Origin of the sequence: Sphaerisporangium rufum, from assembly GCF_016863395.1 — a bacterium.
In the GTDB taxonomy this organism is placed as follows: Bacteria; Actinomycetota; Actinomycetes; order Streptosporangiales; family Streptosporangiaceae; genus Sphaerisporangium; species Sphaerisporangium rufum.
Genome location: NZ_BOOU01000036.1, coordinates 166615 through 221330, shown reverse-complemented (window position 1 = coordinate 221330; position 54716 = coordinate 166615). Strand labels below are relative to the sequence as shown.

The 54716-nt window shown below is 72.5% G+C and carries 57 protein-coding genes and 3 tRNA genes (1 of these 60 running past the window's edge); 26 read left to right on the top strand and 34 right to left on the bottom strand.

Annotation, left to right across the window (positions count from 1 at the left end; translation table 11 throughout):
- Positions 1-7, top strand: the 3' portion of a protein-coding gene (locus tag Sru01_RS35560) for a nucleotide-binding protein (RefSeq protein WP_239137369.1). 3053 nt of this gene lie to the left of the window's left edge; only the last 7 of its 3060 coding nucleotides appear in the window; the start codon falls outside the window, past its left edge; it ends in the stop codon at positions 5-7.
- 19 nt (positions 8-26) lie between these two features.
- Here Sru01_RS35560 and Sru01_RS13155 read toward each other — a convergent pair.
- From Sru01_RS13155 to Sru01_RS13140, 4 genes are all read right to left on the bottom strand, one after another.
- A tRNA-Ser gene (locus Sru01_RS13155) sits at positions 27-113 on the bottom strand.
- 144 nt (positions 114-257) lie between these two features.
- Entirely contained in the window at positions 258-1064 is an 807-nt protein-coding gene (locus Sru01_RS13150; RefSeq protein WP_203984589.1) for a TIGR03943 family putative permease subunit, read from the bottom strand.
- On the bottom strand, positions 1061-2089 hold the full coding sequence (locus tag Sru01_RS13145; protein ID WP_203984588.1) for a permease: 1029 nt from the start codon (positions 2087-2089) through the stop codon (positions 1061-1063). Before Sru01_RS13145 ends, Sru01_RS13150 begins: the two co-directional genes overlap by 4 nt.
- Before the next feature lie 357 nt (positions 2090-2446).
- On the bottom strand, positions 2447-3364 hold the full coding sequence (locus Sru01_RS13140) for an NUDIX hydrolase (RefSeq protein ID WP_203984587.1): 918 nt from the start codon (positions 3362-3364) through the stop codon (positions 2447-2449).
- A 60-nt stretch (positions 3365-3424) separates the two neighbouring features.
- Here Sru01_RS13140 and Sru01_RS13135 point away from each other — a divergent pair, with 60 nt between their 5' ends.
- On the top strand, positions 3425-4714 hold the full coding sequence (locus Sru01_RS13135) for a hypothetical protein (protein WP_203984586.1): 1290 nt from the start codon (positions 3425-3427) through the stop codon (positions 4712-4714).
- 18 nt (positions 4715-4732) lie between these two features.
- Here the strand turns inward: Sru01_RS13135 and Sru01_RS13130 are convergent, their stop codons facing one another.
- Genes Sru01_RS13130 through Sru01_RS13120 form a run of 3 tightly spaced genes read right to left on the bottom strand, consistent with a single transcriptional unit; the run spans position 4733 to position 6503 of the window.
- A complete protein-coding gene (locus tag Sru01_RS13130) occupies positions 4733-5302 on the bottom strand; it encodes a hypothetical protein (protein ID WP_203984585.1) in 570 nt (189 codons plus the stop codon).
- Positions 5299-5889, bottom strand: coding sequence for a hypothetical protein (locus Sru01_RS13125; RefSeq protein WP_203984584.1), 591 nt, complete (start codon positions 5887-5889; stop codon positions 5299-5301). Before Sru01_RS13125 ends, Sru01_RS13130 begins: the two co-directional genes overlap by 4 nt.
- Positions 5886-6503, bottom strand: coding sequence for a hypothetical protein (locus Sru01_RS13120; RefSeq protein ID WP_203984583.1), 618 nt, complete (start codon positions 6501-6503; stop codon positions 5886-5888). Before Sru01_RS13120 ends, Sru01_RS13125 begins: the two co-directional genes overlap by 4 nt.
- A 187-nt stretch (positions 6504-6690) precedes the next feature.
- Here Sru01_RS13120 and Sru01_RS13115 point away from each other — a divergent pair, with 187 nt between their 5' ends.
- Both Sru01_RS13115 and Sru01_RS13110 read left to right on the top strand, forming a co-directional pair.
- The gene (locus Sru01_RS13115; protein ID WP_203984581.1) at positions 6691-7977 is read left to right on the top strand and encodes a S8 family serine peptidase; all 1287 of its coding nucleotides are present in this window, start codon (positions 6691-6693) and stop codon (positions 7975-7977) included.
- 51 nt (positions 7978-8028) lie between these two features.
- Positions 8029-9252: a S8 family serine peptidase gene (locus Sru01_RS13110; RefSeq protein ID WP_203984580.1), complete on the top strand. Its 1224-nt coding sequence runs from the start codon at positions 8029-8031 to the stop codon at positions 9250-9252.
- Between the two features lie 9 nt (positions 9253-9261).
- Here Sru01_RS13110 and Sru01_RS13105 read toward each other — a convergent pair whose 3' ends face one another.
- Positions 9262-10029: a M15 family metallopeptidase gene (locus Sru01_RS13105; protein WP_203984579.1), complete on the bottom strand. Its 768-nt coding sequence runs from the start codon at positions 10027-10029 to the stop codon at positions 9262-9264.
- A gap of 329 nt (positions 10030-10358) precedes the next feature.
- Here Sru01_RS13105 and Sru01_RS13100 point away from each other — a divergent pair, with 329 nt between their 5' ends.
- Positions 10359-11540 (top strand): DUF8462 domain-containing protein, encoded by a 1182-nt coding sequence (locus Sru01_RS13100; protein WP_203984578.1) that lies wholly within the window; start codon positions 10359-10361, stop codon positions 11538-11540.
- A gap of 192 nt (positions 11541-11732) precedes the next feature.
- On the opposite strand, the gene Sru01_RS13095 is transcribed toward Sru01_RS13100, so the two are convergent.
- Both Sru01_RS13095 and Sru01_RS13090 read right to left on the bottom strand, forming a co-directional pair.
- The gene (locus Sru01_RS13095; RefSeq protein ID WP_203984577.1) at positions 11733-12578 is read right to left on the bottom strand and encodes a MauE/DoxX family redox-associated membrane protein; all 846 of its coding nucleotides are present in this window, start codon (positions 12576-12578) and stop codon (positions 11733-11735) included.
- A 1-nt stretch (position 12579) separates the two neighbouring features.
- The gene (locus tag Sru01_RS13090; protein ID WP_203984576.1) at positions 12580-13518 is read right to left on the bottom strand and encodes a hypothetical protein; all 939 of its coding nucleotides are present in this window, start codon (positions 13516-13518) and stop codon (positions 12580-12582) included.
- A gap of 295 nt (positions 13519-13813) precedes the next feature.
- Between Sru01_RS13090 and Sru01_RS13085 the strand changes: the two genes are divergently transcribed.
- The gene (locus Sru01_RS13085; RefSeq protein ID WP_203984575.1) at positions 13814-14338 is read left to right on the top strand and encodes a SigE family RNA polymerase sigma factor; all 525 of its coding nucleotides are present in this window, start codon (positions 13814-13816) and stop codon (positions 14336-14338) included.
- Positions 14339-14353: 15 nt separating this feature from the next.
- On the opposite strand, the gene Sru01_RS13080 is transcribed toward Sru01_RS13085, so the two are convergent.
- Positions 14354-14857, bottom strand: coding sequence for a MarR family winged helix-turn-helix transcriptional regulator (locus Sru01_RS13080; protein ID WP_203984573.1), 504 nt, complete (start codon positions 14855-14857; stop codon positions 14354-14356).
- Between the two features lie 98 nt (positions 14858-14955).
- Between Sru01_RS13080 and Sru01_RS13075 the strand changes: the two genes are divergently transcribed.
- Both Sru01_RS13075 and Sru01_RS13070 read left to right on the top strand, forming a co-directional pair.
- Positions 14956-15519 (top strand): YceI family protein, encoded by a 564-nt coding sequence (locus tag Sru01_RS13075; protein ID WP_203984571.1) that lies wholly within the window; start codon positions 14956-14958, stop codon positions 15517-15519.
- 229 nt (positions 15520-15748) lie between these two features.
- Positions 15749-15838 (top strand) — tRNA-Ser (locus Sru01_RS13070).
- Positions 15839-15922: 84 nt separating this feature from the next.
- Here the strand turns inward: Sru01_RS13070 and Sru01_RS13065 are convergent.
- A complete protein-coding gene (locus Sru01_RS13065; protein ID WP_203984569.1) occupies positions 15923-16333 on the bottom strand; it encodes a tyrosine-type recombinase/integrase in 411 nt (136 codons plus the stop codon).
- 512 nt (positions 16334-16845) lie between these two features.
- Here Sru01_RS13065 and Sru01_RS13060 point away from each other — a divergent pair.
- The 3 genes from Sru01_RS13060 (at position 16846) to Sru01_RS13050 (ending at position 20163) form a co-directional block, all read left to right on the top strand.
- On the top strand, positions 16846-17283 hold the full coding sequence (locus tag Sru01_RS13060) for an NUDIX hydrolase (RefSeq protein ID WP_203984568.1): 438 nt from the start codon (positions 16846-16848) through the stop codon (positions 17281-17283).
- A 379-nt stretch (positions 17284-17662) separates the two neighbouring features.
- On the top strand, positions 17663-18112 hold the full coding sequence (locus tag Sru01_RS13055) for a hypothetical protein (protein ID WP_203984566.1): 450 nt from the start codon (positions 17663-17665) through the stop codon (positions 18110-18112).
- A gap of 527 nt (positions 18113-18639) precedes the next feature.
- On the top strand, positions 18640-20163 hold the full coding sequence (locus tag Sru01_RS13050; protein ID WP_239137368.1) for an SMP-30/gluconolactonase/LRE family protein: 1524 nt from the start codon (positions 18640-18642) through the stop codon (positions 20161-20163).
- A 185-nt stretch (positions 20164-20348) separates the two neighbouring features.
- Here Sru01_RS13050 and Sru01_RS13045 read toward each other — a convergent pair whose 3' ends face one another.
- Complete coding sequence (locus Sru01_RS13045; RefSeq protein ID WP_203984562.1) at positions 20349-21341, bottom strand: SMP-30/gluconolactonase/LRE family protein; 993 nt, start codon at positions 21339-21341, stop codon at positions 20349-20351.
- A 179-nt stretch (positions 21342-21520) separates the two neighbouring features.
- Here Sru01_RS13045 and Sru01_RS13040 point away from each other — a divergent pair, with 179 nt between their 5' ends.
- Positions 21521-22279, top strand: a complete 759-nt coding sequence (locus tag Sru01_RS13040; protein WP_239137380.1) for a MerR family transcriptional regulator — start codon at positions 21521-21523, stop codon at positions 22277-22279.
- Between the two features lie 64 nt (positions 22280-22343).
- Here the strand turns inward: Sru01_RS13040 and Sru01_RS13035 are convergent, their stop codons facing one another.
- From Sru01_RS13035 to Sru01_RS13020, 4 genes are read right to left on the bottom strand one after another with little or no spacing between them, the layout of a single operon-like run.
- The gene (locus tag Sru01_RS13035) at positions 22344-23135 is read right to left on the bottom strand and encodes a class I SAM-dependent methyltransferase (RefSeq protein ID WP_203984560.1); all 792 of its coding nucleotides are present in this window, start codon (positions 23133-23135) and stop codon (positions 22344-22346) included.
- 30 nt (positions 23136-23165) lie between these two features.
- The gene (locus Sru01_RS13030) at positions 23166-23903 is read right to left on the bottom strand and encodes a GNAT family N-acetyltransferase (protein ID WP_203984559.1); all 738 of its coding nucleotides are present in this window, start codon (positions 23901-23903) and stop codon (positions 23166-23168) included.
- Positions 23904-23962: 59 nt separating this feature from the next.
- Positions 23963-25165: a cytochrome P450 gene (locus tag Sru01_RS13025; protein WP_203984558.1), complete on the bottom strand. Its 1203-nt coding sequence runs from the start codon at positions 25163-25165 to the stop codon at positions 23963-23965.
- Positions 25166-25211: 46 nt separating this feature from the next.
- Positions 25212-25865, bottom strand: a complete 654-nt coding sequence (locus Sru01_RS13020; protein WP_239137367.1) for a TetR/AcrR family transcriptional regulator — start codon at positions 25863-25865, stop codon at positions 25212-25214.
- Between the two features lie 248 nt (positions 25866-26113).
- Between Sru01_RS13020 and Sru01_RS13015 the strand changes: the two genes are divergently transcribed.
- Both Sru01_RS13015 and Sru01_RS13010 read left to right on the top strand, forming a co-directional pair.
- Positions 26114-26260 (top strand): hypothetical protein, encoded by a 147-nt coding sequence (locus tag Sru01_RS13015; protein WP_203984557.1) that lies wholly within the window; start codon positions 26114-26116, stop codon positions 26258-26260.
- A 14-nt stretch (positions 26261-26274) separates the two neighbouring features.
- On the top strand, positions 26275-26730 hold the full coding sequence (locus Sru01_RS13010) for a MaoC family dehydratase (RefSeq protein WP_203984555.1): 456 nt from the start codon (positions 26275-26277) through the stop codon (positions 26728-26730).
- 17 nt (positions 26731-26747) lie between these two features.
- Here the strand turns inward: Sru01_RS13010 and Sru01_RS13005 are convergent, their stop codons facing one another.
- On the bottom strand, positions 26748-27317 hold the full coding sequence (locus Sru01_RS13005; RefSeq protein ID WP_203984551.1) for a sensor histidine kinase: 570 nt from the start codon (positions 27315-27317) through the stop codon (positions 26748-26750).
- Positions 27318-27512: 195 nt separating this feature from the next.
- Between Sru01_RS13005 and Sru01_RS13000 the strand changes: the two genes are divergently transcribed.
- Positions 27513-27746, top strand: a complete 234-nt coding sequence (locus Sru01_RS13000; RefSeq protein ID WP_239137366.1) for an RNA-binding S4 domain-containing protein — start codon at positions 27513-27515, stop codon at positions 27744-27746.
- Between the two features lie 9 nt (positions 27747-27755).
- Here Sru01_RS13000 and Sru01_RS12995 read toward each other — a convergent pair whose 3' ends face one another.
- The 4 genes from Sru01_RS12995 to Sru01_RS12980 all read right to left on the bottom strand — a co-directional run bounded on the left by Sru01_RS12995 (position 27756) and on the right by Sru01_RS12980 (position 30837).
- Positions 27756-28001, bottom strand: a complete 246-nt coding sequence (locus Sru01_RS12995; RefSeq protein WP_203984549.1) for a hypothetical protein — start codon at positions 27999-28001, stop codon at positions 27756-27758.
- A gap of 122 nt (positions 28002-28123) precedes the next feature.
- Positions 28124-29677 carry a radical SAM protein gene (locus Sru01_RS12990; RefSeq protein WP_239137379.1) on the bottom strand — a complete coding sequence of 518 codons (1554 nt, stop codon included), beginning with the start codon at positions 29675-29677 and terminating at the stop codon, positions 28124-28126.
- A gap of 1 nt (position 29678) precedes the next feature.
- On the bottom strand, positions 29679-30554 hold the full coding sequence (locus Sru01_RS12985) for a prolipoprotein diacylglyceryl transferase (RefSeq protein WP_275412163.1): 876 nt from the start codon (positions 30552-30554) through the stop codon (positions 29679-29681).
- 1 nt (position 30555) lies between these two features.
- Positions 30556-30837: a hypothetical protein gene (locus Sru01_RS12980; RefSeq protein ID WP_203984642.1), complete on the bottom strand. Its 282-nt coding sequence runs from the start codon at positions 30835-30837 to the stop codon at positions 30556-30558.
- Between the two features lie 664 nt (positions 30838-31501).
- On the opposite strand from Sru01_RS12980, the gene Sru01_RS12975 reads away from it, so the two are divergent.
- Both Sru01_RS12975 and Sru01_RS12970 read left to right on the top strand, forming a co-directional pair.
- Positions 31502-31574 (top strand) — tRNA-Arg (locus Sru01_RS12975).
- Between the two features lie 449 nt (positions 31575-32023).
- The gene (locus Sru01_RS12970) at positions 32024-33742 is read left to right on the top strand and encodes a glycoside hydrolase family 6 protein (RefSeq protein ID WP_203984547.1); all 1719 of its coding nucleotides are present in this window, start codon (positions 32024-32026) and stop codon (positions 33740-33742) included.
- 62 nt (positions 33743-33804) lie between these two features.
- Here Sru01_RS12970 and Sru01_RS12965 read toward each other — a convergent pair whose 3' ends face one another.
- The 5 genes from Sru01_RS12965 to Sru01_RS12945 all read right to left on the bottom strand — a co-directional run bounded on the left by Sru01_RS12965 (position 33805) and on the right by Sru01_RS12945 (position 41650).
- Positions 33805-36714 carry a type 2 lanthipeptide synthetase LanM family protein gene (locus Sru01_RS12965; protein WP_203984544.1) on the bottom strand — a complete coding sequence of 970 codons (2910 nt, stop codon included), beginning with the start codon at positions 36712-36714 and terminating at the stop codon, positions 33805-33807.
- A gap of 10 nt (positions 36715-36724) precedes the next feature.
- Entirely contained in the window at positions 36725-36910 is a 186-nt protein-coding gene (locus Sru01_RS12960; protein ID WP_203984542.1) for a DUF6229 family protein, read from the bottom strand.
- A gap of 587 nt (positions 36911-37497) precedes the next feature.
- On the bottom strand, positions 37498-38493 hold the full coding sequence (locus Sru01_RS12955) for a LacI family DNA-binding transcriptional regulator (RefSeq protein WP_203984540.1): 996 nt from the start codon (positions 38491-38493) through the stop codon (positions 37498-37500).
- Positions 38494-38524: 31 nt separating this feature from the next.
- A complete protein-coding gene (locus Sru01_RS12950; protein WP_203984538.1) occupies positions 38525-39865 on the bottom strand; it encodes an MFS transporter in 1341 nt (446 codons plus the stop codon).
- Positions 39866-39886: 21 nt separating this feature from the next.
- Positions 39887-41650 (bottom strand): gamma-glutamyltransferase, encoded by a 1764-nt coding sequence (locus Sru01_RS12945; protein WP_203984536.1) that lies wholly within the window; start codon positions 41648-41650, stop codon positions 39887-39889.
- Between the two features lie 330 nt (positions 41651-41980).
- Between Sru01_RS12945 and Sru01_RS12940 the strand changes: the two genes are divergently transcribed.
- Positions 41981-43249: a hypothetical protein gene (locus tag Sru01_RS12940; RefSeq protein ID WP_203984535.1), complete on the top strand. Its 1269-nt coding sequence runs from the start codon at positions 41981-41983 to the stop codon at positions 43247-43249.
- A 76-nt stretch (positions 43250-43325) separates the two neighbouring features.
- On the opposite strand, the gene Sru01_RS12935 is transcribed toward Sru01_RS12940, so the two are convergent.
- Positions 43326-43721: an OsmC family protein gene (locus tag Sru01_RS12935; protein WP_203984533.1), complete on the bottom strand. Its 396-nt coding sequence runs from the start codon at positions 43719-43721 to the stop codon at positions 43326-43328.
- Between the two features lie 183 nt (positions 43722-43904).
- On the opposite strand from Sru01_RS12935, the gene Sru01_RS12930 reads away from it, so the two are divergent.
- Together Sru01_RS12930 and Sru01_RS12925 are read left to right on the top strand one after the other, a co-directional pair.
- Positions 43905-44720 (top strand): hypothetical protein, encoded by an 816-nt coding sequence (locus Sru01_RS12930; protein WP_203984532.1) that lies wholly within the window; start codon positions 43905-43907, stop codon positions 44718-44720.
- A complete protein-coding gene (locus Sru01_RS12925; RefSeq protein WP_203984531.1) occupies positions 44717-45091 on the top strand; it encodes a GntR family transcriptional regulator in 375 nt (124 codons plus the stop codon). The genes Sru01_RS12930 and Sru01_RS12925 overlap by 4 nt, the downstream gene beginning before the upstream one ends.
- A gap of 40 nt (positions 45092-45131) precedes the next feature.
- Here Sru01_RS12925 and Sru01_RS12920 read toward each other — a convergent pair whose 3' ends face one another.
- Complete coding sequence (locus Sru01_RS12920; RefSeq protein ID WP_203984530.1) at positions 45132-45422, bottom strand: YciI family protein; 291 nt, start codon at positions 45420-45422, stop codon at positions 45132-45134.
- A 224-nt stretch (positions 45423-45646) separates the two neighbouring features.
- On the opposite strand from Sru01_RS12920, the gene Sru01_RS12915 reads away from it, so the two are divergent.
- Positions 45647-46198, top strand: a complete 552-nt coding sequence (locus Sru01_RS12915) for an RNA polymerase sigma factor (RefSeq protein ID WP_203984529.1) — start codon at positions 45647-45649, stop codon at positions 46196-46198.
- Entirely contained in the window at positions 46198-47364 is a 1167-nt protein-coding gene (locus tag Sru01_RS12910) for a CU044_5270 family protein (RefSeq protein WP_203984528.1), read from the top strand. Before Sru01_RS12915 ends, Sru01_RS12910 begins: the two co-directional genes overlap by 1 nt.
- 75 nt (positions 47365-47439) lie before the next feature.
- Here the strand turns inward: Sru01_RS12910 and Sru01_RS12905 are convergent, their stop codons facing one another.
- Entirely contained in the window at positions 47440-47802 is a 363-nt protein-coding gene (locus tag Sru01_RS12905; RefSeq protein WP_203984526.1) for a nuclear transport factor 2 family protein, read from the bottom strand.
- A 197-nt stretch (positions 47803-47999) separates the two neighbouring features.
- On the opposite strand from Sru01_RS12905, the gene Sru01_RS12900 reads away from it, so the two are divergent.
- Positions 48000-48536, top strand: coding sequence for an RNA polymerase sigma factor (locus Sru01_RS12900; RefSeq protein ID WP_203984525.1), 537 nt, complete (start codon positions 48000-48002; stop codon positions 48534-48536).
- The gene (locus tag Sru01_RS12895) at positions 48536-49777 is read left to right on the top strand and encodes a hypothetical protein (protein WP_203984524.1); all 1242 of its coding nucleotides are present in this window, start codon (positions 48536-48538) and stop codon (positions 49775-49777) included. Before Sru01_RS12900 ends, Sru01_RS12895 begins: the two co-directional genes overlap by 1 nt.
- A gap of 112 nt (positions 49778-49889) precedes the next feature.
- Here Sru01_RS12895 and Sru01_RS12890 read toward each other — a convergent pair whose 3' ends face one another.
- The 3 genes from Sru01_RS12890 to Sru01_RS12880 all read right to left on the bottom strand — a co-directional run bounded on the left by Sru01_RS12890 (position 49890) and on the right by Sru01_RS12880 (position 52138).
- Positions 49890-50654, bottom strand: a complete 765-nt coding sequence (locus Sru01_RS12890) for a glucose 1-dehydrogenase (RefSeq protein ID WP_203984523.1) — start codon at positions 50652-50654, stop codon at positions 49890-49892.
- A 73-nt stretch (positions 50655-50727) separates the two neighbouring features.
- Complete coding sequence (locus Sru01_RS12885) at positions 50728-51573, bottom strand: helix-turn-helix transcriptional regulator (RefSeq protein WP_239137365.1); 846 nt, start codon at positions 51571-51573, stop codon at positions 50728-50730.
- A gap of 178 nt (positions 51574-51751) precedes the next feature.
- Positions 51752-52138, bottom strand: a complete 387-nt coding sequence (locus tag Sru01_RS12880; RefSeq protein WP_203984521.1) for a nuclear transport factor 2 family protein — start codon at positions 52136-52138, stop codon at positions 51752-51754.
- Positions 52139-52251: 113 nt separating this feature from the next.
- On the opposite strand from Sru01_RS12880, the gene Sru01_RS12875 reads away from it, so the two are divergent.
- Positions 52252-52875 (top strand): SbtR family transcriptional regulator, encoded by a 624-nt coding sequence (locus Sru01_RS12875; protein WP_203984520.1) that lies wholly within the window; start codon positions 52252-52254, stop codon positions 52873-52875.
- Here the strand turns inward: Sru01_RS12875 and Sru01_RS12870 are convergent.
- Positions 52867-53715 carry an NAD(P)H-binding protein gene (locus tag Sru01_RS12870; protein WP_203984518.1) on the bottom strand — a complete coding sequence of 283 codons (849 nt, stop codon included), beginning with the start codon at positions 53713-53715 and terminating at the stop codon, positions 52867-52869. The two genes, Sru01_RS12875 and Sru01_RS12870, sit on opposite strands and share 9 nt — an antisense overlap.
- A 91-nt stretch (positions 53716-53806) precedes the next feature.
- On the opposite strand from Sru01_RS12870, the gene Sru01_RS12865 reads away from it, so the two are divergent.
- Complete coding sequence (locus Sru01_RS12865) at positions 53807-54625, top strand: helix-turn-helix domain-containing protein (RefSeq protein ID WP_203984516.1); 819 nt, start codon at positions 53807-53809, stop codon at positions 54623-54625.
- Positions 54626-54716 lie beyond the last annotated feature (91 nt).

Below are 54716 nucleotides of genomic sequence, written 5' to 3'. Positions count from 1 at the left end.
GGTCTGAGCGCGGGCCGCCGGCTGGGCGGAGGGTGTGGGATTCGAACCCACGAGGCCGTCGCCGACCTGGCCGCTTTCAAGGCGGCTGCACTCGTCCACTATGCGAACCCTCCCGTGCGACACCAACGATAGCGGGGGCCGGGAGGCGGCGCGCCCCGGTGACGATGATCAACCCGCCGGTCCGCGGGGCTCCGGTCCGGAGTGCGGCGGCCCGCGGCGCGACGCGGGGCGGGAGCGGCCGGTCGCCGGCGGGCGGGTCACTCGTACGGCTCGGCCGGCCGGGGGACCCGGGTGATCGCGGTGGCGGCCAGCTCGGGCGCCACGGTGCCCTTCGGCAGTTCCTCGTAGGGGGTGGCCACCCAGGTGCCGGTGACCCGCACCCAGGTGTCCTCGCGCGGCGCGGGCACGCCGCGCACGGCCACCTTCAGCGGGAACGCGTCGGCGGCGCAGCAGCGCAGCTGCATCCGGGTCAGATACCACCGGCCGCCGCGTCCGGCGGGCATGGCGAAGCCGGTGAGCACCACCCGCCGGCCGGCCAGCGAGCGGCCGCGGTCGGTCCAGGCCCGGCCGATGAACTCGCCGATCGCCATGGTGCTGTCCCGGCCGGCCGGCAGCGCGCGGTACGGTTCGGCCGCCGGCCGGGGCGGCGGCCCGGTCACCCGGCCGGCCGCGTACGACCCGAGCGGCGGCGGCGTGATGAGGAACACGGTCACCACCGGCAGGCACAGCAGCCACGCCACCGCGGGACCTCGGCCATGGCGGTGCCCGCCGGAGCCGTCGTGGTCCCCGGCGTCGTGGTCCCCGACGCCGGCGTCCCCGGCACCCTGGTCACCGTGACGGCGGTCCCGGTGGCCGCCCGGCCGTCCGGCGTCGCCGGCGTACGGGCGGCGCCACTCCTGGACCATGCCGAGCACGCCGAGCAGCAGGATCACCACGCCCGCCGCCACCAGCATCGGCCGGAAACCCGGCTTGACGTAGTTGAGGTAGGCGTCCGACAGCGCGGAGGTGTGCACCACCGCACCGCCGAGCAGCGTGAGCACCAGGTTCTGGGCCAGCCGGTTCACAGCATCACCGCTCCTACCGCGGCGCTGACTCCGACGGCCAGCGCGAACGTCAGCGGCACGAAGCGTACGGTGAACGCCCGGCCGAAGGTGCCCGCCTGCAGGGCGATCAGCTTCAGGTCCACCATCGGCCCGACGACCAGGAAGGCCAGCCGGGCGGTGGGCGAGAACGCCGTCAGCGAGGCGGCCACGAAGGCGTCCGCCTCGGAGCACAGGCACAGCAGGACGGCCAGCAGCGCCAGGACCAGCACCGAGACCCAGGGCACGCCGGCCGCGGCCGAGATCCAGGACCGGGGGACCACGACGTTGAGCGTGGCGGCGGCCATGGCGCCGACCACGAGGAAGCCGCCCGCGTGCAGCAGATCATGCCGCATGGCCGCCAGGAACACCGGCAGCCGCGGCCCCGCGGGCGGCGGCACCCGGGCCGGCGTCCGGGGCAGGCCGGGCCGGCCGAGCCGCTCCCAGATCCAGCAGGTCAGCACCGCGACGGCCAGCGAGGCGACCAGGCGGGCGACGACCATCATCGGCTGCCCGGGGAACGCCACGGCGGTGGAGACCAGGACGACGGGGTTGATCGCCGGGGAGGCCAGCAGGAAGGCGAGGGCGGCTGCCGGGGTGACCCCGCGCGCCATCAGCCCGGAGGCGACCGGGACCGACGCGCACTCGCAGCCCGGCAGCACCGCCCCGGCGGCGCCGGCGACCGGCACGGCGGCGTACGGCCGGCGCGGCAGCAACCGGTTCCACAGCGACGGCGGCACGAAGGTCGTGATCGCGGCGGACAGCGTCACGCCGAGGACGAGGAAGGGCAGGGCCTGCAGGCACACCGCGTCGAAGATGGTCGCCCAGGTGCGCAGCGCGGGCGCGGCGAGGCGCGGGGTGAGCAGCACCTTGCCCACCAGTAGGAATCCGACCAGGGCGACGAAGACCCAGGGCAGTACCTGGGCCTCCGGCGCTCGCCTGCCCCACGTCGGCGGGGGGACCGGATCGTCCGGTTCGAGAGCGGGGTATCGCGCTGTTCGGTCGTTCATCAAGGATTCTGGACGATCTCCGTATCGAGGGCGGGGCGGGCATCCGGGGAGCGGGCGATCGTTCGCCCGACGCTACCGGATTCGGCTACCGAAGCTTGGAGGTTCACTTCAGCCCGGAAAAGGTGTCAGATCGGCCGCAGCGCGCCGGTCGGCGGCCGCGGACCGGTCCGCCGGGCTCTGACGTCCACTCCCATCGGGACACGCTGGAGCCCCAGGCGGCCCGGTGGCCCCGGACCGGTCCGCCCGGCTCCGGCGTCCACTCCCGTCGGGACGCGCCGGAACGGGCGGCGCGGTGACCTCGGGCCCGTCCACGGGCGCGGCGGGCCACGACCACCGGCGTGGACGCGGGTCGGCCGGTCAGCGTCCCGGGCCGGGCGTCCGGGCCGGAAGCCGGCCGATCAGCCAGCCGGGGCCGATCACCTCCGCGCCCGCCTCGCCGACCCGGCGGCGCAGCTCGCGGTCGGCGGTTACGACCACCACCCGCTCGAAGGGGCGCAGCGCGCGGATCTCGCGCACGGCCGCGACGATCGCGTCGTCGCCGCTGCCCGGCGCGTCCACGACGGTCACCGGGCCGGCCACCGGGCCTGCGGCGCGGACGCCGCGCGCGGCGCCCTCGACGACCATCACGATCCGCGGGTGCCACCGGTCCGGCGCCGGCAGCCCGGTCGGCGGGCGCAGCCCGGCGGCGGCGAGCTCGGTCACGCCGGCGAGCAGCCGGGCCGCGGCGCCCGCCCGGTCGCGCCACCAGCCGTGCTCGGCCCGCGCGCCGACGATGTTGGCCGCGTCCAGCACCAGGGTGGCCGGCGGCAGGGCCGGCCGGATGCGCGGCCAGGACTCGGCGAAGCCGGGATGCAGGCCGCCGCCGATCTCGCCGCCGATCTCGTCGGCGGGCAGCCAGCGCAGCTCGATGCTCTCGGCGTTGGCCGGCACGGCCGGGAGCAGGGACGCCGCCTCGGCGATCACCGTCTGGAACGACCAGTCTCCGTGGTCGTCGGTGTGCACGCCGATCACCCGCAGCCCGTCCCCGCCGAGCGCGGCCTCCTCCCGCGCCTCGCGCAGCGCCCCGGTCACCGCGTCCTCGTGGCTGTCCAGCGCGCCGCCGGGCAGGCCCCAGGTGCCGCCGTGGTGGCTCCACTCGGCCCGCTTCTGCATCAGGACGTGCGCGACGCCGCCGGTGTCGTAGTGCACGGCGAGCAGCCCCGAGGCCCCGTGCCGGCCCCAGTGGCGGTGCCCGCGCCGGCAGATCGCCCAGCCGTCGCCGTCCCCCAGCGTCATGTCTCCATCCTGCCGTAAACGCCCCGGTGACCGGTTCGGTGTCGCTAGCATCGACGACCGATGGACGGTTCCCTCTCCCCGATCCGCCTGCCGTTCGACACCGTGCGGCTGGCCGGGCGCCTGTTCCTGCCGCTCGCCTTCTTCTACACGCTCGGCGCGGTCGCCCACCAGGGCGTCATGCTGGCCGCGGTCTTCCTGGCCCGCCCGGAGGGCTGGCACGCCTACCTGGGCTTCGGCGTGCTCAGCCTGGGCCTGCTGATCACCCTCGCCGCCTATATCGCGATGCTGAACACCGCGGGCCGCGCGCTCGGTGACCGCCGGGTGGAGGCCCGGTCGCCGGACGAGCGCGAGCGCGGGCTGCTCGACGCCGTCGCGCACACCCTGCTGCCGTTCCTGGTCTTCTACAGCGCGTGGAACCTGTTCCGGAAGGACCTGCAGGAGTTCCAGCTGCTGTCCAACGAGCTGCACCCGCAGATCAATCTGGAATCGATCGACGTGCTGCTCAACCTGTTCAACGTCAACGTGCTACTCGTGGTGATCACCTTCCTGATCTTCCTGGTCAAGGTGGCGTGCGAGCGGCTGTACGCGGCGACCGGCCGGCGGCCCTTCGGGGTGGCCAACAGCGCCTTCGAATGCATGTGGATGTTCTTCGGCATCATCTCGCTGGGCCAGTGGATCGGCGACGCCGTCGAGTGGTTGACCTCGCGGGTGGTCTGGGCGGACGCGATGGGGCTGGCCGACCGGCTGCCCCTGGTGCGCGAGGTGAAGCAGGGGCTGGAGGTGCTGTCCCCCTACTTCCCCGACATCAAGGACGGGCTGATCATGCCGCTGGTGTGGCTGGCGATGGCGGCCATCGTCTACACCTCCTTCGTCACCGACGAGGCGGCGCTGCTGCGGGGCACCCGGGCCGAGGCGCGGGTGTCGGGGCTGTGGCTCCGGCTGCCCGGGCCGGTGCGGACGGCGGCCGAGTTCTTCTCCCGGGGCTTCCGGGACAAGTACGTGCCGCTGGCGAACGGCCTCCGGCTCGTGCTGCGCGGCGGCGGGCTGTTCTACCTGACGTTCTGCCTGGTGTACGCGGCGCTGGAGGCGCTGGCGTCGGTGGCGTTCATCGGCCTGGCCCGGCTGGTCGGGCCGCACGAGATCCTGTGGTGGCAGATGTGGGAGGGCGCGGTCACCTTCCCGGTGGACCTGCTGCACGAGGTGCTGCGGGTCAGCCTGCTGGCGGTGGCGTTCGACCTCGCGCTGCGCCGGGGCGCCGGCCGCGCCGCCGCGCGCGGGCCGGCCCCGATCGCACCCGCCGCCGCGCCGTCCACCGCGACGCCCGCCGCGCCGCCGGCCCCGGCCGGCTGATCGGCCCGGCCGGTCCGGTCAGCGCAGCAGGCGGACGGTGCCGGGGTCCGGCCGGAGCCGCACCTCGACCCGCAGGGTGGGGAAGGCGTCGGCCGGCACCACGTAGGCGTTCTGGATGGTGAGCTTCTGGCCCACCGGCACCGGCTGGAGCTTGTACTCGGCGTCGAGCCGGAAGCAGGAGGCGGCATGGTCCGTCTTCGGGGCCAGGTCGCTGCGGAACGACGGCTCCCAGCGGCGGCCGGCCCGGTCCACCACGGCGAACTTGCACTGCGCGCCGCCGTCCTGGGCGAACCAGCGGCTCGCCGCGGCGGTCAGCGGGCGGACCGAGGTCACCACGACGGCGACCCGGGTGCGCGGCGGCAGCGGGCGGGCGAACTTCTCCTGCACCCGGCCCTCGGTGACGCCCTCCAGCCGCCATTCCAGGCCGTTCAGGGTGGCGGTGCGGCCCGGCGCGGCCACCGCCTCCCGCCCGCCCTTGCCGGTCAGGTTCTCGTACCTTTCCCGCCAGGGCAGCACCCGCGCGCCGATCGCGACCGGCAGCAGTATCAGCAGGGCCAGGCCGTACCACAGGTTCTTGCGCCAGGTCACAGCGTGCGCACCTCCCGGAGGGTCAGCGAGGGCGGGATCTCCCGGAGCAGCCGGGCGGCGTAGGCGTCCGACAGGCCGAGGTCGATGTCGGCCGCCGGGCCGAGCAGGTCGAGGCCGGCCACGCTGTGCGGGGTGACGGCCAGCCGGGCGCCGGCCAGCCGGTCGGCGGGGATCTCGAACAGCAGGGCGCCGTAGGCGGGGATGCCGGGCTGCAGGTCGGCCTTGTCCAGGGTGTCGCGCAGCGAGGCGGCCAGGTAGGCGGAGCCGTCCGCGGTGACCAGCCGGGCGCCCTGCAACTGCAGGGCCTCGGTGGTCGCGGCGGCGGTGGCCCACACCACCACCCAGACGCCGCGGGTCGTCCGGGCCGGGCCGGGCAGGTTCAGGTCGTCGGTGAACCGCACCGTCCGGGCGACCTGCATCCGGTCGACCCGCAGCCGGAAGGCGGTGGTGTCCACCTCGCGGCCGATCTCGCCGTCGGTGGCGATCGGCGCGTACCGCCGGGTGATGTCCGGCATGGCGCGGTGCACCCCGGCGATCGCGGCCAGCAGCAGCGCGCCGGTGAGGAGGCCGAGCAGCGCGCGCCTCACCGGCCCACCACCAGGTCGTAGACGGCCAGATTCTCGCCGGGCAGCCACTCGGGCAGGTCGGTCTGGAATCCGGCCTGGTAGACGTGGTCGCGGAAGGTCAGGGTCACGTTGGTCGGGTCGGGGAGGCCGGCGGGCACGGTGTAGACCATCATGACCCGTTCCGGCAGGCCGGGCTGGAGCTGGTCGCGGTCGGTGTGGGCGTCGCGCACCACGAAGCCGGCCGTCCGGTCCTTGAACCGGTCGAGCGCCCGGCCGCCGGGCGACAGGACCGGGGACAGGTCCTCGGCCAGGTGGGTGACCGAGGCGGTGTCGTGGCCGACGTTGCGCACGTCGAACTCAAGCACCAGGAAGCGGCCGGGTTTCGGGTCGCCGAGCGCCGGCCCGGGGTCCTTGGTGACGTACCGGGGTTTGTAGGGCTTTATGGCGAAACGGTGGCCGGTGGTGGTCTGGCCGGCCTTGCGGTGGGGGACCTCGTCCCGCTGCTCGCGCAGCCCGCCCGCCGGCCAGGCGAGCGCCAGCACGGTGCCCAGCGCGAACAGGACCGCGGTGACGATGATCCACGGCCGCAGCGGTCCCCGACGTGCCCCCGCGGGGGATGACTCCGGAGCGGTCACGGCCAGCGATCATATCGGGCATCAACCGCCAAGGCTGCCTTAATCTCCCTTTTTGGCGGGTCTGGTGCGGCCGGTCAGCGGATATCTGATCACGCAGCGTAAGACTCGCTACTGTGGGTAGTTGATCAATGATCAGATCGGCGGCCGCGCACCGGCCCCGGAACCAGTCCAGCGCGAGGGGACCGCGATGACCGCCCGCTCCGACCCGGCAGCCGCCCGCCGCCCGCGCGGCGGCCTCGTCCGTGGCACGGCCCGGACGTCGCGCGCGACCGGGCTCCTGGTGCTGCTCCTGGTGCTGCTCGCGGTGCCGCTCGCCCCGGGCGGCCTGGCGGCGGCGCTCCCACCGGTCCGGGCCGGTGGCTGGACTCCCGCCGACCCACCCCGGCCCAGCGTGAAGATCATTCCTGGCCAGTACATCGTCCGGCTCCGGCCCGACGTCCGGCCCGCCGAGGTACTGGGCATGGTCAAGGTGAAGCCGCTGTACGTGTACACCAAGGTCGTCAACGGCTTCGCCGCCCGGCTGACCACCGCGGAGGTCGTCACGGTGCTCCAGCACCCCGGCGTCGCGGTCGTGGAGCACGACGGCCTCTTCCAGGGATTCGGCCCGCTGCCCGCCGAGCCGCTCGGCCCCGCCCCGGTACGCTCCTGGGGGCTGGACCGGATCGACCAGCGTTACCTCCCTGTGGCGGGAGGCTTCGAGGCCCGGCACTCCGGTGTCGGCGTGACGGCCTACATCGTCGACAGCGGCATCGACCCGGCCGGCGCCGAGTACGCCAATCGGCTGGCCCCGGGGTACACCGTCGTCCAGGACGGCCACGGCACCGGCGACTGCCTGGGCCGCGGTACCGCCGCCGCGACCATTGTCGGTGGCCGCACTTGGGGAGTGGCACGGAAGGTCCGGTTGATACCGGTCCGCGTGGTGGCCTGCGACGGGACCGGCACCTTCTCCGGGAAGCTCGCCGGGCTCGACTGGATCGCCCGGGACAACTCTCACCCCTCCGTCGCGGTGATCGGAGGCTCCGGGGTCAACGCTCCGGCATTGGAGGCACCGGCGCTGGAGGCCGCGGCGCTGGAACTGGCCCGGCGCAACGTCTTCCTCACCCTGGCCGCCGGTGATGGCGCGGCGAGGAGGTGCGTGGCCTCACCCGCCCAGGTGCTCAGCACGCTGGTCGTCGCGGCGTCCACCGTCGCCGATCGTCCGGCGGGCTTCGGCACCACCGGGCCGTGCGTCGACCTGTTCGCCCCCGGTGCCGCCGTGGTGACCGCCCGGCCGGGCGGCGCCACCATCCGCACCAGCGGCACCCTGCTCGCCGCCTCCTACGCGGCCGGCGTCGCCGCGTTGTTCAAGGACGCTTACGGGGACGTGCGGTCGTACGTCCTGCTCGACAGGATCCGCGAAAACGCGACCGAGGGGGTGCTCACCGGCGTCCCGCCCGACACGCCGAACCGGCTGCTGTTCACCGGCGGGTTGTGACGCGCGGTGCCGATGGCCGGTGAGACGAGTGGCAGACGAGAGGAGAACACGATGGGGGTCCGCCTTACGACGAGGTTCCGGCGCGCCGCCGGCTGGACGGCGCTGGTGCTTCCGTGGGCGCTGCCGGCCGCCGTCGTGCCGCCCGCCGGCCACGCCGATCCGCCGGAGCGGTACCGGGTCACGGCGGCCCCGGCGCGGGCGGACCGGTACATCGTCCGGCTCACCGAAGACGCGCGGCCGGCGAGCGTGCTGTCCCGGCTCGGGCTACGGCCGGTCTACGTCTACACGAAGGTGATGAACGGGTTCGCCGTCCCGCTGACCGCCCAGCAGCTGACGGTCATGCTCAGGCAGCCCGAGGTCACCGCCATCGAGTCCGATGGCGTCGTCCGGGCGCCCGCCGCGCCGGGGCCGGCCGTCCGGCCGCCGGCGCCGGGCGCGGCCCGGACGGCGCCCACCACGTCCTGGGGCCTGGACCGGATCGACCAGCGGGCTCTGCCGCTCGACGGGTCGTTCCGGGCCGTGCACCGCGGCGCCGGGGTGACCGCGTACGTCGTCGGCACCGGCATCGACCCGCGCGGCGGCGACCTCGCCGGCCGGGTCGACCCCGGATACTCCGTGGTCGCCGACGGGCTCGGCAGCGGCGACTGCGGGGGCCAGGGCACCTTCGCGGCCGGCATCCTCGGCGGCACCCGCTCCGGGGTCGCACCGGCCGTCCGGCTGGTGCCGGTCCGGGTGCTGGGCTGCGGCGGCACGGGCACCTACTCGGCCGCCATCGCCGGCCTGGAATGGATCGCGGGGAACCTGCGGCGCCCGGCCGTCGCCGTCCTCACCTTCAGCGGCCCGGAGTCGCCGATGCTGAACGACGCCGCCAACGGGCTGACCTACCTGACCATCCTGCTCGCCGGAGGTGCGGGCGACGGGGGCGCCGACGCCTGCGACACCTCCCCGGGCTCGGCGGCCGGCCCGCTGACCATCGCGGCGTCCACCGAGACCGACCGCCCGGCCGCCTTCAGCGGCCGCGGTCCCTGCGTGGACGTGTACGCGCCCGGCGTGGACGTGGCGTCGGCCGGGCCCGGCGGCGCGGTCCGGCAGGGCAGCGGGACCGGCTACGCCGCCGCGTACGCGGCCGGCACGGCGGCGCTGTTCAAGGACCTGTACGGGGACGCCAGCTCGGTGACCGTCATCCGGTGGATCACGGGCAACGCCACCACCGGCGCGCTGCGCGACGTGCCGGCCGCCACGCCCAACCGCCTGCTCTTCACCGACGGCCTGTGAGGCCGGCCCTCAGCCGCCGCCCTTGCTGAAGTGCTGGTAGTCCTTGGCGCCGGCGAACAGGCCGCCCCACTCCCAGCCGTACTTCGCGAACAGCCGGACCACCCGGTCACCGGGGTTGATCACGCCGGGGGCCTGCAGCGGGCGCCGGGCGAACTTGCGGGCGTTGCCGTGCGCCACCGAGCCGTCCGGCTCGACCCACGGGTTCTCCCGCGGGTTGAGGTCGATGGCCCGGCCGTAGGAGTGCTTGGACCAGCCGGTGCCCCCGGTGACCGCGCGGCAGTTGAACGCCGAGGTGTTGGCCGCCTCGATCGAGTCGAAGTCGCTGCCCCGGTAGGCGTCCACCGGCCGCATCCGGGCGATCGGGTAGCGCCACTCGTACAGGCGCCGGAAGATGGCGGTCACGTCATCGGTGACCGCGCTGTTCACGATCAGCTCGCCGGTGTGCGCCTTCTTGTCGAACCCCCAGTAGGTCATGGTGACCTTCCGGAGCCGGGACGGCGGCACCGGGCAGCCGGGCCGCCAGGAGTGCGGCAGGTCCTTGGCGGTCACCGGCGAGACCTTGGCCGAGAAGTCCGGCGGCCCGGCAGGGGAGGGGGCCGGGCTCGGGGTCTCGCTCACCGCCGGCGGCGTCGTGGCCGGGCCGGGCGTCGCCGGGCCGGTCTCGGGCGCGGGCGTGGCGCCGGCCGGCCCGCCGCCGTCACCGCAGCCGGCCAGGGCTCCCGCGGCGGCCACCAGCGCGAGAAGGCCCAGGTGGAGCCGCTTTCGTGTCTCGGGCATACGCCAGGGTAAGGCCATCGGCGCCGCGCTCGTGACGCAATCGTGACGTGGCCCGGGGACGCCGGTGCCGCCGAGGTATGCGCGACACGCATGGCGGCTTTTCCGCGATAGACCTCGCGCACATGTTCGAGGGAGCGCTACAGTCATGGGCGTCGGATCGAACACCGGTTCGGTCCAACCCGGACGGCGAGGGTGAGGTGCGTGTCATGACGGCCGTCGCGGCGCCCCCGCAGGTCCGGCCCGGCGCCGTCCGGTGCCCGGCGACACGCGGTAGCCGTTTCTACGGAAATCTAGGACGGCCGCTAGATCCGGGCATAAAGTCCGAGAGCGTGGACCCCGTGCGGAATCCCTATGCCCCCGGCGCCGGGCAGCGCCCGCCGGAGCTGGCCGGCCGCGATCGTGAGCTGCGGCAGTTCGAGGTCGTGCTGGAGCGGGTGGCCCGCGGCCGCCCCGAGCGGAGCATGGTCCTCACCGGGCTGCGCGGCGTGGGCAAGACCGTGCTGCTCAACACCTTCAAGTCGATGGCCATGCAGCGGCTGTGGGGCACCGGCAAGATCGAGGCCCGGCCCGAGCAGTCGATCCGCCGGCCGGTCGCCGCCGCGCTGCACATGGCGGTCCGCGAGCTGGCCCCTCGCCACCGGGCGCCGGAGCGCATCGAGGAGTTCCTCGGCGTGCTCAAGGCGTTCGCCATGCGCGACCCGGCCGCGGCCAAGGGCACCTCCCACTGGTCCCCGGCGATCGATGTCCCGGCCGGCCGCGGGCGCGCCGACTCCGGCGACCTGGAGATCGACCTCACCGAGCTGTTCGTGGACGCCGCCTCGGTGGCCACCGACCTCGGCGTCGGCGTGGCGCTGTTCATCGACGAGATGCAGGACGTGCGGCCGGCCGACGTCTCGGCGCTGTGCGCGGCCTGCCACGAGCTGTCGCAGAGCGGCGGCCCGCTGATCGTGGTCGGCGCCGGCCTGCCGCACCTGCCGGGCGTGCTGAGCGCGGCCAAGAGCTACTCCGAGCGGCTGTTCCGCTACGCCCGCATCGACCGGCTGGACCGGGAGGCCGCCGACCTGGCGCTGATCGCCCCGGCCGAGCGCGAGCAGGTGGAGTTCACCCCGGAGGCGCTGGACGCCCTCTACCGGGCGGCCGACGGCTACCCCTACTTCGTGCAGGCGTACGGCAAGGTCGCCTGGGACCTGGCGCCGGACAGCCCCATCACCGCCGACGACATCCGGGTCGCCGCGCCCGAGGCGGAGGAGGAGCTCGCCGTCGGGTTCTTCGGCAGCCGGTACGAACGGGCCACCCCCGCCGAGCGCGACTACATGCGCGCGATGGCGTCGGCCGGCGAGGAGCCGGTGCTCACCTCCGACGTGGCCGAGCTGCTCGGCCGCAAGCCGTCCAGCCTCTCGCCCGCCCGCGACAGCCTGATCAAGAAGGGACTCATCTACAGCGCCGAGCGCGGGTTGATCGCCTTCACCGTGCCGCACTTCGGTAAGTTCCTCCGGGCCCAGCCGTTATAGCCGGCCCGGCGATCACCCCCGGCACGGCGCCGTCCGTGCCCCATTGACCTCTCTACGGCTTTCTAGAGGGGAAGCTAGAGAGCCGTAGAGAGCTGAATGCCGCTCGCCCGCGGCCGGGCCCGCGTCCGGTCCCCCTCGCACCGGTTCCCCGGTCGCGGGCGGCGGCATCCACCTTGGGCCGTCTAAGGGTTTCTAGTGTGCGGCCGATATTCCGCTAGATTCCGGCAGACTTCCCGGCGCGCCCGCCGCCGCCAGCACGGCCACCCGGACCGGCGGCCGCCGCCCCACCAGGTGCACCGCGAACACCACCTCGGCCGGCTCCCCGGACGCCGTCCGGCCTGGATAGAGATAGAACCGCCAGCACAGCTCCCGCCAGGAGTCCGCCGGCTCGGCGGAGGCCAGCAGGCCGGCGTGCGCCCGCCACTCGGCGCTCGCCCGCAGCCGCGCCAGTGCCCGGGCTGCGGGGATCGGCCGCTGCTCGCAGGGCACCCGGTACCGCACCCGGGCGATGCCCTCACCCATCTCCGGTGACAGCACCGCCAGCAGCGCCGTCCCGGCGCCCAGCGCCAGCGCCAGGTCGGCGGAGATCCCCGCGGCCAGGTCCACTCCGGACACCGGCACCAGCGTCACCAGTACCGCCATCGCGGCCAGCACCACCGCCCGGCCGATCGACCGCAGACCCACCGGCGCCGAACTCGCCTCGCCGAAGCAGCCGCATCCCGCGTCCGGCCGGCGGCGGCGCAGCTCGACCAGCACGTAGCTCGCCACCGAGAAGAACGCGATCGTCCCCCAGCGCGGCAGCGGGTGCCGGGTGAAGATCAGGCCGATCGCCAGCACGATCTCGCCGATCGAGCAGACGACCATCACCGGCCGCCGCCAGCGTTCCGGAACCAGCACCCCCGGTCCGAGCCGGACCAGCGCGCCCGGCTCGGCGTCGCCGCGCAGCGTCGCCGCCTTGGCCGCGCCGCCGAGCACCAGCAGCACCACGAGCAGCACCAGGGCGGCGGTGGCGATGGTCGTCGGCTGCGTCGGCGTCATGTCACCCAAGTCCGATGCGCGCGTTGAAACATCCGTTGGCCAGATCGCCGCCCAGCTCGACGAACGACGCCGGCGACAGCTCGACGACCCGCCCGCGCGGCGAGGTGCCGCACTCCACGCAGCGGTCGCAGTACCGGCCCGCCATGCAGCCGCAGGTGACGATCGGCACCGTGGCGGCCTGGCCGGCACAGGTGTTCTCCACGTGCAGCCGCGACCCCAGCGCCAGATACGGCAGGGCGGCGCAGGACACGCCCGCGTCGTCGCAGCCGGAGTCGGCCCGTTCCAGCATCGGGTACGCCGCGCCGGTCTCGCCCTCGTCGAAGGCGTCCGACCAGCCGGCCGTCCCGGAGATCCGGGATTGCACCCCGCCGTACCCGGGCGGCGGCGGGGGCACCGCGGTCGCCCGGTAGGGCGGCTGCGAGGTGGCCGGCAGCCGTGCGTAGGTCACCCCGTTCACCCGGGTGCCGATGGCGTCGAAGAGATAGCCGGGTTCGAGCTTCGGGAACCGTACCCGGATGCGCCCCGAGGCGCCGTAGGGGATCACCGCGACCCGCCGGCCCCGGTGCGGGCCGCAGTCCACCTCGATGGTGCGGTCCCGGCGCTCGCGGCCCAGCGCGAGGATGACCCCGGTCACCCGGGTGACGGCGGCCCAGACGCGGTCGACCACCCGTCCCGCCTGGGTGGCGCGGACGACCACCCGCGACCCGGCGGGGATCTCGGCGGGCGGGATCGCCGCGCCGTACCAGGCGGTCGCCCACGGCGCGATGACCAGCCGCTCCTCCACGCCGTCCGGGTTCTCCAGGATCAGCAGATGCGGGCTGATGTCGAGGACCTCACCGGTCACGACGCTCGTCGCGGATCGGGGAGCGGTGGCCGGCCGGGGCGCCGGCCCGCGGCCGAGGGCGGCCGACGCCAGCGCATGGCGACGCTCGACTCCCATCGCCCCTCCCCAGGTGCGGCCGCGGTCGGTCCTGCCCGCATGCCTAGCTTCACACGACTCGCCGCCGCCTGCCCGTCTCGACGGGCGATTTCTTCTCCCGGTGCCGATGCGCGTAGCAATTTACCCACTCCAGGATGAACTAGTCACCGCCCCGGCATGCCACGCGACTGTAACGATCTTTGCTGTCGGCGGGACGAAACCTGAAACGAAGATCGGCCGCCACAGACGATCCGGCTGCGATTCTGGCCACGAGATTCCAGCAATCATGGTCCTCCGTCACGGCAGCGGTGATCGCATGAGCGGCAAAGACGAGGAGTTCCGCGAGTACGTGGTCACCCGCGGGCCGGCGCTGCTGCGCGTGGCCCACCAGCTCACCGGGCAGCCCGCCGACGCCGAGGATCTGCTGCAGGCCGCGCTGGCCAAGACCTACCTGGCCTGGGACCGCGTCCAGGACCGCGCGTCACTGGACGGCTATGTCCGGCGGGCCATGGTCAACATCAACATCTCGTGGTGGCGGCGCCGCCGGCTGGAGGAGTATCCGGCCGAGGAGCTGCCGGAGACGCCGGTCGGCGACGGCCCGGCGCCCGCGGAGATCCACGAGCTGCTGGAGCAGGCGCTGGACCGGCTGCCCGTGCGCCAGCGCACCGCGATCGTGCTGCGCTACTACGAGGACATGAGCGAGGGCGAGATCGCCCGGACCCTCGGCATCAGCATCGGCACCGTGAAGAGCACGGTGTCACGCGGGATGGCCAAGCTGCGCGGCGACCTGGTGGTCGTGCGGCCGTGCGCTCCCGAAACACAGCCGCAACCGCAGTCCTGACCCGCGGCCGGCGGCTCAGCCGGTGGGCGGGCAGGTCTCCCGCGTCCCGGTGGCGCCGGCGGTGGCGCACGGGCGCACCACGTTCCTGATCAGGGTCAGGGTCTCCAGGAACTCCTTCAGCCGGTCGGGGTCGAGCAGTCCGGTGAGCCACTTGTCTATGTCGTCCAGGTGCTGGGGCAGCACGTTCTGCAGCCGGGCCGCGCCCGCCTCGGTCAGCGTGGCGTAGGAGGCCCGCCGGTCGGTGGCGCATGCCACCCGTTCGACCAGCCCTTCCCGTTCCAGCCGGTCCACCACCCGGGTCACCCCGCTGGTCGACAGGGACGTCTGCGCGGCCAGGTCGCTCATCCGCAGGCTGCGCGCGGGGGAGCGCGCCAGCCTGATCAGTGTCTCGAAGTCGATCTCGGAAAGCCCCGCCGCGGCGAAGGCCGGCGCCGTCTTGGCCGTCAGCCCGGAGTGCACCTCGGCGAGCAGGCCCATCGCGGTCAGTCGGGGGTCGTCAGTTGGGATCACGTGTTCCATACTATGCGGACGTTAATTGACGAGCGGAATATTCCTCGTGTAGACATTTGTTGCCGAAGACATCAGCATCGACCCGCCGTTCCGTGGAGGACACACAGATGAGCACTCGCGCCTGGGAAGGCATCACGATCCCCGAGCCCGGCACCTTCGACCTGGACGCGTCGCACACCGTCGTCGGCTTCGTCACCAAGCACATGATGGTGAGCAAGGTCCGCGGCCGGTTCGCCGACTTCGCCGGCTCGGTCACGATCGCCGAGAACCCGCTCGACTCGTCCGCCGAGCTCACGATCAAGACCGCGAGCATCGACACCGGTAGCGCGGATCGCGACACCCACCTGCGCAGCGACGACTTCCTGGCCGTGGAGAAGTTCCCCGAGATCAACTTCCGCAGCACCCGGGTCGTCAGCCACTCCGACGACGAGTTCGTCGTCACCGGCGACCTCACCATCCGGGACGTCACCCGCGAGGTCACCCTCAAGGTCGAGTACGGCGGCGCGGGCACCAACCCCTGGGGCGCCGAGCTGTTCGGCTTCGCCCTGGAGACCGAGATCGACCGCGAGGAGTTCGGCCTCACCTGGAACGTCGCCCTGGAGACCGGCGGCGTCCTGGTCGGCAAGAAGGTCAAGATCGAGGTGGAGGGCGAGGCCACCCGCCGCGCCTGAACGTCCATGCACACCCTGTGTCCACAGGCTGTGGACACAGGGTGTGGACATCCACCCCGCGCTGGCCGGCCGGCTCCGGCCGGACGCTCGGCGAGCAGGTGATCGAGCGGCCCGGCCGTCGCGAACCCGACATGAACCGCCGTCACCGGCAATCCACTTTGCCGCCCGCCACCAAGGCCGGTACTCTGTCCTGAGCCAGACGGCTGCCAGCCGGCCGTCCGGTGTTCAAGGAGGCTTCGCCTAGTCAGGTCTATGGCGCCGCACTGCTAATGCGGTTTGGGTCTACAGCCCATCCGGGGTTCAAATCCCCGAGCCTCCGCACCTCAAAGGCCCTCTCCCGCACCCCGGGACGAGGGCCTTTTTGATCTTCAAAGGTGTCGTAGTTGCAGTTGGCCGCCGGAGATCATGTATCGCCCCAGAGCGCGGACCCCATGCGCTCGCTCGCGTCCCGCATCATCGCGCCGGCGACGTGCGTGTACCGCTCCGTCGTGGTCACCCGCGCATGCCCCAGGATCTCTTGGACCACGCGGATGTGGACGCCTTGCTCCACCAGGAGCGTACCCGCCGTGTGCCGGGCGTCATGGAGCCTGGCGTCCCGGACGCCTGCCCGCTTCAGAATGGACTTCCATACCTTGTAGTCCTCGCTCCGCTCCATGGGGCGCCCCCGCTGGGTGGCGAAGACGAGGTCATGTTCCTCCCACAGGTCGCCGGCCTTTGGTCGCGCCGCCGCCCCGATGCAGCCCGACGATCGCTTCATCGTGGTTGAGGTCTGCCATGGTCGGGGGCGATCGAAGATCCAGGGTTCGTTCCTCACCCTGGCTCACCGGGGAACGAGGTTGAGCGCTGTTGCACCGAGAGGGATCGAGAAGCAGGAGCTTCCGGCGTAGATAGTCCGATCCCGGTGGATCGCCCAGCGCAAGAGCGTGTGGGAGTGCATACCAAGATCCGGGATATGTGCGGGATGATCTCGCCCGCCAGGACTGCGAGCGGAGCCGTACGGCAAGCTCAAAGGCATGCCGCAGTCGGAATCGTCGGCCCGCTGTAAAACCGTCGGCGGTTAGAACAGGCCCGGGCAGTCGTCGGTGGCAGCGAAGCCGTTGGTGAACAGCGCCGCCCTCACGATCGCCTGGTTGTGGCTGGGCGCCGTACGTGGTTGGGGGCGATCGACGGTCCAGGGCTTTGTTCCTCAGCCCCAGCCCCCCGGGTGACGCGGCTTAGCGTCCGCGCGATAACTGAGGCATGTGGTCCGGGAGGCCGTTCCCGAGGGACCATACCCTGGTCTGTCCTTAAGATCACGGCACTGTCCTTCCGCATCCTGGAGGCTCAATGCCGGACAAGACCGTCTGTGACAAAGCCCTCTGTTACATCGTCCGAGACAGGCGGCTTCTCGTCTTCCGCCACCTGGACTACAGCCACGAAGAAGTCGGCATACAGGTACCCGCGGGCACGATCGAGCCGGGGGAAGATCCTGCGAGCGCAGCCTTACGCGAGGCTCGGGAGGAGACCGGCCTCACTCGGTTCACCATCGTCCGCAAGCTTGGGGTGGTCGACTACGACATCACCCCGTACCGTCCCGAAATCCAACGCCGCCACGTATTCCAGCTCGCTCTCCACCAGGACACCCTCCACCGGTGGACAAGCCACGAGGACCACGACGGGACTGGGCAGCCCATTCGCTTTGAATGCTTCTGGATCCCCCTCGAACACGGACACGTCCTGCAATCCGGTCAAGGCGCTCTACTCTCGCGCCTCTTCGACGAATAGACGGGAGGCTACGGCTTCGGGATACCCATCGAGGCGCGTCCATCACCGCCGGCCGCGGGTCCCGATCTGGCAGACGGAACACGCGCGTCCGCATAGTCCTTGATCCGATCATAGTTGCAGTTCTAGTTGCAATCCAGCGCCGTCCAGCCTCGTTCCAGGTGGACCGTCGAGCCCTGTTGGTCCAGGTGGAACCGATCGGGACAGGCAGGATCAGAGCTGCTAATGCGGTTTGGGTCTACAGCCCATCCGGGGTTCAAATCCCCGAGCCTCCGCATCTCAAAGGCCCTCTCCCGCTTCCCGGGACGAGGGCCTTTTTGATCTTCGACGATGGACCGTTGGGGTCGTGTCGTCGTTGCCGAAGATCAAATAGCCTGTAGGTATGCCGAATGTGGATCTTCCAGCGCTCTACGCCGAATTCGAGTCCTGGGTGTTTCCCGACTCTTGGACCAGCCGGGAGCACGCCGGGCTGACCGTCACCAGCGACGCGGGGGGTCACGCGATCGTCTTGGCGGCGTCCGAAGAATTCTGGGATGACCACGACGGTTCGGCGGCCCAGGCCGCCTGGGAAAGCCTGGAACCGCTGTGCCGCGACTACGAGGCGGCGGCCATCGCCGTCTGGGGCGATCCCCACCCGGTGGATGTCACCCGCCGGCTCGCCCGGGGCGAGTCATCGCCCTTCACCGAGCTTCTGATCGCGCACGGGACGATCAAGGGCCGTTTCTGGGATCGCGGCGAACGCGCGCTCGGTCTGTCCGTCGCCCAGATCGACAAGGAGATGGCGATCCAGGTCATCGCGTTCATCGTGCCAGCGGCCGAACTGAGTCTCTGAAGAGTGGAACGCCGTGCGCGGGGGAGAAGATCACCGATGTCCGGTCGGGCGGCCGGGGGTGCCGGTGAACGCGGCGCTGCACGGATCTCACCGAACCCGCCGCCCAAGGGCACCGGCGGAACGCTGATCCGGCGGTGGCGCGGCACCCCGAGGTCAGGCAGGGGAACCGGTCGATCGGCTGCCCGGACACCCGGCTGACAGACTCCATGGCCGTCGGAGTGACCAATGTGGGGAGACCGGCAGGTCACACGCTCGCGCAGGTAAAGGGATCGCCGATCCGGCGGCCGGCGTACCGTCAGGTTTCGCATGCACGGGGACGCCTCCGTCGCCGCTCCCCGTGAGTCTCAGCCGGGTGCCGTCTCGTCTCATCCGTCGAAACGATTCCGGTGGTATTCAGGGCCAGTGACCTGCGGTGATACGGAGCGTCATGAAAGGCGTTCTTGTTATTTCAGCGTGACCATCCGATAGTCGTCTGTCGATGGCCGTCCACTCCTGACATGGCCGGCCGCATCGCATCGGAGGTCTCCATGACCGCATCACGGAATCCCCGGGCCTGGCGGGCCCGGCGTTCCCTCGCGACCGGCGCCGCCGCGGCGGTCGTCGTGCTCGCCACCGCACTGGTCCACGCGTCCACCGCGGCCGCGGCTGCCGGCGTCCCGATCACCGGCATCGGCGGCAAGTGCGTCGACGTGGCCGGCGGCAGCAGCGCCAACGGCACCCGCGTCCAGTTGTGGACGTGCCACGGCGGCGTGGCCCAGCAGTGGACCGCCGGCACCGACGGCACGCTGCGCGCCCTCGGCAAGTGCCTCGACGTGGCCGGCGGTTCCACCGCCAACGGCGCGCGGGCGCAGATCTACGACTGCAACGGCTCCGGTTCGCAGCGCTGGACCGCGACCGCGAGCGGGCAGCTCGTCAGCCAGCCGTCCGGCAAGTGCCTGGACGCGAACGGCAACTCCAGCGCGGACGGCACCCTGCTGCAGATCTGGTCGTGCAACGGCGGTGCGAACCAGCGCTGGGTCATCGGCACCGGGCCGACCCCGACCCCCACGCCCACGCCCACGCTGACCCCCACCCCCACCCCCACTCCTACGCCGACGGTCACTCCCTCGCCGGGTACGCCGCGTCCCGGGGTCGGGCCGTGCACGCCGGGTGCGAGCTACCCCGACCCGCTGCCGTCGGCGTCGGTGACCGCCACGAAGATCCGGGACGGCTTCAACTTCCTGGAGGGCCCGGTCTGGGACGCCACCAGCCAGACCCTGCTGCTGTCGCTCATGCGTGACGGCACCGGGCCGGAGGGCGTCCAGCCCGCGGACGTGCTGCGGTTCACCGAGCCGGGCACCTTCGAGACCTTCATCTCCGGTTCCGGCAGCAACGGTCTGGCGCTCAGCCGGGACGGCGGCACGCTGCTGGCCGCGACGCACGACCAGCGCAGCGTCTCCTCCTTCCGGCTGGCCGACCGGGCGCGGGGCGTGGTGGCCTCCTCCTACCAGGGTCGCGCGTTCAACTCGCCGAACGACCTCACGGTGGGCGCCGACGGCACCGTGTACTTCACCGATCCCGACTTCCAGCGGGCGAACCGGGCGGACCAGATGTCCGGCCGCACCGGCGTGTACCGGGTCAAGGACGGTGTCGTGTCGCTGATCGACGACACCATCCGGGAGCCGAACGGCATCGTGCTCTCGCCGGACGGGCGGACGCTCTACGTGGGCGGCAACGGCACCGGACGGGTCTACAAGTGGCCGGTCAACGGCGACGGCAGCGTCGGCCAGCGCGCCGACTTCGCGTCGCTGAACGGTTCGGACGGCGCGACCATCGACTGCGCCGGCAACCTCTACCAGGCGTCCTACAACGACGGCAAGGTCCACGTGTACTCGCCGTCCGGGGTGCAGCTCGGCACCATCTCCGCCGGGCTGAACACCACCAACGTCGCCTTCGGCGGCCCGGACGGCCAGACGTTGTACATCACCTCGGGCACGCCCTCCCGGGGCGGGAACAGCGGGAACTTCGGCCTGTACCGCATCCGGCTGAACGTCCCCGGCTGGCCGTACTGACCTTGTTCCCGGTGACGGCGTTCCCGGTGACGGCGCTTCGCCCGGGTCGCCGGTGGCGCTGAGCCCTGCCACCTGGCGGGAGCGATGTGGCCGGCCGCTGACGGCGATCGGCGGCCGGACCCCGGAACTCCGGGAGTCCGGCCGCCGATGGTCGAACGGTGCCGCCCTGCCGTGCCGCCGGTAGGTCAGGGCGCGGGCAGCCGGCGGACCTTGAACGGCAGGTTCGGCTGCTGGCCGGTCTGCAGTCGCGGGATCTGGCCCTCGGCCACGTAGACGGACGAGCCGGTGACGGCCACCGAGCTGGGCTGGTCGAGCGAGGTCACCACGGTCGCGGTGCGCCTGCGCACGTCCACCACGCTCAACGGGCCGGGGTTCTCCGGGACCAGCAGGTGGTCACGGTCCAGCATCCGGATGCCGTCCGGGTTGACGAACCGCTTGCCGAGGTCGACGACCTGGGCCGGCCGCGCGGTGCCGTCCGGGGCGATGTCGACCTTGATCAGCTCGCCGCTGTTGTAGTTGGTGGTGTACAGGGAACGCGCGCCGTCGAACGCGATGCCGTTGATCTGCAGCCCCGCTCCGCTGGTGAAGGCGGGGTCCTGCGACCACACCGACAGCTTGCCGCCGGAGGCCGTCAGCGGGTTCGGCGTCGCCAGCCGCAGGATGCGGCCGGGCGGTTGCGGGGTGGCCGTCGGGTTGGTGGTGTCGGTGAGGTAGACCGCGCCCTGGGCCAGGGTGATGTCCGCGCAGACGCCGCCGTCCGGCAGGGTGTACGCCGCCTCCAGCCTGCCGGTCGACAGGCGGTACGCCTGCAGGACGGTGGGCGTCTGGAACGACAGGTCGATGGCGCACGCCCACAGCACGCCGCGCCGCGGGTCGGCGAGCACGCCGGCGGTGCCGAGGTTCACCCCGGCCGGCAGGAACGTCTGCGCGGTCGTGGACCCGGGCCGGAACCGGACGATCTCGCCGGTCACGATGCTGGAGGCGAACACCGTGCCGTCCGGCGTGGCCGCGACGCTCTCGGGATGGAAATTGTCACCCGGGATGACGAGGTCGGCCGACCGGTGTGACGACGTGGCCGGGTCCTGCCGCCGGTCGGCCAGCGCGGCCGGTCCGGAGCCGGTGGCGACCAGGGTGCCGAGGCACAGCGCGATCACGAGATTGCGACGCAAGAGTTTCATGTCCCCTTTCCGCAGGGACGGACGACCCCCGTCCGGCACCCTGCTGAAGTTGATCATAAGTATTCGGACCGTCCGGCAACCGGCATTTGGGACAGAAGATCATTTTGTTGTTCGGTGCGATGTCGCACCCGGCAGGGGTTGAACCTCTCGCGACGAGAGGTCCTACCGTCGTCAGGGTGATGGAGGAGGACACCGGACGCCGGTGGAGCATCGGCGAGCTGGCCCGGGCCGGCGGCGTCACCGTGCGGACGCTCCGCCACTACGACGACATCGGGCTGGTGCGGGCGAGCGAGCGGACGCCGGCCGGCCACCGCCGGTACACCGAGCCCGACCTGCGCCGCCTGTACCGGGTGCGGGCCCTGCGCGCGCTGGGGGTGCCCCTGGCGGAGATCGGTGCGGTGATAGCCCGCCCGGCGGACGACCTGGCGGCGATGCGCGAGCTGCTCGGCGCGCAGCTGGCCGGGCTCGAAGAGCAGGCCGCCCGGATCGCCCGGCTGACCCGCCAGGTCCGCGGCCTGCTCGCGCAGCTCGGCCGGTCGTCGATGCCCCATCCCGACCAGTTCATGACGACCCTGGAGATGATCTCGATGCTGGACGGCTACTTCACCCAGGAACAGCAGGAACAACTGGCGCGGCGGCGCGCCGAACTCGGGCCGGAGGCCGTCGAGGCGGCGCGGGCCCGGTGGGCCGGGCTCGTCGACGAACTGCTCGCGCACGTGCGGGCCGGCACCCCGGTGGACGACCCGCGGGTGCGGGAACTCGTCCGCGACTGGGACGAGCTGGGTGCCGCCTTCCACCCGGCCGGCGGCCAGACCGAGGAGGCGGCCCGGCGGATGTGGCGGGAACAGGGCACCGAACTCGGCCGCCGCCTGCCCTGGCCGCCGGAGCGGATGGCCGAACTGCTCGCCTACCTCGACCGGGCCAGGCAGGCGCACTGAGAGGACCTCGCCACGGACCCGCGCGACCGTACGGATGACGCGCGCGGGCCTGCCGCCGTGCAGATCAGCGGCGGCGGCCGATGGTGAGGGGGGCCCACCAGTGGCGGGTGAGCCGGCCGTCCGGGCGGGCGGCGAGCAGCCGGCGGATCTCCGCGTAGAGGTGGGCGCGCCTGGCCGGCGCCATGGCGATGTGGCCGGAGAAGGTGTCCAGCAGCGCCAGGTACTGTTCGGCGGTGTACTCCAGCGCCCACACGTACCGGCGGGTCGCGACCACGGTGAACAGGCCGGAGGCCTCGAACTCGGCCGGGGTGGGGTCGGGTTCGTCCTCCGGCGGGGGCGGCGGCCAGGTGCCGTCGTGGCCCTCGCCGATCTCCTGGTACACCCGCTGGATCTCGGTGAAGAACGGGTCGGCGTCCGCCGGGTTGGCGTGCCCGGCCGCCCACACCGCCAGCCGGCCGCCCGGCCGGAGGACCCCGGCGGCCTTCGCGTACTTCACCGGGCCGACCCATTTCCAGGCGGTGGCCGCGTAGACGAGGTCGTACCGCTCCCCGGCCGGCGGCCGCCACTCCTCGAACGAGGACGTGACGACCGAGACGTCGGGGAACGCCGCCAGATTGCGCCGGGCCTCGGCGGCCAGCGCGGCGCCGAGCTCGACCGCGGTGATCCGGAACCCCTGCCGGGCGAGCGGGAGGGTGGCCTTGCCCGGCCCGCAGCCCACTTCGAGCAGGCGCGCGCCCCGGGCCGTCCCGGTGAGTTCGAGCAGGTCGGCGTACAGGGCGGCCGGGTACTCGGGACGGGCGTCCTGGTAGCGCGCGGCCGCCTGGTCGAAGGTGGTCCGCAGCCGTTCGCGGGACATGTCCGGTCCTTTCCCAGGATGACCCGCCGGTCACCCCAGCGGGTGGCGTACCCAGACGTTGGGCTCGACGTAGACGGCGTGGTCGTGGGTGACGTCGCAGTGCACCGGCACCAGGGCGCCGGGGACGTCCACCTCGCCGGTCCGGTCGAACGGCAGGCCGGTCCATTCGCGCCACTCGGCCAGGGTGCCGGCGACCACCATGGACCGGCTCGCGATCTTGTCGATCGCGCCACCGGCCCGCACGTGCACCCGCAGCCAGGGGTCGGCCGGCAGGCCGTCGTCCCGGCGCAGCGCGGCGTACTCGGCCATCGGGACCCGCCGGTGCAGGTGCTTGTTGCTCGGGCGTACCGGGGCGAGCAGCTCGGCGAAGCCGAGCCCGGCGGCGTGGGCCCGCAGCGCGGCGAGCATGACGGCCGACAGTCCCCGGCCCTGCAGATCCGGCCGGATGGTGATCTCCAGCGCCGAGATGGCGTCCGGGGGCGTGCCGCGCCGCCGGTCGGCCGTCGCCCGCCACAGCACCCCGTCCCAGCCGTCGTCGGGCAGCTCGCCGCCGCCCAGCGCGAAGGGCACCGAAAATGCCCGCGCGACCGGTTCGCCGGCGTCGTCGGTCGCCACCAGGACGTGGTCGGCGTACCTGGTGGCGGCCAGCGGGTAGTACAGGCCGGCCGCCGGGTCGTGCTTCATGAACACCGGCCAGGTGTCCGGCATCCTCCACAGCTCCGCCGCGAGCCCGGGCCGCTCGGCCAGCGTGGTGATGTGCGGGTCCATTCCGGGATGGTCGCAGCGCCCGCGGGCCCACGGCAAAGCGTTTTACCGGATCCGGGGGGTCACGCGTCCCAGGTGACCGGCAGGCGGTGCACGCCGTAGATCAGCATGTCGGTGCGCAGCGGGATCTCCTCCGGCGGGACGGCCAGGCGCAGGGTGGGGAACCTGGCGAGCAGCGCGGGGATGCTCACCCGCATCTCGACCCGGGCGAGCTGCTGGCCGAGGCACTGGTGGATGCCGTGCCCGAAGGCCAGATGGCCGGCGGTGCTCCGGTGAAGGTCCAGCGTGTCGGGGTCGGGGAAGTGCGCCGGGTCGCGGTTGGCGGCCGGGATGGACACGGTGACCGACTGTCCGGCCTTGATGAGCTGCCCGCCGATCTCGACGTCCTCCAGCGCGGCCCGCACCGTGCCCGGGATGATGCTCAGGTAGCGCAGCAGCTCCTCGACGGCCTGGTCGGCCAGGCCCGGGTCCGCGCGCAGCTCGGCGAGCAGGTCCGGCCGGTCGAGCAGGGCGTACGCGCCCAGGGCGATCATGTTGGCGGTGGTCTCGAAGCCCGCGCCCATCAGGACGCCGCCGAGGTTGGTCAGTTCCTCGTCGGTCAGGTCGGTGCCGGTGGCCAGGCCGCTGAGCAGGTCGTCCCCGGGGGCGGCGCGCTTGGCGCGGATCTGGCCGGCCATGAACGCCTGGACCGCGGCGTAGGCGGCCATCTTCTGCTCCGCGGTGGTGTCCATGCTCAGCAGCGTGGACATGTCCCGCTGGAACGGGTCGCGCTCGGACGCCGGCACGCCGAGCAGCTCGCAGATGACCAGGCCGGGGATGGGCAGCGCGAACGCGGTCACCAGGTCGGCGGGCGGTCCCTGCCGGGCCATCGCGTCCAGGTGCTCGGCGGTGATCTCCTCGATCCGGCCGGTGAGCATGCGCATCCGGTGCACGGTGAACTGCCCGGTCAGCAGGCGCCGGTACCGGGTGTGCTCGGGCGGGTCCATGGCGTTGAAGGCCCCCGGTGGCGCCGGCTGGGCCGCGGTGACGCGCGCGGTCTCCAGCGGCAGGTGCTGCAGGTCGGGACGGTGGCTGAACCGGGGATCGGCGAGGACCGCCCGTACCAGGGAATGTCCGGTGACCAGCCACCCTTCGTGCCCGTCCGGGTAGGTCATCGGGCTGATCGGCTGTTCGGCGCGCAGCTTCGCGAGTTCGTCCGGCGGGTCGAACGGTCGGCCCGCCCGGCGGGCGTTCGATAACGACGTGGGGGCGGTGGACTCTGACATCGTGCTCCTTCGAGGGACATGGGACGTGCGGGTCGTCGGGGAGGGGTCAGGGCCGGGCCGGCCGTCCGGGCGGGAGCTTGCCGAGCGCGGCGGTGTACTCGGCCGCCTCGTCGGTGCCGAGCACCGGGTGGGAGTAGAGGTCGAGCAGCGTCCGGGCGAGCAGCAGCTCGCCCTCCGGGGTGTCCAGGTCGACGCCCATGGCCCGGGCCACATGATCACGCAGCACGGCGGTCGACAGCGCCATGGCGGTGAACGCCGCCGCCCGGGCGCGCCGGCCGACCTGCGGAGCGTCGGGCCGGCGAGGGTCGTTCTCGGCGAACCACTCCTCCGCCAGCTCGACCAGCTGGTCGAACACCGCCTCGGCCGACCCGGCCACCAGGGCGTGCGCGAGGTAGCGCCGGTAAGGGCCGAGGGCGGCGTTGGTGGTGGCGATCGGGTTGTCCTGGTGGAGCATGCGGCCGGACCGCACGTCGTCGTTGAGCCGGCGGATCTGCTTGATCAGGTGCGCGTCGCACGCCTCGCGCAGCGCCTGCTTGGAGCCGAAGTGGTGGCGGACCAGCCCGGACGACACTCCGGCGCTCTCGGCGATGCCCCGGATGGTGGCCCGTTCGTAGCCGTACTCCCCGAAATGCCGCATCGCCGCGTCCCGGATGCGGGCGCGGGCGGTGAGGTCCTCGGGGTCGGGTCCGGTCGGGCTCACGCCAGATCTCCTACTCGCTCGTACAGCCAACTAGATGCTCGGACAATTGACTATACGCCTGTGTAGCCTGGATGGCCGGTCGGGGCGCGGTGCGTGGTGCCGGCGGCTGGTCGGGGCCGGACCGGAGCGGCGGTGAACGCGGCGTCCCCCGGAAGGCGGCGGGGCAGATCTGCATCGGCACGATAGGAATCCAAGGTGGGACATGCCATGATTTGTCCCGGTCCAGGTCGCCCCCACCCTGGAGAACCATGGAATCCCCTCCCGCGGGCCCGCCGCCGCTCCCCCGGCGGGCCGAGTCCAAGCGCTGCGCCGAGCTCGACCAGGCCGGCCTGCGGTGCGTCCTGCCCGTGGACCACCCCGGGTCGCACATCCATCCGCGTCCGGGCGGGACGTGACTACGATTCCCGGCATGCGGATCTTCGCGAGCATCGACGAACTGAAGGCGGCCACCGGCGAGCACCTGGGCCACACCCCGTGGCGGCGGATCACCCAGGAGCAGGTCGACCTGTTCGCCGACGCCACCGGCGACCACCAGTGGATCCACGTGGACGCCGAGCGGGCCAAGGCCGGGCCGTTCGGCGGGACCATCGCGCACGGGTACCTGAGCCTGTCCCTGCTGCCGTCCTTCACCCAGGAGCTGTACCGGGTCGAGGGGGTGACGATGGGCGTCAACTACGGGCTGAACAAGGTACGGTTCCCCGCCCCGGTGCCGGTCGGCGCCGAGGTCCGGGCCGGCGCGGAGATCCTCAGCGTGCGCGGTACGCCCGCCGGCACGCACTGCGCGCTGAAGGTGACCATCGAGGTGGCGGACCAGGCGAAGCCCGCCTGCGTCGCGGAGTCGCTGTCCCTGCTGGTCACCGGCTGACCCGCCGGGCGTCCGGTTCAGCCGGGCAGCGGCAGCTCGGCCCGCACCCGCCAGCCGCCCTCGAACGGCCCGGCGGACAGCCGCCCGCCCACCCGGCCGGCTCGGCGCCGCATGGTGGCGAGCCCGTCGGACGGCCGCCGGGACGGCTGCCCGCCGTCCATCGGCCGGTCCACGGTGAGGGTGATCCCGCCGGGGCGGTAGCACAGCACCACGCTCGCGCTCTGGCCGCCGTGCCGGACCACGTCGGTCAGCGCCTCCTCAAGGATCCGCATCCCGGCCAGGTCCACCGGATCGGGCAGCGCGCGCGGCGGGCCGGCCACGTGCAACCGGACGGCCAGCCCGGCGTCCCGGCACGACTGCACCAGGTCGGCGAGGCTGGGGCGCGGGTAGTCGTACTCGGCGCGCAGCAGGGACCGGTGAAAGTCGCGTACCCGCCGGGCGTGCTCGCGGGCCGCCGCCGTCCCCTGGTTGCGGCGGCGGACCAGCAGGGCGGCCAGGACGACCAGGCAGCCGAGGACCGCCACTCCGATCGCCGCGGCGAGCTGTCCGGGAAGAGCACCCGTGCCGTACAACGCTGCCTGGATCATGGGCACACCCGCAGCTTCCGGCCGAAAGGCCACGTCGAGTCACCTGAGCTGGTTCATTGCCGTGGCCCGCGCGCGCCACGCTCGGCGGCCGCAAAGTTTGCAGAGGTATTGTCCGGTTGATACGGGTTTGGCGATGAATTCCGGTGATGTCCGCACTTGTGGGGGCGGCCGGGTGCTGCGCCTATGCTGAGGTCCGTGGAGCAGAACTTCCTGGACGAGACCTTCGAGCTGCGCACCGAGTACATCCCGCTGTGCGACCTGCTCAAGTACTGCTCGGTCACCGAGAGCGGCGGCGAGGCCAAGCACTTCATCGCCGCCGGCAACGTCCTGGTCGACGGGGACGTCGAGCTGCGCAAGACCTGCAAGATCCGGGCCGGCCAGGTGGTCAGCGGCCTCGACTTCGAGATCCGGGTGATCGCCCCCCGCTGACCCCGGCCCTCACAGCAGCGGACGGACGATCGCCACCGCCGCCACCAGCGCGAGCACCCCCAGATACGCCAGCACCAGCCGGGTGTCGCGCAGCACGCACTTGCTGCGGGTCAGCCCGGCCCGCCGGGCCCGCAGGTAACCGGCGAACCCCAGCGCCGCGAACCCGAGCAGCGCCCACGGGCCGAGCAGCCAGCCCAGCAGCGCGACCGTCGCGTACACGCACAACCGCAGCGGATCATGCGGTTGCGCGGTCACCGCAGGACCACCCGGCGTCCTTGCCGGGCCGTCCGCCGCGCCGGCCGTCATTCCCGACGTCCCGGCCGGGCGTTGCGGCGCCCCGGCAGGCTCTTCCGCGGACCCGGCAGGCGTTTCCGGCGTCACGGCAGCACCTCCAGCGGCAGCCGTTCCCGCGGCTGGGCGGCGACCGCGGACAGCCGCTGCCCGGACAGCTGCGGCCACGCCTGCACCGCGCAGAACGGCGCGCACTGGTCCTGAGCGGCACGGGTGCCGACGTGCACGCAGCACTGGGTCAGCCGCTCCTCGATCATGGTCGAGATGTCCATGAACGGCTTGACGGTCACCCGCACCACCCGCTCGCCCAGCATCCGGCGCAGCTTCGCCCGGCGCCCCGGCAGCGCGGACGACGCCAGCGCGAGCAGGGTGGACACGCCGAGATCGCAGTTCTCGCAGATGTCCCGCCACAGGTCGCCGACCCGCGGATCCGATAGCGACGACCGCTCCGACAGCAGCCCGAGCAGCGACTCCCGCACCGCCAGTCGCAACTGCCGCGGGAGCTCGCGGTCGGCGATCCGGTTGGCCACCAGGCCGAGGTTCTCTTTCAACCGGTCGTGGCCCATCAGCGCGGTCAGCGAGCGCCACCGCCCCGCGTCGTCCCTGATCAGGTAGCCCACCGAGCAGCAGTGGGGATGCGAGCACGGCAGCGCGGTCAGATCGCGCCAGGTCACCAGCCCGCCGGTCTGCGGGCCCAGCCGGGCCAGCACGCCGGTGTGCGTCAGCCGGTCCACCGGGTCGATCGGCGCCGACCGCCCCGAGCCGAACTGCGGCTGCAACGACACCCCGCCCACGTACGGGGTGTCCAGCGCCAGCCGGACCACGTCCCCGATCTCGCCGTCGTTGACGCCGAGCGCCGCCGTCATCACCAGCGTGGTGAAGATCTCCCGCTCCGACAGCCGGCGCACCGCCTCGGCCTTCAGCCGCCGCAGGTCGCCGCCCCGGTGGTGCCGGGACGCCTCGGCTGAACTCCCGTCGTACTGCAGGTAGACCTCGACCCGCTCCCGGTGCTCGGCGAGCAGGTCGAGCAGCGCGTCGTCCCGGGCGATCAGCACGCCGTTGGTGTTGATCAGGATCCGGGTGACCGGGCGCCGGGCCAGCTCGGCCAGCAGGGCGGGCAGCTCCGGATGCAGCGTCGGCTCGCCGCCGCTGAGCATGAGCACGTCCAGCCGCCCGTTCTCCCGGGCCAGCCGCTGGTCCACGTTGGCCAGCACCTCGGCGACCGGCACGATCCCGGTCAGGTCCGGGGAACTGCCGGCGAAACAGGTGGGGCAGCGCAGGTTGCACGCCTCGGCGATGTCCGCCAGCAGGATGCAGGTGTGCTGCGTCTGCATCTCCGGCAGCCCGTCCAGGTAGGCCGCCGGCACCGGCCGGAAGTTTCCCGCCACGTCCGGGATGTGCTGCTTGGTGGGCGCGGTCCACTCCTCCAGGTACGCCAGGATCTCCGGATCCTCGTCGTACAGCGTGCGCACCAGGCCGTGCTCCCGGCAGCCGCGCTCCAGCCACACCCGGCCGTCCCGGACCGCCAGATATCCGCTCAGCCGCTCCACCTCGGCCAGGTCCCGGCCGTGACAGTGCGGGCAGAACGCGTTCACGTACCGCAGGATCCGGTCGCCGCGCAGGCCCATCCCCGTGCTCATCTCATGACCTTTCGCCGGCACCGGACGCGGGATCCGGCTTGGTGGTGTATCGCATCGGCCGCGGGTGGCCCCCGTTCGCGCCGTCGCCGTCGCGGTCGCCTTCTCCGTCTCCGTCTCCGTCTCCGTCCCCGTCCTCGGACGCCGGCCCCGGCACCGCCGGTCGCCGCAGCAGGGCGTCGTAGTAGCCGCGCCGCAGGCCGTAGCCGACCCGCAGCGCGAGCAGCGCCAGGCCCGGCAGCAGGAACCACTGCGGGCCGGTCAGGTCCAGCCACATCGTCCGGTTCGCCCGGGTGAACTCGACCAGGAACCGGAAGACCGCGTATCCGGCCAGGTAGAGCGTGAACAGCTCGCCCGGCCGATCCAGCCGGTCGCGCGCCCACAGCAGCGCCGCGAACGCGGCGAGCTGGAAGATGATCTCGTACACGAACGACGGGTGCATCGCCTGCCCGGCCAGGCACCCCGGGCACTCCGGCGTCGTCGCGGGCGCGTGCACCCCCCACGGCAGCGTGGTCGGCCGGCCGGGTGCCTCGGTCAGCGCGCAGCCGATCCGGCCGACCGCCATCCCGAGTGCCACCGCCGGGGCGAACAGATCGCCGGTGCGCTGCCGATGGCCGATGATCCGCTTGGCCACCAGCACCCCCGCGTACGCGCCGGCCAGCCCGCCGAGCACGCTGCGCGAGCCGTACAGCCACAGCTCCGCCAGGTCCAGCGTCTCCAGCCAGCCGGCCAGCCGCATGCCGATGGCCCCGCCGACCAGCGCGCCGGTCACCGCGACCAGCGACTGCTCGTTCAGCGCGCCGCGCCGCCGGGCCTCCCGGACGAACACCACCGACGCCACCAGCACGCCGAGCCCGACGAAGATCTCGTGCAGCGGCATGTCAGCCGTACAGCCCGGGATTCAGCCCGGTGCAGTAACCGGCGGTGACGATCGACGAGATCGCCCAGCCGATCATCAGCCCCATGCCCAGCCCGGTGGCCCACGGCCGGCGCACGAACAGCAGCGCGGCGCCGCCGCCCAGCGCGACCAGCGCCAGCAGCACCGCGCCGGCTCCGAGGACCACGGGGGCCGTGTCGCTGTCGCGGGCGAGACTCAGCGCGATGATGGCGGCGGCGAAGTTGATGACGGTGTAGATCGCGATCCCCGCGAACGCCAGCCCCACCACCGTCCCGGTCGACCGCCCCGCCGGCGGCCCTCCATACCCCACCGGCCCGCCCGGGGGTCCACCGTGCGCTCCCCCCGGCGGCGGCCCTTGCGGCGGCGGCCCGCCATGCGTGGCCCCCTGAGGAGGCCCCCCGTACGGCGGCCCCTGCGGCGGCGGCCCGCCATGCGTTGCGCCCTGCGGCGGCCCAGCCGGTCGCGGCCCACCCGGAGGGCCACCGGCCGGCGGTCCCTGCGGTGGCGGCCCGCTGCGAGGTCCCCCGGGAGGCTGCCCCTGCCGCGACGGCCCGCCCGGCGTCATCCCTTCCGGCGGCACCCACTGCGACGGACCACGCGGTGGCGACCCCTGCGGTGCACCGTCCCGTGGCGAGGACGGCGGCCCCGCCGGCGGCGGCCGGTCTTGCCTGCCCGCGTCGTCGTCCCCCGGCTCGCGCTCCGCCCCGTGCGGTGGTGTGCTCATCCTCGACCCCCTGTTTCCTGGCAGAGTAGAGGATCGGCATCATCGGTGGCGTTACGGACAATCTGCAATGGCCGAGCCTGCTGTCCCCGTCCTGCTGACCCCGCCCCGCCGGCCGCCCGGCCACTCCCTGAACACGCTCCCTCGCCCTGTCCCGTATCCGGTTCGAGGCAGCGCGCGAGTTCCGCTATGCTTGCTAGCGCAGCGAGCGGCCGTAGCTCAATGGATAGAGCATCTGACTACGGATCAGAAGGTTGGGGGTTCGAGTCCTCCCGGCCGCGCAACGCAGGAAGGCCCGCCACCAGGGAAGACCTGGGACGGGCCTTTCGCTTTGTCCGGACAATCTCCGGGTCTTGCCAACACGACTGCTAGCGGGGGGTGCCGGCTACTCGTCGAGCGCCTGGGCGAAGATGTCGGCCGCCGAGGGATCGAACTCGATCCTTCCGCCACCGCCGGACCACCTCGCCGGCCGATCGAAGGGCTGAAGCTTTCAGGAGCGGCAGGTGAGTGACGGGCCGATAAGTGCTCCTTTACCGAGCTAGACGACCTGATCGCGACCGGCGGACGGGCCGCACGGGCCGAGCGGCCGGGTGGGCGGTGTACAGGCGCGCGAGATGGGCGAATCGTAGTGATCGCCTCCCTGCTCTGCCTTGGGGGTTTCCGTGGGCCGGTTTCGAGGAGGCGCAGCGTGGTGGTGCGGTGGAGGACGCGGTGCCGAGGGATCCTTGCGATGGTCGCGGGAATGGTGGCGTTCGCGGTCGTGGCGGTGGCCGTGCCCGCGCTGGCGGCGATGCCACCGGCCACCTGCCGGGTGACGTATGCGAAGACCTGGGACAGTAGCGGGCGGTTCGGGGCGAACGTCACCATCGAGAACATGGCCTCGCGGATCACCTCGTGGCGGCTGACGTTCACCTGGTCGGGGGGCCAGAAGGTGGACAACGGGTGGTCCGCCACGTGGAGCCAGTCGGGCAGGGACGTGACGGCCGCGAATCTGCCGTACAACGGGACGCTGGACCAGGGGCAGCGGATCACGGTCGGCTTCAACGGGTCGTACACCGGCACGAACTCGCCGCCCGCGCTGTTCCTGCTGAACGGCGTCGGCTGCCTCGGTCCCAATCCGCCGGTGACCCCCACGGCGACCCCGACGCCCACACCCACGCCTAGTCCCACCCCCGCGCCGGATCCCGCGCGGGTGGACAACCCCTACGCCGGGGCCGACGGGTACGTGGACCCTACGTGGTCGGCCGCGGCGGCGGGCGAGCCAGGCGGGGAGGCGGTGGCGCGGACCTCGACCGGTGTGTGGCTGGACCGGGTGTCCCGCATCGCGGGCACCTCCTCGATTCCGGGGCTGCGGGCGCACCTCGACGAGGCGGTGCGGCAGGACGCCGCGAACGGTGCGACGCCGCTCACCATCCAGATCGTGCTGAACGACCTGCCCGACCGCAACTGCCTGCGGTACGCCAGCACCGGCGATTTCACCATCGCGGCGGACGGTCTCGACCAGTACCGCACCAGGTACGTCGACCCGATCGCCTCGATCCTCGCCGACCCGGCCTACCGGCGGTTGCGCATCGTCGCGGTGGTCGAGCCGGACTTCCTGCCGGGCCTGGTGATGCCGACCGGCACCATCTACACCATCAACTGCGAGCCGGTCCGCGCCGGCGGCGTCTATCCGCTGGCCGTGCGGTACGCCCTGAACCGCCTGTACGGCATCCCTAACGTGTACACCTACCTCGACGCGTCCAACCACGGGAGGCTCGGCTGGGCGGACAATTTCGGCGCGGCGGCCGAACTGCTGGCCGGCATCGGCAATGCCACCGGCGGCGGCCTGCCGCCCGTGCACGGCTTCACGGTGAACACCGCCGAGTGGGGCGCGCTCACCGAGCCGTTCTTCACCGCCTCCACGATGATCGCCGGGACGCCGGTGAAGTGGACCCGCTGGGTGGACTGGAACGATTACGTCGACGAGCTGTCGTTCGCCCAGGCGTTCCGGAACCGGCTGATCGCCGCCGGGTTTCCGCCCACCATCGGCATGGTGATAGACACCTCCCGGAACGGCTGGGGCGGCCCGGCCCGGCCGGCGGCGGCGAGCACTTCGACCGATGCGAACACGTTCGTCGATCAGTCCCGGGTGGACCGCCGTGTCAGCCTCGCCAACTGGTGCAATCAGACGGGCACCGGGCTCGGCGAGCGGCCGCGGGCCGATCCCGCGCCCGGCATCGACGCCTATGCCTGGATCAAGCCGCCTGGTGTCTCCGACGGCGCCAGCGCGGCGAATGTCGTGCCCAACCCGGAGAACATCCCGTTCGACCAGCGGTGCGACCCGCTGTTCCAGGAGCCGCGCGGCGCGTACGTACCGGGCCAGGCGCTGCCGAACGCCCCTGCGGAGGGGCAGTGGTTCCCCGCGCTGTTCCGGCAGCTTCTGGCCAACGCCTACCCGCCGCTGTAGCCGGCGGGCCTGCGCGGTCCCGAAGGGGGCAGGGCATCGACCACCGGACGGAACGCGTCGGCTTACCGCGTATGGGGCCAGCCACACTGGTTGTCCGGGTCGGGGAGCAGGATGGAGGGGAGGGAGGTGCCGGGGTGCAGGCGTAGTAGTTGGTAGAGCATGCCGCCCACTCCCGGCATCAGACCTGGGCTGAAGGCGTCCCGGGAAAGGCCGCTCACCGGGCCGTGCTCGTCCATGCTGCCGATCATGTACGCGGCGAGGTACTCCGGGGTCAGCTCTCCGGGCCCGACACCCGCGTCGATCGCGTGGCGCACGACCTCCCAGTTGCCGAGGTCTCCGTGGCAGAGCGTGTGGTTCCAGCCGATGCCCTTCGACCAGGACGACGCGGCGGCCCGGCGCAGCACGTCCGCCCAGCGCGGGTCACCTTCGCGGGCCAGCCGGTCGGCCGCGACGAGCCCGATGCCGGCGGCGCCGTGGCACCACGCGCTGGAGGTCACGCGACGGTCGTCCATTTCGCGCAGGTCGCGCCAGCCCTTCTCCGCCGGGTCGTACAGTGACTCCTCGTACAGAAAGGCGCTGGCTGCCAGGGTGCGGAAGTCCGCGGCGCCGGCCGTGGCGCTGTCGGCGAGCCTGGCCAGCGCCCAGGCGATCCCGGTGGCGCCGTGTGAGACCCCGCCTAACCCCTGTGGGAACGCGGTGCTGGGCCAGCGTGCTCCCCGGTCGTCGATGTGGGCCAGTGAGAGCAGGCACTCCCCGATGCGGTGGGCCTGCGTGGACCACCGCTGGTCACCGGTCTGTTCCGACAGGCGGAGCAACGGCACGATGGCGCCTGCCATGCCGGTGAGCAGGTCGTACACCCCGTCGGCGGCCACCGCCTCGGGCAGCTGCCCCGCCAGGGCGCCGGCCCGGGCGACCGCCTCCGCCGAGCCGACGGTGCCCAGCCTGCGCAGCAGCAGCCAGGTCCAGATCTGCGAGCCGATGCCGACGTAACCGCCCGGGGTGGCGGGGCGGCGCCGCGGCCCGGTGCGGCGTGCCTCCGCGTCGCGCTCCTCGGCCAGCCTGATCGTATGGAGGAGATCGGCGAGCAGCCCGTCCAGCCCCGGCACCTCGTCGGCCCTGCCCTGCCCGGTCTCACTCACGTAGGCGGCCAGAGTGATGGCGACCCCGTACGCCCCGCCGTACACGTCGGGAGACAGCGCTTGTACGAACCAGCCGTCGGAGGTGAGCACCGGTGCGATCCAGGTCACGGTGCCGTCGTCGCCCCGGACCGCCGTGTCGAGCACGGTGCGGGCGATCCCGGCCGCGATCCGGCGCCGGCGCCGGTCGAGGTCCTGGTGCCGGATGAGAGGCGCGGTCATCCGCTTGTTGGCGGGCATCCACCCTTCATTGAGGTAGGCGCTGACCAGAGCGGACCGGATCACCTCGCGGTCCAGGGCTGCGTCACGGTCACGCCAGCGCCGCAGCGCGTCCGCGATGAGGTCCTGCTCGTCTCCGTACGAGGTTCCGCCTGGGCCGTCCAGCCGGCCGCGAGCAGGGGTGGTGGCGAAGAAGGGGATGTCGCCGACCAGCAACTCGGCCACCTCGGCGTCGATCACCTCGGGGTCCGACGGCGCGCCGGGCAGGTTCTCGGCGTGCTGGGCCAGCAGCCCCGCCGCCCTGCCCGTCGCGGCCGGCTCGTCGTGCAGCGCGGCCGGGTGCCACAACATGCGGGCCAACTCGGCGTACGCCTCGGTGGCACGGAGCACGACCCGGATAGGACGGTCGGCGAAGTCCGTGAGCAGCCCGGCGAGCTCGTCCCGCCGATCCAGCAGGTCGAGGTGCTCGACCAGTTCGGTGAATCCGGACAGCACCAGGTCCCAGTAGTGCACGAGGATCGGATCGGGGCTCGGGTGGTTGCGCACCGCGCCCAGCTCGACCCGTTCCATCCCCAATCTCGCCATGTCCGTGCCCGCGTCGACGACGACCGGCATCTGCGTGTACGGCTGCTGGCCGGGCAGGCCCCCGGCGGCCGACATGTCGACGCCGCGCCAGGCGAGCGAGACGCCGCGTCCGGGGAGGAGTCCGGTGCGCAGCACCGATCCGCTGAGCAGGTCGGTCGCCCGGTCGACGGCGTCGCCGTATCCGGACGGTTTTGCCGGGACGTGCGGGGTGAACAGCGTCTCGCAGTCGACGACGACGGGCGCGGGACCGGCCGCGATGAGGTTCTCCATGTGCAGGTCGCTGCCGCCGATCAGCCGCATCAGCGCCAGCCAGTGCCCGACACCGCGGTAGAAGGACCGCAGCTCCGCCTCGTCGGCGCAGTAGCGGTGCTGGATGTGCTCCGCCCAGCCGTATCCCTGGCGGATCAGCACGCCGGGCACGCGAATGCTGCTTCCGGCGGGCAGCCGGGGTGCCAGGCGGTCGATCAGCCGCGCCAGCGCCTCGTCCACGGCGAGGGACCGGGGCTTGTAGACCACCTTGCCCTGCGAGCCGTGCAGGACGGCGACGCTGTGCCCTCCGCGATGGCTGTCTCCCGTCCCGAAGTCGACGCAGGCCAGCTCGCCGCGGAGACCGCCGGGCAGGGCGGTGAGCGCCGTGCGGTCGGTTGCGAACCTGTGGGCCAGTTCCACGGCCGCTGCGCACCTGTTGTCGATGAGCGCGCCCAGCCTGGACGGCATCGTGGGGTAGTGCTCGGTCAGGGACGGCCAGAACTCGGGCCTCTCGGCCGTCGCCTTCCATTCCTGCCACCGCAGCTGCGGCGTCTCGGCGGTCAGCCTTCCGCTGATCCTGGCGGCGTTGAGTTCCAGCAGCAGGACCCTGTTGACCTTGAGGCGGAGGGTCTCTTCCAGCGCTTCGGCGGCTCGCCGGCAGATCAGCCGGGCCTCCGCTTCCGCGAGGCCGGGGATCGATCCTAGCTTGGCGGACAGCCCGGCCAGCGCCGGTGCGGTCAGAAAGTCCAGCGACGGGTCGAAGTCCCCGGCCACATGGATCATCCTTTCTTGATCAGCAGCAGAAGCGGCTGCAGGTGCACGAGCTCGCCAGCCGGGTGTCCATCGCCGTCAATGTGATCTCCGACTCGGCGTATTCGCCGATGAACAGTGGGCCGGCCGGGCTGTCCCAGCCCTCGACCTCGGCTCCGCTGCGCCACGCGGCGACGATCTCGGCAGAGCGTTCCAGGGTGACAGGCATTCTTACTCCCTTCCATGACCAGGCGTCCCGATCAGCGTTGGTCAGCCGATCGAAAAAATCAATACATAGCAGGAGATATGCAGACTGGCTGATATTCGACGGAAAGGGGAAAACTGCCGTTGGCTGGGCCGGATCCTGCCCAGCCGCCGACGGGATGTCCGGGACGCGCAAGCGAGATCGGTCACTTCCGTACCGCCGGCCCACGCTCACCGAGGGGACCGTGCACATCAGGGGTTTCGTCCCGCAACGGGCCATGACGACCACCTCGGCGACGGCACCCGATGCGGGACGACCCACCGGTCCGCTTTCATGCGGAAGGGAGGCCGCGAGAAGGTTTTCGCTGTTCGGAAGCGCGAGCAGGCGGCGGCGAACAGCTCCGGCCGCCGGTCGCCCGGCGATATTTCCCACCAATGTACCGGAGATTCTTCATGTATTGCGGGCGACAATTATCGGGATTTGTGAATGTAGCCCTCCGCCGGCGTGCCGCCCGGCCCGAACACCCCTCCCGCGCGCAGCGAAGATCCACCATTGGGGACGCGATAACGTTCACGCATGTTCTCCAGGCCCCCGGGGGAGCGCCGAGGATCTCACCGTGGAAGTCCTGCGGCGTCCCTTCCGTCGATCTGCGGCTTCCTGCGGGTCGCGCTGCGCTGGATGAGCTCCAGTGCCACGCTCGGGTTCATGGCGGGCGCCGCCGCGCCCCGGATCCGTGCTTCCAGCAGCTCGACGAGGTAGCGGGCCGACCTGTTCACGTTGAGCCGCAGGCCGGTGATCGGGGTGGACGCGTACTCGGCCAGCGGCCCGTCCGTCACCGTGGCGATCATCAACTCGTCGGGGACCTTCACCCCCATCTCCAGTGCGGCCGTGAGCGCCCCCCGCGCGAAGACGCTCGAGGACGTGATGACCGCGTCGGGCGGGTCACCGGCGCGCAGGAGGTTCGCCGCGGCCTCCGCTCCGGCCGCCTCGCCGATGCCGTCGTCGGCCATGCGGATCATCGGAGCATCACCCCACGACCGGACCGTGGCGGTGTAGACGCCGAGGATCGACCGCCGGTACATGTTGTCGGTCTGCCCGACCAGGGCCGCCACCCGCCGTGCCCCTCGGGACCTCAGGTGGGTGAGCAGGCCGCGAATCGAGTCGACGTAATTGACGCCGACCCACCACCGGAACTCGTTCTCCGCGGGATCCGGGTCGAAGGAGACGGCGGGCATGGACCGGTGGACGAGGCTCTGCAGGTCGCCGTCCCCATGCCTCGGGTAGAGCACGACGCACCCGTCGAGGCGGGGCGTCTGCCCGACCAGATCATCGAAATGGGCGGCCGTCACCGCGGTGTATCCCCGGGCCAGTCCGGCGACCGCGACCGCGCCGGCGAGGTCGGCGAAGGTGGCCGTTCCGAACGCGAATCCGGGCACCGCCTCTGGCGGCCTGATGAGAATGCCGATGTTGGCGCGTGCCCGGTCATGCCGGTAACCGATCTCGGCGGCCGCCCGCCAGACGAGTTCCTGGGTGGCGGCGGCGACGGGCCGGCGTCCGCTGAAACAGTGTGACGCCGTGGTCAGCGAGACACCGGCCCGCTCCGCCACTTCGGTGAGCGTCGCGCGGCGTGGTACCGGGTCATGTGCGAGCAGTTGCGGTGGCTCCGTCTGGGTCGTTGACTTCCTGGGTCGACAGGCGCGAGGTCTCCCGCAGCCCGAGCGAGCACGCGATCAGCACCGCCATGGCGAAGGTGCCGTAGGCGGCCACGGCGACGGGCTGCTGATTCGACATGATCAGTAGTCCTGTCGCCACGAACGAGGCGGTGCCGCCGCCGATGGCCGCGCCGATCTGGTACGAGGCCGACATGCCCGAGTATCGCATGCGGGCGGGGAACTGCTCCCCGAGGAAGGCCGGAATCGGGCCCTGCGTGATGCCGGTGATGAGGCCGGTGATGCCGAACGCGAGGACGACCAGGGCGATGCTGCCGGTGCCGACCATGGGGAAGTAGATGTAGAGGAACACCGCCATCGCGATACCGCCGAGCACCATGACGGTTCGCCGGCCGACGCGGTCGGACATCAGCGCGAACAGCGGGGCGCTGCAGAAGAGCACGAAGCTGTACACCAGTTGGGCGACGAGCGACTCGGTCGCGCCGTAACCGATCCCGGTGAGGTAGGACAGGAAGAACGTGAAGCCGATGTAGGCGACGGTGTTGTACCCGTAGCTGACGCCCAGGCCGAGGAGAACCGTGCGCGGGCTGCGCTTCACCGCCTCCGCCAGCGGCATCTTCCGCTTCGCCCTCGCCGGGGCGGTCGGGATCGCCTCCTGCTGCGGCATCGACATCCGGGCGAGGAGTCCGACGAGCACGAGGGCTCCGCCGATCCAGAACGGGATGCGCCACGCGAGCGGGGTGAGCTGGTCGTCGAAGGCGATGCTGACGATGGTGAAGACGCCACCACCGAGGAGGGTGCCGAGGCCGATGCCCATGCTGGTGAAGCTGCCCCACAGGCCGCGCCGGTTCGCCGGGGCGTTCTCGATGCCGAACAGGGCCGCGCCTCCCCATTCGCCGCCGGCCGCGAACCCCTGGACGAGCCGCAGGAGGACCAGAAGGATCGGCGCCCAGACGCCGATGGTCGCGTAGTCGGGCAGGAACCCGATGGCGATGGTGGCGACGCCCATCGTGATCAGTGTCGTGATCAGCATCTTGCGGCGGCCGATGATGTCGCCGAAGTGGCCGATGACGATTCCGCCGAGCGGCCGGGCGAGGAAGCCGGTCCCGAAGGCGGCGAAGGCGTAGAGGGTGCCGATCAGCGGGTCGCTTCCCGGGAAGAAGACCTTGTTGAAGACCAGGCCTGCCGCGAGGCCGTAGATCAGGAAGTCGTAGTACTCCAGCGCCGTGCCGAGCCCTGCGACCAAGAAGGTCCGCAGCGCCGAGACGGCGTTCGCCGCCCGCGGAGCCTCGGTCGAGGTAGACGCCATGGTTGCCACCGTTTCTCGTTGTCAGTCGCCGTAGGCGGACGTGGGGATGGCCGACTCGGACTGGCCGGCGGCCGGGTGGCCGGCGACGTTGGGCCGGGCGAAGTCCATCGTGAAAGGCTCGTTCGAGGACGGGACGAGCGTCGCCCCGAGGTCGGCCAGGGCCTCCAGGTGCTCCGCCCGGCCTTCATGGACGAGGATCTTCTGGCCGCTCGCGTCGAGCCTCGGCAGCGCCAGCGCCTCGGCGGGGCCGAGCCGGCCGTCGACCATGTTGATGATCAGCTGCGCGACGGCGCTGATGATCCGCCGGCCGCCGGAGGCGCCGACGGCCGCCACCGGCCGGCCGGCCCGGGTGATGAGGGCGGGCCCCATGTTGGCCAGGGCCCGGGCTCCGGGCCGGACGCTGTTGGCCGCGCCGGCGGCCGCGTTGAACCACGCCATCGCCGAGTCGAACAGCAGGCCGGTGCGGGGGCACAGGATCCCGCTGCCGAAGTGGTTGGCCGCGGTGTGCGTGATGGCGACGGTTCCGCCGTCACGGTCGGTCGCCGAGATGTGCGTCGTGCCGCCCGTCGGGGTGGACGCCAGCTTCGGTGACCACTCCGGCGCGCCGGCGCCCGTCTCGGAGTAGGCCCAGGGGTCGTGCGCCGCGACGGAGGCGTAGGTGAGCCATGGGGCACCGTCGCCCCACCGGGGCAGGTCGGTGCCCGCTTCGACCAGCCGCGCCAGGTCCCGGGCGTACCTCGCGCTCAGGAGCTCACGGGTCGGCACGGGAACCACCGCCGGGTCGCCGAGCCAGTGATATCGGTCGGCGAACGCGTGCCGCATCATCAGGGCGAGGCGACGTGTCTGCTCACCGCTCTCGTGGGACGTGGAAGGCTCCGGGTTCAGCGACTGCCAGCCGGCGAGGATCTCCAGCTCGGTGATGCCGCCGCCCGGTGCCGGCGGCACGGACACGTCCACGTCGCGGTAGCGCATCGTGAGCGCCGGACCGATCTCCGGAGCGGCGGCACGCAGGTCCTCCAGGGACAGGAGGCCGCCGACATCCCGGGCCGTGGCCACCAGCCGCTGGGCGACGGCGCCGGTGGTGAGGGTGTCGAGGGATGAGCCCGCGACCTCTTCGAGGGTACGGCCGAGCGTGGACTGCACGACGCGCGGGCGGGTGTCGAAGGAGAACCCGTAGCTCCCCGAGGACCGGTGGCCGATCGGCAGCCCGGTGTCGTCCAGGAAGGTGCGGGCGGCGGCCTCGTCGCGGCGTAGACGATCGAGGTCGCTGAGGGCGCTGGTGAGGAACCAGGCGTCGGCTGCGAAACCGTTGTAGGCCGCCTCGATCGCCGGCCGGCACACCGTGCGCCGGTCCAGGCGGCCCCACCGCTCGTGTGCGGTCAGCAGCCCGAGCAGGGTGCGGGGGACGCCGGGCGCCAGCGGCCCGTTGACGTTCTCGTCGTCGACGACAGGGGCGAGGCCGAGCACGGCGGAGCTTTCCGCGTCCGGGGTGAGGCGGAACATGGCGGTGGAGGCCGCCAGCGGTGCCCGCGGACCGAAGTCGGCCGCGATCGGACCGTTCCCGCCGTCGTTGTAGAGCATGAACCCGCAACCGGCGAGCGTCGTCTCAGTGGGCTCGACGACTCCGGCGACGAGAGCCGCCGCGACGGCGGCGTCCACGGCGTTGCCGCCCAGCTCGAGAATCCTCAGGCCGGCTTGGACGCTGCTCTCGTGCGGGCCGACGACGGTTCCCTCGCCGGATCGGCGGCGGGAGACGGCCACCCGCCCGGGTCGATGTGATCGCAAACCCGGCCCTCCGTTCCTGTACCAGTGGCGCCCCAACGTAAGAGGGCCGCTGCCGGAACAAAAGAGGTTTTGCATCTTTTGCGAGTAAACAGATGCGGTGTCGCTTTTTGGAGGCGGCTGGCCGGCGTGATCGGTGACAGGTCGAGATCTGTGCAGGTAGACGCCCAGGAAGATGCCGGTGTCCGCAAACCCGGGCACCTCGATGAGCCGGTCCCCGCGGGCACGGTGCGTTGCCGTCCGGCCCCACCGGCTTACGCGATGACCTGGCACCGTGCCGTCTCACCTTGAGCGGCTCGCCCCGGATGATGTCACGACCATGACACGGAAGTCGTGGCGACCGAACGGGCTTTCCGGGTGGCGCGTCCATTTGGTATGCGCCGATCGTGTGACATGCCGGGGAACCCGGTTTTAGCCTGGTCGAGCCACCCGGCGACGATCACGGCCGTGATGATCCTGCTGCTGAACGATCATTTCCTCAAGTACGTGTGGCCGGGGTTCGTCACCGGGAAGGTGAGCGACATCGCCGGCATGCTGGTCGCACCACCGCTGCTCGCTCTGCCGGCGGCAGCATTCGCTCGTGCCCGCAGGCGGCGGCACGCCGACCGCGTCGCCCTGGTCTCGATTCTCGTCACCGGGTGCGGGTTCGCCTGCGTGAAGGCCACCTCGACCGGAGCGTTCCTGGCATCTCAGGCCTGGTCCGTGGTCACCGGCCCGTCGGTCATCCTCGCCGACGCCTCCGACCTCATCGCTCTCCCGGCGCTCGCCGTCACCTGGCGGATATGGCGGCACGCCCGGCACGTCGCCTCGACCACCTCGCCGGGGTCGGGCACGGCCCAGGCGATGATCGTGGTTCCCGTCGCGATGTTCGCGGTCGTCGCCACCCCGGCTCCGTTCCGCTACGAGGTGAACGCCGTCGGCGTGCAGGACGGAGTGATCATCGTCCACAACACCTTTGCCGATCCGGTGATCAGCCGGGACGGCGGCACCACCTGGAAATCGGCCGGAGACGAGATCCCGCTCCCGGGTTCCCGCACGCTCGGGCCCGAGACGCCGGGGCTTGATCGGGGAGGCCAAATCGCGCCTGGACCCGTTTTCCCGACCCCTAAGCCCCGCAGGAAGGCGTGTGTGCCGGAACGACCGGAGCACTGTTACCGCGTCGACCCGCCCGCCCTGCGCGTGGACGAGACCAACGACGGCGGCACGACATGGACGGCCGCGTGGCAGGTTTCCCCGGAGGTGCGGAAAAGGCTCAAGGAGTCCTGTTCCGAGGAGGGGGCTCGCCTGTCCTCGAACGCGGTCGCGGTACTCGCCCGGCCAGGGGGACATGTCGTGGTGGTCGCCAACGGGTGCGACGGCATCGCGCTGCGTGACGTGTCGGGAGTTTGGCACCGGTTCACCTTCACCGACAATCTGGATCCCCTGCCGGAACGAGCGTCCTATCCGTTCACCGAGCAACCGCTCCCCACGGCGGATACGACGGCCGGCATTCCGTGGCTGCGCAATTCCCTGACCATCGCGGCAGCGGCCGTGGGACTCCTCTGCCTGGCCGTCATCATCGCCGGCCTGCGCCGCCGGAGGGCCGGGCGGCCCCAGGGCTGAGCCGGCTCGGAGACGGACGGCGGGAATGACTCGGCGCCGATCCGGCCGGTGACCAGCCGGTCAAGGGGCTCGATCGTCAACCGGTCCTCTGCACGGTGGCACCCTGCCGGATGGCGCGGGGGATCTCGGCGACGGAGTCCACGATGTCGATCAGGCGGGCGATGCTCTCGGATGAAGCAGGGGAGCTGACGTCGACGGTGTAGGTGATCCCGGTCGACGACCAGCTCTCGACATCGAAGCCGCCCGACGCGGAAACGCGCACTCCCAGGAGTTCGATTCCGAGTGCGGCGGCCTCCCGGTAGAGGTCGTTGAGGACGCATCCCGCGGCTGCGAGGTGAAGGAGATGTGCTCCGGTGAAGTCCGCCTGGACGGTCACGCCGTCGGGTGTCCACCGATGAGGGAAACGCACCACATGCTCGCCCGTCACCTTCAGCGATCCTGCACTCACGATCACGTTGAAACGATCATCCATGGTTCGGCTCCCGGAACCTTGCGCGTGCGGACGTGACGACAAGAGCCGTCCTACACGTCGCAGCCGCTGACCGCCAACAAGGGACTCCCTCGGCCAGGAGCGTCCACGCCCGATGGGGCGTTGACTTTGTCGCAAGGTATGACTCATTATCTTGGTACAAAGGTTGCGACAAAGGAGGATGTCATGACCCGTGAAGCGTTACCGGACGCCGACCCGCCGGCGGGGGCGGCCGATCTCCGAGCGGCGGGCGTCTGGCTGACCGTCCATGGGATGACCGAGGCCGCCCCGACTCCGCTGCTGGCCGAGCGGCTGGCGGTCCGGGTACGTGCCCGGCTCGCCGCCCAGATCGGCGCGGCCGTGCTCATCATCGGGAGCGCGCTCGCCGCCGTTTCCGCCTTCGGCGGCTCCCAGCGCTACCGGCCGCTGTCGCTGCTGGCCCTGACCGCGCTGGTGGTCGCGCTGCTGCTGATGCAGTCGCTGCTGGACTGGTGGGTGCGACGCGTGGACCGGCGGGCGAGCGCGACGCTGTCCCGCCGGGCCGCCCACTCGATCCAGCCTGGCTGGCGGGCGGTGCTCGGCCGGCCGTTCGCCGCCCTCATGGTCGGCACGTTCGTCGGCGGGATGGGGCTGGCCGGGAGTGCGCTGGCCGTTCCGGACCGTCTCGTGCGGCAGCTGGCCGTCGTCCTGCTCATCGGCCTGCTCGGCGTGACGGCCATCACCGCCGTGCAGCTGCGCCACCTGCTGCGACGCCCGGTCGTCGCGGAGGACGAGGAGTCGCTGACCGCGGACGTCATCATGCGCGTCGAGGACGCCCGCGAGCTGACCGCGCCGAACGTGCAGGTGACGCTGCCCATGGTGCTGGCGTTCGGCGCCGCGCCCGGCTGGTGGCGCGTCGCCGCGGTGGCCTACCTGCTGGTGGCCATGGGGGCCTTCGTCGTGCTCCGTACCAGGTCGTCGCCGAGTGCGACGGTGGCCCGGCGGGTCATGGGCGCCCGATGATCGTCATCGACGCGGCCTCGCCGGTGCCGCCGTTCGAGCAGCTGCGCGCCCAGCTCGCCCGGCAGATCCAGGACCGCACGCTGGCCGTGGGCGCCCGGTTGCCGACCATCCGGCACCTCGCGGCCGATCTCGGCCTGGCCGTCAACACGGTCGGCCGGGCCTACCGGGAGCTGGAGGAGGCGGGGCTGATCGAGACGCGCGGGCGGGCCGGCTCGTTCGTGTCGGCGGCCGGCGAGGAGGGCCGGGAGCGGGCCCGCCAGGCCGCCGCCGACTACGCGGCGGTGATCGCCAGTGTGGGCCTGGACCCGGGCGAGGCGATCCGCATCGTCCAGGCGGCCCTCGCGTCCGGCACGGCCCCTGCCTCGCCATGACCGCGACCCCGACCGGCATGGGCGCACACGCGGCGATCCCTCAGCCGGCGGTGCCGGTCGAGGGGTGCGGTGGCGGGCCGGCCACCGGGGTCCACTCACGTACGGAGATCACCTGGACTCCCGGGGTGCGGTAGTACGGGTCCGCGGCGAGGATCGCGTCCAGGTCCGCGCGGTCGGTGGTGAAGACGAGCAGCGCGCCGGTGTCGTCGGCCCAGGGGCCTGCGGCGAGGAGGCGGCCCTCGTCGTGGAGCCGGTCGAGGAGCGCGCGATGGGCGGGCCGGGCCGCGAGGCGCTCGGGGGTGGCGGTGAAGGCGAGTTCGACGACGTGCATGCCGTCGAGGATAGGTTCGCTGGCGTAAGCGGGTCGCTATCTTCTGAATCTTCCGATACGGGCGGCCGCGCGTCCTCTCACCCCGGAACAGCGCGTCCGGTCGCCGGGCCTTCCTAGCGGTCCGCGCGAGTGCGCGGCGCGCCGGCCGCTTGCATGGCCGGCGCGGGCTTAGACGGGTTTCCGCGCGATCGGTAATCGGTGGTGCCGGGGAGGGACTACTTGGCGTGGACGATCCCCAAGAACGCTTCACCGAGCTGTACGAGAGGCACTACCGCAGTGTGCTCGGCTACGCGCTCATGCGGGCCGAACCCGATACCGCCGAGGACGTGGCGAGCGAGACCTTCCTGGTCGCCTGGCGGCGCCTGGACGACATCCCCGGCCTGCCGCTGCCGTGGCTGCTCGGAGTGGCGCGCAACCTGCTCGCCAAGCAGCGTGGCGCGCGGTATCGCGGCCGGACGCTGATCGACCGGATTGCGTCGTTCACCACGGCCGCCGACCAGACCGGCTGGGACGTCGCCGACCACGTGCTGGACCGGCAGAGCGCGCTGGCCGCGCTCGCCTCGCTGCGGGCCGGCGATCTGGAGGCGATCACCCTGGTCACCTGGCAGGGCCTCACCCCGGACGAGGCCGCCGCCGTGCTGGGCTGCTCGACCCGCACCTTCAACGTACGGCTGCACCGGGCCCGCACCCGACTGGCCGGCGCGATGCGGGCACCGGGCCGCTCCCGGGCCGGCGTTCCCGGCCGCCGTTCCCACTCGTTCCTGGAGGAGACCTGATGAATTCGACTCACGACCCCGGTGCCGGCTCTCCGGTGGCCGACCGCATGGTGGCCGCGCTCAGACCGGCCCGGCTGGACGAGATGACCGGCGAGGCATACCGGCGGCGCCGCTCCGCCGACCTGGCCCGCGCCTTCCGGACCCCCCGCACGGCCGCCCCGGCCCGCGGTGGCCGCTTGTCTCGGCGCCTGCTCCTCACCGGGGCCACCGCCGCCGGGCTCGCCGCGGCGGTGGTCGCCGTGCCCGGCCTGGTCTCGACGGACCCGCCGGCCCGCGGCCCGCGAGTCACGGCCTCGGGCCCGCACCCTCCGGCGGTCCGGTTGGACGCGCACGCGGTCCTGCTGGCGGCCGCGGAGACGGCGGCCCGGGAGCCGGCCGCCGCCGGGCGGTACTGGTACACGATGGAGCGGACCACCCGGCGGGTGGACCACCTCGTGAACAAGCGGTCCGCGGACGACGCCAAGCCGATGCGGCCACGGCAGGCGCCGTTCGCCGCCACCGTCTCCGGTTCGCAGGAGTCCTGGACCGCCCGCGACCCGCAGGACCGCACCCGGACCATCACCGGCATCGACGTCAGCGTCGACTTCGGCTCGTCCGACGACGAGGCGAAGTGGAAGTCCATGGGATCGCCCGACCTCCGCGGATTCCCCGCCGAGCCGCACGTCAACGACTACGACGAGCCGATCCGGTTCATGATCGGGCAGCGGCGGCTGAGCATGGACCGGCTCGCTAAGCTGCCCGCCACCGAGACCGGGCTGGACAAGGAACTGCGGCGCCGCCACCAGGCGGACGTCGACGACCCGAAGGACCCGCTGCGCAGCACCTACCCGCAGTACGTCTGGGCGACGGCGCAGGACCTGCTGGCCGGGCCGCTCACTCCGGGTACCCGTGCGGCCCTGTACCGCCTGCTCGCCGCGCAGCCCGGCCTCACCATGGTCGGAAAGGTCGACGACGGCCTCGGCCGTTCCGGCATCGCGATCGCGATGAAGACGGCCCCGGGGGACACCGAGTACGAGTCGGATCGGGCGCCGGAATATCGCCTGGTCGTCGACCCGGACACCGGCCGGCTGCTGGCCTACCAGGTCCTGGACGGCGGCACCGAGCCGTTCCTGTCCGTGGCCTACCAGACGATGGGCTGGACCGATGGCCTCGGCGAGCGTCCCTGACGGGACGACACGGTGGCCGGACGGGCCGCGGCGCACGGGGGGCATCGTCCACCCGGCACCCGCTCGCCGGGCGCCCTAGACCGCGTAGACCGGGGCGAGGTCGACGAATATCCGGTAGTCGGAGATGAGGCCGTCGTCGCGGGTGTGCCAGATCGACACGGCCACGGCGCTGACCTCCTTGCCGTCCAGCCGCCGGTAGGTCACCTCGGTCTCGGCGATGATGTCGGCGTCCACCTGCCAGTTCCGGACGACCCGGTGCCGTAGGCCGCCGATGGTGGCGTAGAACTCGCGTAAGCCGGCGACGATGGCCGCTCGTCCCGCCAGTGGCTCGGCGTTGCCGAACACCAGCGTGGCGTCCTCGGCCAGCAGCCGCCCGAACTCCTCCGGGTCGAACGTATCGACCGCTGCGAAGACGCGCCGTACCGTTTCGTCGGACATGCCGGTCCCCTCTCGTTCTGGTGGGATCACTGCTGGGGACGATTACCGAGCCGGGGACGGCGGGCAACTAGCGCGAGGGTGGGGAAATCGTCGCCGCGCGCGGACTGCCGGATCATGTGCAGCGGAAGTCGGCGGGAAGAGCGGCCGGGCGACGGTGAACAAGAGGTGTCCCGTTCTTCCGGCAGGGAGACCCTTGCATGTTCACTGTTCGCGACGAGGCGTCCGCCCTCGGTTCCGAATGGCTCGGCGCCGCGTTCGACGCCCATTACGCGGAGATCCGCCGTTACGTGGGCCGGCGGCTCGACCTCGACATCGCCGAGGATCTCGCCGCGGAGACCTTCCTCATCGCAGTCCGGCAGCGGGACCGGTTCGACGCCGCGCAGGGCGGCGTGCGGCCCTGGCTGTACGGCATCGCTACCAACCTGATCAGGCGGCACCGCCGGGCCGAACTGCGCCGCTACCGGGCGCTGGCGAGGCACGGCCCGCCACCCGACGACGACGACCAGGACCAGCGGGTCGTCGATCGCGTGGCGGCGGGGTTGACGGTGGCCCGGCTGTCGGACGCGCTGGCCCGGCTGTCGCCGGGGGAGCGGGACGTCGTGCTGCTCATCGCCTACGGCGGGTTCGGCTACCAGGAGGTCGCCCAGGCGCTGGGCGTGGCCGGCGGCACGGTCGCCTCCCGGCTCAGCCGGGCCAGGACCAAGCTGCGCGCGTCGCTCGGAATGGAGTTCTGATGGATGAGTTCAAGGTCATCGACCAGGTCATGCCGGACGTCCCGCCCGCGACCCCGGAGGCTATCGCCCGGGCGCGGGCCCGCGTCCGGCGCGCCGGGCCGGGCAGGGCGCAGGTGTGGGCCAGAGGGCTGGTGGCGGCCGTGGCCACGGTGACGGTGATCGCCGCGGTAACCCTGCTGCCCCGCCTGGGCGACGCCGTGCACCCTCCGCGGGCCGCGAGCGACCCGGCGCGGGACTGGGTCGCCGTCCCGGTCACGCCCTACCAGCCGCATTCCGGCCGGATCAGCGCCGACCCGGCCAACTCCCCACCGAGGACGTTCATCGCCGCCGGCGCCGTCGCCATGTCCGCGTACTGGGTCGGGTATCTGGAAACGATCTCTCCAGGCGTGCAGGAGCTGCGACGCACCTGGTATCTGTACGACCCTGGCAGCGGCACCTACGAACGGACTTCGTGGCGGATGCTCGACGTCGCCCCAGGCCTGCGACTCGCCGCCGTTCTCGAGGGGGAGTTGCCCTCCCGGCGACTCGGCATCTTCGACATGAACCGCCGGCAAGTGGTCGGCCGGTTCGAACTGGAGCGGCCCGCCGCGGGATTGGCCTGGTCCCCCGACGGTACGAAGATCCTCGCCACCACCTACGACCAGAACCCCGACCGGTCGGCACCCGCCACCGGGCCGGTGCGGCACCGTCTCATGTCCGCCGGCCCGCGGACCGGATTCACCGTCGTCGACGTGGCGACCCGCGAGGCACGGTTCGTCGCCCTCGCACCGCTGAGCATGTCCCCCGAGCCGGGAGCCGAGGCCCTCGGGAACGGCAATGCGCGACAGGACCTCGGCTGGAGCATGGACGGATCGCTGATCTGGGGACCGACCGACACTATGCCGGACAGGGTGTTCTATGACCTGAAGGGCAGGCCCCACGCCGCCCCCGCGGAGCCCTACCTGCCCTACCGTGCGGAGCCGGCGGTGTCCCCGGACGGCAGGCTCGTGGTGCTCGGCCCGCCCCTGCGCGTCGAGGAACGGGCCGGTGGGAGAGTCGTCGGAGAGCCGGACGTCTTCGAGGTGCTCACCTGGGCCGGCGATGACCTTCTCGTCGGCATGGGGTGCGCGAGCGAGTGCGGAAACGAGCACCGCAACGGCCTGGTCCTGGTGAGCGCCGACGGTAAGAAGGTGACCCGGCTGTCGGCCAACCGGGAGAACGACGAGCTGGGCCGCTGGGAGTGGCTCCTCACCCCGCGCTGACGACCGCCCAGGTAAGGCAGGCCCACAGCGGCATCGGATCAGTGCGCCAGATGGCTCTCGCTGCGAACGCCGGGCCGGCTCCGGATCGATCCGGGTCGGGTGCGCGGGCGGGTCAGAGCATCGGCGCCGGAGTGGCGGCGATCAGCCCGCCGTCGACGAGGATGTCCTGCCCGTTGATGTAGGAAGCCTCGTCGGAGGCGAGGAAGGCGACGGCGGCGGCCACCTCCTCGGCGGTGCCGGTCCGGCCGGCGGCCACCGCGGTGGCGATGGCGGCCCGCGCCGCGGCGGTGGTCTCGGCGCGGAACGCCGGGGTGTCGATGTAGCCGGGGCTGACGGAGTTGACGCGGATCCGCCGGGGCGCCAGCTCGGCGGCGAGGGTGCGGGTCAGGTTGCGCGCCGCCGCCTTGGTCGCCGAATAGAGCGCGGCGTCCGGCATTCCGCGGTACGGCCCGAACGACGCGTTGATCACGATCGCGGCCCGATCGGGCAGCAGCGGCAGCGCCTTCTGGACGGTGAAGAACACCGCTTTGAAGTTGATGCCGGTGACGCGGTGGAACTCGGCCTCGGTGACCGCGCCGACGGGCTGGAAGGCGCCGATGCCCGCGTTGGCGAACACCACGTCCAGCCGCCCGTACCGGTCGGTGATGGCGGTGACCAGCGCGTCCAGGTCGGCGAGATCCGCGGCGTCCCCGGGGACGCCGAGCGCCCGGTCGCCGAGCCGCTCGACCGCGGCGTCCAGCCGGGCTCTGTCCCGGCCGGTGATGATCACTTGGGCGCCTTCGGCGAGGAGCCGGGCGGCGGTGGCCGCCCCCATGCCGCTGGTACCGCCGGTGATCAGCGCGATCCGGCCGGCGAATCTGGAGCTGTCGTACGTCATGTCCTCGATCGTGCCGACCCGGGGCGCGAACATACAGTGCGCGCCGATCGTGGGTTCGGCACCACCAGGTTCGTCAGGCTCGGGCGGCCGGGCGCGGGCCGGGCAGCCGGTCGAGACGGTCCGCGGTGCCGGTGCCCGGCCGCGGGTTGTAGAGCACCAGGTGCCAGTCGGGGTTGTCGGCGACCGCCAGGGTCGTCGCGTCGAAGAACAGGTCACCCGCCTCGGGGTGGCGGAGCGCGTTCACCGCCTGAGCCGGGACGCCGACCTCGTGCCGTGCCCACAGTGCGGCGAACTCGGGGCTCGCCGCGCCGAGGTCCGCCACCACCCGCCGGAAGGCGCGGTCGTCGGGAAAGCGCGCCGAATCGGCCCGGTAGGCGGCCACGACGGCGGCCGCGGCCGCCTCCCACACCTCGGGGAGCGCGCGGTACCGGGGACTCGTGAAGAAGGTGACCAGGCAGTTGCGGGCGGTGCCGTCGAAGCCGAACACCTCCCGCGCGGTCTCGTTGAACGCCAGTACGTTCCAGTACCGGTCCCGCAGTACGGCGGGCCGCCCATGCCAGGCGTCGAGCAGGTGCCGTACCTCGGGGGTGACCGCGGCGCCGGGCGCGCCGGCGGCGGGCGGCGGGTGGAGACCGGCCAGCAGGTAGAGGTGCGCCCGCTCCGGCCCGCTCAGTTGCAGGGCCCGGGCGATCGCGTCGAGCACGCCGGACGAGACGGTGATGTCGCGGCCCTGCTCGAGCCAGGTGTACCAGGACACCCCGACCCCGGCCAGCATGGCCACCTCCTCGCGGCGCAGCCCGGGGGTGCGTCGCCGGCTCGCCGCCGGGAGGCCGACGTCACCCGGCGTGAGCCGCGCCCGGCGACCGCGCAGGAAGTCACGGAGCCGCTCGTGGCGCCGGCCGGCAGGCTCGCTGGTCACCTTTCCACCGTAACCCCCCTGTTCGGTCTCGCTGGGATCGTTCGGAGATCCTGGACGGTGCGGAAACCAGGTGGCGAGGCCGGGGCGGGCCTGCCGTGGCATGCGACGCCTCCCGCCGCCGGCGTCGTCACCCGCTTCGCCGAGGTTGTGCGGGAAGGCCGGCTCGCGGGGCCGGCGTTCAGCCGTGGAGCAGTTCCTCGGGGGTGGCCGCGGCCGGGAAGCCGGTGCTGGCGCCCCACATCTCGGCGAACCGGCCACCGTCGATGCGGAAGATCTCGAACAGCTCGGGCGTCGCGCCGCCGTCCGGCGGCGTGACGCCCTCGACGGTCGACCGGACGGCGGCCCGGTCGCCGTCGACCAGGATGTCCTGGGCGACGACGCGGATCTCGGGGTAGCGGGTGACGAGCAGGTGCCAGGCGGCCTTGCCGGCCGCGAATCCCGGGACGCCGAGCGGATGGCTGAAGAAGCCGGGGACGTGCAGGTCGGCGGCCTGGTCGAATTGCCGGGTGTTGAAGCACTCCTGCATGCGCCGGATCAGGGTCACGGTGTCCTCATGGGTGGTCATCGGCATGCTCTCCTCGTGGCCGGGGGGATACGGGCGGGCGCCGACAATAACCGGTGCGCCGCCCCGGTTACCAAGACTATCCGGTACGGCGCCCCGGTTATGCTGGTGCCGAGATGCCGAGCCATCCACCCGAGCCGGACCAGGCGGCGGAGCGCCGGAGCGACCGGCGGCTCCGCGCCGACGCGCGCCGCAACCGGGAGCAGATCCTGCGGGCCGCGCAGCGGCTGTTCGCGACCGAAGGGCTCGGCGTCTCGCTCGACGAGATCGCCCGCCGGGCGGGCGTCGGCCCCGGCACCGTGCACCGGCACTTCCCGGCCAAGGAGGCGCTGTACCTCGCCGTCGCGACCCACCAGATCGAACACCTGGTGAGCAGGGCCGAAGAGCTCGCCGCGACCGGTGATCCCGCGGCGCTGTTCACGCTGCTGGCGGAGATGATGGCCTCCGGCGCCGAGAACGTCGCGGTGAAGAGCGCCCTGCTGGCCGCGGAGTTCGACCTGCGGACCGCCGCGCCGGACGTCGCGGCGGATCTCACCCGCCAGGTCGCGGGGCTGCTGGAGCGCGCCCGCGCGGCCGGTGCCGTACGCCCGGACGTCACCGCCGAGGACGCGATGGCCCTGGTCGCCGGAGCGTTCGCCGCGATCCGCCACGCCGGCGCGGAGGCCGGCCGCGACCGCGCCGCGCACCTGGCCCGCCTCATCCTCGACGGCCTGCGCCCCCGGCCGGCCGGGTCAGGCTGAGCCGAAGGCCGCCAGGTGGTCCGCCACCCAGGTGCCGAAATCGGTTGGCGGGCGGCCCAGGGCCAGCCGCACCCCGTCGGCCAGGACCGCGTTGCCGCCGTCCCGGATGACGCCGATGCCCTTGATCATGCTCGCCGCCGTCTCCGGATCGGTACCGGCCGCGAGCATCCGTTCGTGCGCCACGTCGAGCGGGACGTCGACCGTTCCGATCGCCCGTCCGAGGGCTCTCTCCAGCCGGGCCACCTGCTCGGGGACGCTCAGCAGCTCCGGCCCGGTCAACGTGTACGTCCGCCCGTCGTGCCCGGCCGCGACGAGCGCCTGCACCGCGACCTCGGCGACGTCCCGCGGATCGACGATCCCCTGCCTGGCGGTGCCGGTCAGGTTCGGCACCGGCTCGCCGGCCCGGACCGCGCCGGCCCAGCGCAGCGCGTTGGACGCGAAGGCGGAGGGCCGGAGCAGCGTCCAGCCCATGCCGCTCGCCCGCAGCGCGCGCTCGCCCGGCCCGTGCCAGTCGACCTCGCTGCCGGGGGTGCCGGCCCCGATCGACGAGAGCTTCACCACCGTGCGCACCTGTGCGGCTCGCGCCGCGGCCAGCATCGCCAGGTCGTACCGCTCGGTGGCCGGCCCGCCCGGGGTCAGCAGGAAGACGCCGCCGGCCCCGGACACCGCCCGGTCCAGCGAGGCGGGATCGTCGAAGTCGCCCGCCACGACCTCGACGCCGGGCGGTGCCTGGACGCGGGCGGGGTCTCGGGTCATCGCGCGGACCGCCGCGCCGCGGGCCGCGAGCCGCCGCAGTACCTCGCCGCCGATGGTGCCGGTGGCACCGGTGATCAGGATCATGGCCCGAGCCTGCCGCGGGCCGCCGGCAACCGGATAGGAGGATTCGGCACCGGCCGGCACCGTCCCCTCGACTGCCGTATACCGTCGACCCGTGAGCGCGATATGGGGACAGGAGGTACCCGTGCCGGGCGCCCTGCGGCCCTGGGTCGCCGACGTGCGGGTCGCGACCGCCGACGCCGGGCGGCGGCGGATCCTGGCGCACCTGCCGGACACCGCCACGGCGCTGGTGTTCCGCGCGCTGGACGACCGGCAGGGCGACCTGATGGTCGTCGGGCCCCGGACGCGGGCGGTTTACCACCCGGGGAAGCACGTGCCCTTCGGGCTCCGGCTCCGCCTCCGGCCGAGCCGCGCGGCGTTGCTGCTGGGCGTGCCGGTGAGCGAGCTCGCCGACCGGGTCGTTCCACTACGGGAGTTGTGGGGCGCGTCCGGTGACCGCCTGGTCGGCGAACTGTCGGAGCAGGGTCACGATCATGCGCCGGTCCTGCGGCGGATCGGCGCCGAGCTGCTGGCCCGCGTCTCCCGCGCAACATCCGATGACAGGTCGCGAAGCGACCTGGTACGCGCGGCGATCACCGCACTGTCCGCGACCTCCGGCGACCGGCCCGGGCGGGTGCCCGAGGTGGCCCGGCGGCTCGGGGTCAGCGAGCGCCACCTGCGTGGTCTCGTGACCGGCGGGGTCGGGGTGTCGCCGAAACGGCTGGTGCGCATCCACCGGCTGCGCACCGTGCTCGCCCGGGCGCAGGCCGGTTCGTGGGCGCGGCTCGCCGTCGAGGCGGGCTATTACGATCAGTCTCATTTCACCGGCGAGTTCCGCAGGACGATGGGGGTGTCGCCCGGCTCGTTCATCACCGGACGCCTGCCCGCCCCCGCCCCCTGCCGACCGGAAGCGCCGATCATGAGTCATCCGTAAGCTGGGAGTGTGTCCCCCACACTGGTCCTGCTCGACGGCGTCCGCTGGCGGGGTTCGCGCGTGGTCGGCGATCGCGCGCGGACGTTGCTGG

Bases quoted from the DNA above. Each gene is read 5' to 3' on its own strand.
- Sru01_RS12870 (WP_203984518.1), bottom strand. From the start codon at position 53,715: ATGATCCTGATCACCGGTGCCACCGGCACCATCGGCGGCGAGGTACTG.
- Sru01_RS12925 (WP_203984531.1), top strand. From the start codon at position 44,717: ATGATCGTCATCGACGCGGCCTCGCCGGTGCCGCCGTTCGAGCAGCTG.
- Sru01_RS12930 (WP_203984532.1), top strand. From the start codon at position 43,905: ATGACCCGTGAAGCGTTACCGGACGCCGACCCGCCGGCGGGGGCGGCC.
- Sru01_RS12905 (WP_203984526.1), bottom strand. From the start codon at position 47,802: ATGTCCGACGAAACGGTACGGCGCGTCTTCGCAGCGGTCGATACGTTC.
- Sru01_RS12910 (WP_203984528.1), top strand. From the start codon at position 46,198: ATGAATTCGACTCACGACCCCGGTGCCGGCTCTCCGGTGGCCGACCGC.
- Sru01_RS13025 (WP_203984558.1), bottom strand. From the start codon at position 25,165: ATGTCAGAGTCCACCGCCCCCACGTCGTTATCGAACGCCCGCCGGGCG.
- Sru01_RS13115 (WP_203984581.1), top strand. From the start codon at position 6,691: ATGACCGCCCGCTCCGACCCGGCAGCCGCCCGCCGCCCGCGCGGCGGC.
- Sru01_RS13015 (WP_203984557.1), top strand. From the start codon at position 26,114: ATGGAATCCCCTCCCGCGGGCCCGCCGCCGCTCCCCCGGCGGGCCGAG.
- Sru01_RS13060 (WP_203984568.1), top strand. From the start codon at position 16,846: ATGCCGGACAAGACCGTCTGTGACAAAGCCCTCTGTTACATCGTCCGA.
- Sru01_RS13145 (WP_203984588.1), bottom strand. From the start codon at position 2,089: ATGAACGACCGAACAGCGCGATACCCCGCTCTCGAACCGGACGATCCG.
- Sru01_RS13110 (WP_203984580.1), top strand. From the start codon at position 8,029: ATGGGGGTCCGCCTTACGACGAGGTTCCGGCGCGCCGCCGGCTGGACG.
- Sru01_RS12920 (WP_203984530.1), bottom strand. From the start codon at position 45,422: ATGCACGTCGTCGAACTCGCCTTCACCGCCACCCCCGAGCGCCTCGCG.
- Sru01_RS12965 (WP_203984544.1), bottom strand. From the start codon at position 36,714: ATGATCCATGTGGCCGGGGACTTCGACCCGTCGCTGGACTTTCTGACC.
- Sru01_RS12875 (WP_203984520.1), top strand. From the start codon at position 52,252: ATGCCGAGCCATCCACCCGAGCCGGACCAGGCGGCGGAGCGCCGGAGC.
- Sru01_RS13135 (WP_203984586.1), top strand. From the start codon at position 3,425: ATGGACGGTTCCCTCTCCCCGATCCGCCTGCCGTTCGACACCGTGCGG.
- Sru01_RS13085 (WP_203984575.1), top strand. From the start codon at position 13,814: ATGAGCGGCAAAGACGAGGAGTTCCGCGAGTACGTGGTCACCCGCGGG.
- Sru01_RS12880 (WP_203984521.1), bottom strand. From the start codon at position 52,138: ATGACCACCCATGAGGACACCGTGACCCTGATCCGGCGCATGCAGGAG.
- Sru01_RS12970 (WP_203984547.1), top strand. From the start codon at position 32,024: ATGGTCGCGGGAATGGTGGCGTTCGCGGTCGTGGCGGTGGCCGTGCCC.
- Sru01_RS13035 (WP_203984560.1), bottom strand. From the start codon at position 23,135: ATGTCCCGCGAACGGCTGCGGACCACCTTCGACCAGGCGGCCGCGCGC.
- Sru01_RS13005 (WP_203984551.1), bottom strand. From the start codon at position 27,317: ATGATCCAGGCAGCGTTGTACGGCACGGGTGCTCTTCCCGGACAGCTC.
- Sru01_RS12990 (WP_239137379.1), bottom strand. From the start codon at position 29,677: ATGAGCACGGGGATGGGCCTGCGCGGCGACCGGATCCTGCGGTACGTG.
- Sru01_RS13095 (WP_203984577.1), bottom strand. From the start codon at position 12,578: ATGACGCCGACGCAGCCGACGACCATCGCCACCGCCGCCCTGGTGCTG.
- Sru01_RS13040 (WP_239137380.1), top strand. From the start codon at position 21,521: ATGGAGGAGGACACCGGACGCCGGTGGAGCATCGGCGAGCTGGCCCGG.
- Sru01_RS13045 (WP_203984562.1), bottom strand. From the start codon at position 21,341: ATGAAACTCTTGCGTCGCAATCTCGTGATCGCGCTGTGCCTCGGCACC.
- Sru01_RS12960 (WP_203984542.1), bottom strand. From the start codon at position 36,910: ATGCCTGTCACCCTGGAACGCTCTGCCGAGATCGTCGCCGCGTGGCGC.
- Sru01_RS12935 (WP_203984533.1), bottom strand. From the start codon at position 43,721: ATGGATGATCGTTTCAACGTGATCGTGAGTGCAGGATCGCTGAAGGTG.
- Sru01_RS13075 (WP_203984571.1), top strand. From the start codon at position 14,956: ATGAGCACTCGCGCCTGGGAAGGCATCACGATCCCCGAGCCCGGCACC.
- Sru01_RS13090 (WP_203984576.1), bottom strand. From the start codon at position 13,518: ATGGGAGTCGAGCGTCGCCATGCGCTGGCGTCGGCCGCCCTCGGCCGC.
- Sru01_RS13140 (WP_203984587.1), bottom strand. From the start codon at position 3,364: ATGACGCTGGGGGACGGCGACGGCTGGGCGATCTGCCGGCGCGGGCAC.
- Sru01_RS13055 (WP_203984566.1), top strand. From the start codon at position 17,663: ATGCCGAATGTGGATCTTCCAGCGCTCTACGCCGAATTCGAGTCCTGG.
- Sru01_RS13080 (WP_203984573.1), bottom strand. From the start codon at position 14,857: ATGGAACACGTGATCCCAACTGACGACCCCCGACTGACCGCGATGGGC.
- Sru01_RS12895 (WP_203984524.1), top strand. From the start codon at position 48,536: ATGGATGAGTTCAAGGTCATCGACCAGGTCATGCCGGACGTCCCGCCC.
- Sru01_RS12900 (WP_203984525.1), top strand. From the start codon at position 48,000: ATGTTCACTGTTCGCGACGAGGCGTCCGCCCTCGGTTCCGAATGGCTC.
- Sru01_RS12950 (WP_203984538.1), bottom strand. From the start codon at position 39,865: ATGGCGTCTACCTCGACCGAGGCTCCGCGGGCGGCGAACGCCGTCTCG.
- Sru01_RS12890 (WP_203984523.1), bottom strand. From the start codon at position 50,654: ATGACGTACGACAGCTCCAGATTCGCCGGCCGGATCGCGCTGATCACC.
- Sru01_RS12985 (WP_275412163.1), bottom strand. From the start codon at position 30,554: ATGCCGCTGCACGAGATCTTCGTCGGGCTCGGCGTGCTGGTGGCGTCG.
- Sru01_RS13050 (WP_239137368.1), top strand. From the start codon at position 18,640: ATGACCGCATCACGGAATCCCCGGGCCTGGCGGGCCCGGCGTTCCCTC.
- Sru01_RS13010 (WP_203984555.1), top strand. From the start codon at position 26,275: ATGCGGATCTTCGCGAGCATCGACGAACTGAAGGCGGCCACCGGCGAG.
- Sru01_RS13105 (WP_203984579.1), bottom strand. From the start codon at position 10,029: ATGCCCGAGACACGAAAGCGGCTCCACCTGGGCCTTCTCGCGCTGGTG.
- Sru01_RS13030 (WP_203984559.1), bottom strand. From the start codon at position 23,903: ATGGACCCGCACATCACCACGCTGGCCGAGCGGCCCGGGCTCGCGGCG.